This is a genomic window from Planomonospora parontospora (assembly GCA_014647935.1).
Classification (GTDB): Bacteria; Actinomycetota; Actinomycetes; order Streptosporangiales; family Streptosporangiaceae; genus Planomonospora; species Planomonospora parontospora.
This window is the reverse complement of record BMQD01000036.1, coordinates 1-42,243: the sequence shown is the minus strand read 5'-3', so window position 1 is coordinate 42,243 and position 42,243 is coordinate 1. Positions and strand designations below refer to the sequence as shown.

Below are 42,243 nucleotides of genomic sequence, written 5' to 3'. Positions count from 1 at the left end.
CGCCGAACTCGCCGGCATGAGCCGCTCCCTGCGCGACCTGGTCGGCGGCTTCACCGTCTGAGCCCTCGGCGGACGGCGGGCCGTACGGCGCTCCCGCCGTGCCGTGGTTCGCCGATCACCTGGAGCAGGCCGCCGGTCCGGCTGACGCCGCGCCTGTAGGACGCCGTTCCCGTTCAGCAGAGCGGGAACCGCCGTGGGTCACGCCGAGGTCGGTCAGTCCCACGTGGTCGCCATGTCTCCTGGGATGCCGGTGTTTTCGCGTGGTCGGCCGCGGGAGCGGCTCAGTACGGGCTCATCTGGTCCAGCACCTTGATGGCGAGAGCCATGAACTGCTCGGCTTTCACTATGTCCTGCATGACGTCGGCGGGAGCGATCTCCGGGGTGTCGGGACGCGGATATTCGGCGCTGTTGCGGCGACGGCGCATCCGGTCGAAGGAGCGGAGCGCCTGCCCGAGCGGGGGATCCAGCTGAGCTGTGACCGCGTCCAGCACCGCAAGGTGCCCACCGCGGCTTGTGGCACGTACTCCCTGGTTCTCCAGAATCGACGCGAGGGCTTTCCGGGAGGCGTCGTAGACGAGTTGGCAGGCCCCTGTGGGATCTGTCTCGACGCCGCTGCAGGCGAGTTCGATGTGCCGACCGGCTTGGATGAGCATGCTCTCGGCGTGCTTCCGGCTCGGCGGTTGTCGGCGCGGATGAGGCGGAGGTTGCCGTGGCGTCTCTCCTGGGTCAGCCCGGCGCTAGCGAATCGAGCGGAGAGCTGATCTCCACGCTCGCCGTACCGGTGGAAAATCCGGATGCCGACACACGAAACCGCATGTACCCTGCGCGAGGACTTGAGAGTGGGGGAAGTGCTGTGGCACACGTCGAGGTCGCGCATCTGACATACGTCCTGCCGGATGGCAGGCCGCTGCTGGACGACGTGTCCTTCCGGGTCGGCGACGGCGTGAAGGCGGCGCTCGTCGGGCCGAACGGCGCCGGGAAGACGACGCTGATGCGGCTCATCGCCGGGGACCTCCAGCCGGTGGAGGGGAGCGTCGTCAGCTCCGGCGGGCTGGGGATCATGCGGCAGTTCATCGGCGGCATCCGCGACGGCCGGAGCGTGTACGACCTGCTGGTGAGCGTCGCCCCCGAGCGCGTACGGCAGGCGGCCGAGCGGCTGGAGGCCGCCGAGCTCGTGATGATGGAGCGCGAGGACGAGAAGGCCCAGATGCGTTACGCGCAGGCCATCACGGACTACACCGACGCGGGCGGCTACGACATCGAGGTGCTCTGGGACGCCTGCACCATGGCCGCGCTCGGCATGCCGTACGACCGGTGCAAGTACCGCGAGGTGAACACGCTGTCGGGCGGTGAGCAGAAGCGGCTGGTGCTGGAGGCGCTGCTGCGCGGGCCGGACCAGACGCTGCTGCTGGACGAGCCGGACAACTACCTGGACGTGCCGGGGAAGATCTGGCTGGAGCAGGCGCTGCGCGAGACGCCCAAGACCGTGCTGCTGGTCAGCCACGACCGGGAGCTGCTGGCCAACGCCGCCGACCGGATCGTCACCGTCGAGTCGGGGAACGTCTGGGTGCACGGCGGCGGATTCCGGAGCTACGCCCAGGCGCGCAGGGAGCGCAACGAGCGCCTGGAGGAGCTGAAGAAGCGCTGGGACGAGGAGCACGCCAAGCTCAAGCGGCTGGTGAACATGCTCAAGCAGAAGGCGAAGTACAACGACGGCATGGCCGCGGCCTACCACGCGGCGCAGACGCGGCTGCGGAAGTTCGAGGAGGCGGGGCCGCCGGAGGCCGCGCCGAGGGACCAGCTCATCAGCATGCGGCTCAAGGGCGGCCGGACCGCGAAGCGGGCGGTGATCTGCGAGCAGCTGGAGCTCACCGGCCTGATGAAGCCGTTCGACCTGGAGATCTGGTACGGCGAGCGGGTCGCGGTGCTGGGCTCCAACGGCTCCGGCAAGTCGCACTTCCTGCGGCTGCTCGCCGGGGAGGACGTCCGGCACACGGGTACGGCCAGGCTCGGCGCGCGGGTCGTCCCCGGGCACTTCGCGCAGACCCACGCCCGGCCGGAGCTCCTCGGCCGGACCCCGTGCGAGATCGTCATGACCGAGCACGCGCGGCTGAAGAACGAGGCGATGAAGGCGCTGGCCCGCTACGAGCTGGCCGGGACCATCGCCGAGCAGCGGTTCGAGACCCTGTCGGGAGGTCAGCAGGCACGGCTGCAGATCCTGCTGCTGGAGCTGTCCGGGACCACGATGCTGCTGCTGGACGAGCCGACCGACAACCTGGACCTGGCCAGTGCCGAGGCGCTGCAGCAGGGGCTGGACGCCTTCGACGGGACCGTGGTCGCGGTCACCCACGACCGGTGGTTCGCCGAGGACTTCGACCGCTACCTGGTCTTCGGCTCAGACGGAAGGGTGTACGAGGCGCCGGAGCCGGTCTGGGACGAGAGCCGGGTCGTCAGGAAGCGCTGAGCCGGTGCCCGGCGCAGGGGCCGGCGTCCCGGCGGGCGGGGGCCGGCGCCTCCGGTCAGCCGATCCCCGGTCCCCGGTCGGCCAGTCCCCGGTCGGCCGGTCCCGCGATCGGAGGCTCGGCCGGTCCCGCGATCGGAGGCTCGGCGGGTCCGCCGGAGCCGGGCCGATCGGCAAGGTCTGCGGCAGCGGGGCTAAAGAGTTCGCTTGAACCCCGCGTGTCCGGGGAGGACACGCGCGGCCGGGGACTATGACGGCTGGGTGGCCTACATCACCCGAACCGCCGGCGTCCTCGGCGCCCTCACCCTGATCCTCCTCACCGGCTGCGCGAGCGAGCGCAGGCAGGACGACGACGCCCCCGAGCTCCGGGCGCTCACGGTCGCGGAGGAGGTCTCCTCGGTCGTCCGGAGCGAGGACCGCCACGACGGGTACGTGGTGAACTGGGCCGGGGTGCTGGCCAACCCCAACCCCTGGCACTTCGGCGAGCACGTGGTCGTCACGGTGGTGGGGCTGGACGCCCGGGGCAAGGAGGTCGTCCGGATGGAGCAGCCGCTCGACGCGGTGCCCCCGGCGGGGTCGCTCGCCTTCACCGGGCAGGCGCTCGCGGTGAAGAAGCCCGCGAAGGTGACCATCGGCTACCGCCCGGCCGAGTGGCGCAGGGCGGGCCGCATCGTCTCGGCCTTCAAGCCGTTCCCCGTCTCCGGCGTGCGGACCGGGCGGCCGAAGGACGGCGGTTACCTGGTCACCGGGTACGTCGGCACGCCGTACCGGCTCCCCGCGGGGACCCTGGCGGTGACCGCGCTGCTGCGCGACTCGGCGGGCCGGCTGCTCGGCGGCGGGACGACGTTCGTGGACGACGTCCGGGAGAACCGCAGGCGCCGCTTCCTGCTGGACATCGAGAGCGTCGCCGACCCCGGCGAGGTGGCCGGGGCCGAGGTGGTGGCGCGGACGTGGGGGTCGAGCAGCCGGCCGTACGAGGAGCTGGCGCTGGGCGGCGCGGTCCCGGTGCACACCGTCAAGCCGACGACCTCCCCGTTCGAGGAGGACCGGGGGCGGCGGGCCCTGCCGGGGGAGACCGCCACCCCGTGACCGTTAATTCCGGCAAATGGCTATTAACTAAGATTTACGAATGTGCGAAATGCGGCATTTTTTGCAGGGGTTGTTAACATTCTGAATACGGTTGCCGTGTCTTCCGGGAACCGGTGGAACTTGCAGTTACGGCGCTATTACCGTCTGCTACATGAACGACAGCGTCCTGGTCGAAGCCCTGCGCGCCCGTGATGCGGGCGCCCTCGCCGCGCTCTACGACTCCTACGCCGAGGGTGTCTACCGTTACTGCCGGTCCCTGCTGGGTGATTCGGACGGTGCCCAGGTGGCACTCCGGGACACCCTGATCACCGCCGAGGACCGCGTCCACGTGCTCGCCGACGCCGGACGGCTGAAGGCGTGGCTGTACGCCCTCGCCCGCGAGCAGTGCCTGCGGCTGCGCGCGGCCGCGGAGGGCCGGGAGGGGGAGGCGGCGACCGAGGAGCTGCCCGTCCCGCGCGGCGGCGACGCCGACCTGGGGGTGGTGGCCTGGAACGCCGTCCGGGGACTGTCGGAGGAGGACCGCGAGATCCTCGAGCTGGTCGCCCGGCACGGCCTGGACGTCGCCGACGCCGCCGCGGTGATGCGGATCCCGGACCGGGACGCCGAGCGCCTGCTCGAATCCGCCAAGGACCGGTTGCGCGACGCGGTGACCGCCGAGTTCCTCGCCCGCAAGGGGCCCTACGACTGCGTGGAGCGGGCGGAGATCCTGGGCGGGTTCTCCGGTGAGCTCACGCCGGAGACGCGCGAGCGGATGGTCGCCCACGTCAACCGGTGCGACACCTGCACGCCGCACCGGTCCCGGCAGATCTCCGCGGTCAAGGTCTTCGACCTGCTGCCCGGGGTGCCCCTGCCGGACACCGTGCGCGTGCGGGTGATGAGCTGCTTCACCGACCCCGAGCTCGTCCCCTACCGCCGTTACGCCGCCGGGCGGATCGGCGTCCTCGACGCCGCCGGGTTTCCCCCCGCGAGGGCTCGCCGGGACCCTGGCCGGGTTCGCGCGCTGGCCGGTGCGGCGGCTGCGGTCGCGGCTGCGGCCGCAATCGCCATGATCTTCGTCAACTTCGGCGGGGGCCCCGGCGGGGAGCCATCGGGCATCGCCTCCGGGGTCCTCCCCGCGGCGGGCGGGGCTCCGGGCGTGCGCCTGCCGTGGAGCGCCGAGGCCGGAGAGCGCCCGATGGCCCTGGAGTCCGCTCCTCCGGAGCTGGTCGCCCACGCCCTCGGGCCCACGGGGCCGGCAGGCACCGGGCGGCAGGCGGGCACCGGGCAGCAGGCGGGCGCGGCCGGGCCGGAGGCACTGCCGGGCCGGTTCTTCCCGGGGGTGAGGCCCGACCGCCCCGACCGGCCCGGCCCCGCGGGGCCCTCGTGGCGGCCCGCCCCTCCGGCCCCGGACGGCCCGCCGGCGGGGAGGCCGACCGCTCCGGCGCAGCCGCCCCGCGACCACCAGGGAGGACGGCCGGGCCCCAAGCCCTGCCCGACCCCCAAGCCGGCCCCTTCGCCGTCCACCTCCGCACCGAAGCCGCCGTCGACCCCGCCGGCGACGCCGGCGACGACACCGCCCGCCCCGGTGACCCCGCCGCCGACCCCGGACACGTCGGCCACGCCGACCGCGTCGGAGACGCCCGCGCAGTCGGCCGCCCCTTCCGGGACGGCGAACCCGTGAGACCGCTCCGGTCCGGAGACGCCCGCGCAGTCGGCCGCCCCTTCCGGGACGGCGAACCCGCGGGACCGACTCCGGCTCGGCGATGCCCGTCTTCGCGGGTCTCCGTCCCGGACAGGTGAATACAACGTCTTCTCTGTCCTTGCTGATTACCTGGGTTGATTACAGCGCGCCTGTCGCGCTTGTTCGAAGAGTGACGGAGCGTGATCCTGGCTGGCGCCGTACGCCGCGGAGGCGTGCGGCGGTCCAGGAGGGTGATGCATGCAGTCCGTCGAGAAGCGGCGCCGCGGCGCCACCGTGGTGGCCGGTCTGGTCTGCGCCCTGCTCGTGGCGGCGGGCCTCCCGGCCGACGCCGCGCCCGGCAGCCCCGGCCCGTCCGCCGACGAGGTGGCCCGTGCGAGCGCCGAGGCCCGCGAACAGGACAGGCGGCTCGGCGCGGCCACGGCCCTGCTCGCCGAGGCCGAGGCCGAACTCGAGGGGCTGACGGCCAGGGCGGAGAAGCTGATCGAGGCCTACAACGGCGAGCTGGTACGGCTGGCCCAGGCGGAGGAGCGCCAGCGGCGGGCGGACGAGCAGGTCCGTGCGGCCGGCGCCCAGGTGGAGGACTCCCGTCGGGCGGTGGCTGCGCTCGCCGCCCAGAGCTACGGCGGAATGGACCCGATGATGGGCCTGATGGCCGATGCGGGCGGCGGTGGCGCGGACGCGGGCTACCTGCAGCGGATGAGCGTCATGGCCCACGTGGGCAGCGGCCAGGCTGCGCGGCTCAGGGAGCTGCGCGACGCCCGGGAGGTGCTCGTCGTCTTCCAGGAGCAGGCGGCGGAGGCCTACGCCGAGCGGCGGACGGCGGCGGAGCGCGCGGACGCGGCGAAGTCGGCGGCGGAACGCGCGGTGGCCGAGCAGGTCGCGCAGACCCGCCGGCTGGCGGTGGAGCGGGCGGTGCTGGAGCGGCGGGCGGACGCGGCGCGCAGTACCGCCGACCGGCTGGCCAGAGAACGGGCGGAGGCGCTGGAACGGGCCCGGATCGCCCGCGAGCGCGCGGCCCAGGAGCGGGCGCGGCGCGCGGCGCTCCGGCGGGAGCGGGCCCGCAACGGGGTCCGCAACGGGGACGGCGGAGGAGGCGGAGGAGACGGTTCCGGCTGGGCGTCCGGCCCGGGCTCCTCGGCCCGGGGCGACATCGCCGCGGACTGGGCGCTCACCCAGCTCGGCAAGCCGTACGTCTGGGCGGCGGACGGGCCGGGCAGCTACGACTGCTCGGGGTTGACCATGCGGGCGTGGGAGCGGGTCGGAGTCCGGCTCGACCACTGGACGGGCACGCAGTGGACCTCGGGCCCGCACGTGCCGTTCGACCGGCTCCGCCGGGGCGACCTGGTGTTCTTCGGCCGGATCACCCGCAATCCGGGCGACATCCACCACGTGGGCATGTACATCGGCGGCGGCATGATGGTCCACGCCCCGCGCACCGGGGACGTCGTGCGGATCGCGCCGATCTGGCGCAGTGACCTCGTCGGCGCGACCCGTCCCACCTGACCCGTGCGGACGCCGGGCTCAGTGCTCCCCGTGCCCGCCGTTCTCGTCGTCCTTGGCGCGCTGGATGGAGCGGACGATCTCCTCCTCGGCCTCCACCCGGCCGACCCAGTTGGCGCCCTCGACGGACTTGCCGGGCTCCAGGTCCTTGTAGACCTCGAAGAAGTGCTGGATCTCCAGGCGGTCGAACTCGGGCACGTGGTGGATGTCGCGGATGTGCTCCATCCGGGGGTCGGTGGCGGGGACGCACAGGACCTTGTCGTCGCCGCCCTTCTCGTCGGTCATCCGGAACATGCCCACCGCGCGGCACTGGATCAGGCAGCCGGGGAAGGTCGGCTCCTGGAGCAGCACCAGGGCGTCGAGGGGGTCGCCGTCCTCGCCGAGCGTGCCCTCGATGAAGCCGTAGTCGGCGGGGTACTGCGTGGAGGTGAAGAGCATCCGGTCCAGCCGCATCCGGCCGGTCTTGTGGTCCACCTCGTACTTGTTCCGTTGTCCCTTGGGAATCTCAACGAGAACGTCGAACTCCACCGCGGTTCCTCCGCTCAAGCCCCCGGGCAGTCCCGGTCGGGCGTTAATGTCTCGTAGGCGTAATTGGTTACTGAGGATCGATGAGAGGCCGGCGACATGATGCGGCGTGATCGGTGGGTGGCGTTGGTCACTCTCGTCATGCTGCAGCTGTTCGCCGTCGCGGCCGGCGCCCACCTGCTCGCCAGCGACGCGCTGGTGGAGAAGGAGGCACGGCCGGTCGCCTCGCCCGAGCCGGTGGCCGTCCCCGTCGTCACCGCGGGTCCGGTCCTGTCCGCGGGCGGGAACGGACCTCTCCCGGCCAAGACTACTTTGGCAGAACGGCTCACCAGGGCGCTGGGGGACCCCGCACTGGGTGAGAACGTGGGAGCCGCGGTGGTCGACGTGCGGAGCGGCGAGACGCTGTTCGCCAGCGGCGGGGACCGGGGCATCACCCCCGCCTCCACCACGAAGATCGTCACGGGGATCGCCGCACTCGCCTCGCTGGGACCGGACGCCAGGCTGAGCACCCGCGTGGTCCGCGGCTCCTCGCCGGCCTCGATCATCCTGGTCGGCGGGGGCGACCCGACCCTGACGGCAGGGAAGATCGACCCCTCGGTCTACCCCCGGCCCGCGTCGCTGGCCTCCCTCGCCTCGCGTACGGCCGAGGCCCTCAAGGCCGGGGGCGTCACCAAGGTGACCGTGGCCTACGACGACGGCCTCTACACCGGCCGCCGCACCGCCGCCAGCTGGAAGCCCGGCTACCTGCCCGAGGGGCAGGCCGCCCCGGTGACGGCGCTCATGGTCGACGAGGGCAGGGTCGCCCGCGGCAGCAGGCAGCGGGTCTCCGACCCCTCCAGGACCGCGCACGCGGCGTTCGTCTCGCTGCTGGCGAAGCACGGGGTCAAGGCCGCCAATCGGACGGCCAGGCGGGCCAGGGCCGGCGCGGGCGCCGAGGAGATCGCCCGGGTCGACTCCGCGCCCGTCCACGCCCTGGTGGAGCGGGCGCTGACGCTCAGCGACAACGACCTGTCGGAGGCGCTGGCCCGGCAGGTGGCGATCAAGGAGGGCGAGCCCGCCTCGTTCGACGGCGGCGCGGCCGCCGTGCACAAGGTGCTGGCCAGGCTGGGCGCGGCCGAGGGGATCCGGGTGTACGACGGCAGCGGCCTGTCGCCGAAGAACCGCATCGCGCCGGCGGCGCTGGCACGCCTGCTCGCGCTGGCGGTCTCCCCCGCGAACCCGCGGCTGCACCCGATCGTCAGCGGCATGCCCGTCGCCGGGTTCACCGGGACGCTGGGCCACCGGTTCGGCGAGAGCGACTCCGCCTACGGCCTGGTCCGCGCGAAGACGGGCACCCTCGACGGGGTCAGCACGCTGGCCGGGCTGACCACCACTAAGGGCGGCCGGCTGGTGGCGTTCGCCTTCCTGGCCGACGAGGTCCCGCCCGGCTGGGGCAAGGCCGAGGCGGCCCTCGACCGGCTGGCCGCCACCGTGGCGGCCTCCGCGGCGGACTGAACCGCACACCCCGGGCAGGCGGACCGAACCACACGTGGCGGGCGGGCGGACCGAACCGCACGTGGCGGGCGGGCGGACCGAACCGCACGCCCCGGGCAGACGAGCCGGAACCGTACGTGGCGGGTAATCCGCGCGGTCCGGGAGAGCAGCACGTACGGTGGACGGTATGCAGGTGATCGACTGGGACTTGGCCGTAGCGACCGGAACGCGCCTGGTGCGCCCCGGGCCGCAGGTGAGCCGGGAGGAGGCGCGGGAGGCGGTCGCCGAGTTGCGGCGGCTGTCCCGGGTGGCCGAGGGCCACGTCCGGGAGTTCACCAGGATCGACACCGAGACCGCGCCGCAGCCCGCCACGATCGTCGACCGGCCGGGCTGGATCAAGGCCAACGTCGAGGGCTTCCGGGTGGTGCTGGAGCCGCTGACCGAGCGGATGGCCGCCCGCAAGGGGCAGACCCCGGCGGTCGTGACCGCGGTGGGCTCCCGCATCACCGGCGTCGAGGTCGGCGCGGTGCTGGCCTTCCTCGCCTCGCGGGTCCTGGGGCAGTACGAGCTCTTCCTCCCGCCCGACCCCTCCGGCCGGGCGCCGGTCGGCCGCCTCACCCTGGTCGCGCCCAACATCGTCCACGCAGAGCGCGAGCTGGGCGTCGACCCCGGCGACTTCCGCCTCTGGGTCTGCCTGCACGAGGAGACCCACCGGGTCCAGTTCACCGGCGTCCCCTGGCTGCGGGCGTACGTCCGGGACCAGATGACCGAGTTCCTGCTCGCCTCCGACCTGGACCTCCCCACGCTCCTCGACCGGCTCCGCTCGGCCGCGGACGCGGTCGCCGACGCGGTCCGGGGTGGTGAGGGCAACCTCATCGACGCGATCCAGACGCCGGAGCAGAAGGAGATCCTCGACCGCCTCACCGCGGTGATGACCCTGGTCGAAGGGCACGGCGACTACGTGATGGACGCCGTCGGACCCGGCGTGGTCCCCTCGGTCGCCGACATCCGGGCCAAGTTCCACCATCGCCGCGAGGGCGGCTCCCGCCTCGACCGCACGGTCCGCAAGCTGCTCGGCATCGACCTCAAGATGAAGCAGTACGCCGAGGGCTCCGCCTTCGTCCGCGCCGTCGTCGACCGCGCCGGGATGGACGGCTTCAACAAGGTCTGGACCTCCCCCGAGACCCTCCCGAGCCAGGACGAGATCTCCCATCCCGAGCGCTGGATCGCCCGCGTCCTCGACGCCCCCGCCCTCCCCGCCGCCGAGATCACCGACTGATTCCGCGAGAGGGCTCCGGCGTCTGGACTGAGGAGCGAAGGAGCGCAGCGGATGAGTGACGAGGGAAGACGGCGGTTACCGGCCCCCGAGCCGCGACGCGCAGCGTCGCCATGTAACTGATGGGTCCGCATCCCGCCGTCGCCGACGTCCGCCGCGCCGTACGGCTCTCGCTGGCCGATCTGGAGCCCGGCGACCTCGTGCTGGCGGCGTGCAGCGGCGGCGCCGACTCGCTGGCGCTGGCCGCCGGGCTCGCGTTCGCCGCGCCCCGGGCGGGGCTGCGGGCCGGGCTGCTGACCGTCGACCACGGGCTGCAGAGCGGTTCGGCGCGGCAGGCGGCCGAGGTGGCGGGGCTCCCGCTCGGCCTCGATCCGGTCGAGGTCCTGACGGTCACGGTGGGGACGTCCGGCGGGCCGGAGAACGCCGCGCGCGAGGCGCGGTACGCGGCGCTGTCGGAGGCGGCCGGGCGACTCGGGGCGGCGGCCGTGCTGCTCGGGCACACCAGGGACGACCAGGCCGAGACCGTGCTGCTCCGGCTCGCGCGGGGGAGCGGGACGCGTTCGCTGGCGGGGATGCCTGCGCGGACGGGGATCTACCGGCGGCCGCTGCTGGAGCTCGGGCGCGGCACGACCGTCGCGGCCTGCGCGGCGCTCGGGCTCGTCCCGTGGGAGGACCCGCACAACCTCGACGGCCGCTACGCCCGGGTCCGGGTCCGGACGCGGCTCCTCCCGGCACTGGAGGACGAGCTCGGTCCCGGCGTCGCGGAAGCGCTCGCCCGCACCGCGGGCCTGTGCCGGGACGACGCGGACGCCCTGGACGCGTGGGCGGAGGAGGCCTACGGGCGGGCGGTCGCCGGCGAGCGTGACCCGGCCGCCGGTAAGCGCGACCCGGTCGCCGGTGAGCGTGACCCGGCCGCCGGCGACCGCGGCCCGGCCGCCGGTGATTGCGCTCTCAGCGATATCCCGAAGGGGGTGGCGCTGGCCGTACCGGTGCTGGAGGGGCTGCCGGCGGCGGTCCGGCGGCGGGTGCTGCGGCGGGCCGCGATCACCGCCGGGGCGCCGCCCGGCGCGCTCTCGGCCTGGCACATCCTCCAGGTGGAGCGTCTGGTCACGGCCTGGCGGGGGCAGCGGTCGGTGGGGGTACCCGGGGGGATCGGCGCGGTCCGGCGGTGTGGCACCCTGATATTCGTCGCAGATCCCCCACGAGGGGACGACGGCGACCCGGACAGCAGGCCACTCCCGTAAGGAAGACCCAGGTGGACGCAGCCGACATGGGCAAGGACCTCTCGAAGGTCCTCATCCCCGAGGACGAGCTCCAAGCCAAGATCAAGGAGCTCGCGGCCCGGATCGACGAGGACTACGAGGGCAGGGACCTGCTGATCGTGGGCGTGCTCAAGGGCGCGGTCATGGCGATGGCCGACCTGGCCAGGGCGCTGCACGTGCCGGTGCAGATGGACTGGATGGCCGTGTCGTCCTACGGCGCGGGCACCAAGTCCTCGGGCGTGGTCCGCGTCCTGAAGGACCTGGACACCGACATCGCGGGCCGCCACGTGCTGGTCGTCGAGGACATCATCGACTCCGGCCTGACCCTGTCGTGGCTGATGCAGAACCTCAAGTCGCGCAACCCGGCCTCCGTCGAGATCTGCACGGTGCTGCGCAAGCCCGATGCGATCAAGGTGCCGATTGATGTCCGTTATGTCGGCTTTGATATCCCGAACGAGTTCGTGATCGGCTACGGCCTGGACTATGCGGAGAAATATCGCAATCTACCCTTTATTGGGACTCTTGCGCCGCACGTCTACGGAGCAAGCTGAAAATACGCCGTGGGCGAAGCGCGCTAGCACGAAATCGGCTGGAAAGCCACATTGTTCGGAGCTTCGGGGAACACGGACCCGCCTGACGTACGTTGGTAAGGCAGAGCCGGTGTCGTGCGGGCGGTTACCCCGCGCGCCGCGCCGGTGTACCTTCGGACGACCGAGAGGTGGTTTCACGCCGTCTCTGGGTAGTCAGGGGGAGCGGTTAGGGATACCGCGAACCCCGGGTTCCGCCCGGGGTTGCCAGGCCTTGGTCAGGAAGGGACGGGCCCGCCGGGGTTCCGCATCGGATGGATCTCAAGCGATTTACACGTGGGCCACTGCTGTGGATCCTGGGCATCGTCGTGCTGCTCGTGCTCGTCAGCACGATGTGGAGCGGTGACGGCAACTACACGAAGGCCGACACCTCCCTGCTGATGGAGCAGATCCAGGCGGGGAACGTCAAGAGCGCCCGGGTCGTCGACAAGGAGCAGCGGGCGGAGCTGACGCTCGTCAATCCGGTGAGGGTCGCGGGCAAGGAGACGAACCGCATCCAGTCGCCCTGGGTCGACGGTCAGGGCGCCCAGATCATGAGCCTCCTCGAGGAGAAGAAGAAGGCCGGCAGCGTCAAGGAGGGTTACACCGCCGACGTGCCGCAGGAGAACTTCCTGCTCGGCCTGCTGGTCAGCTTCCTGCCGATCGTCTTCATCGTGCTGCTCTTCCTGTTCATCATGAACCAGATGCAGGGCGGCGGCTCTCGGGTGATGAACTTCGGCAAGTCGAAGGCCAAACTCATCACCAAGGACACCCCCAAGACCACCTTCGCCGACGTCGCGGGCGCCGACGAGGCCATCGAGGAGCTCCAGGAGATCAAGGAGTTCCTCCAGGCCCCGGCCAAGTTTCAGGCGATCGGGGCGAAGATCCCCAAGGGCGTCCTGCTGTACGGCCCGCCCGGAACCGGCAAGACCCTGCTCGCCAGGGCCGTCGCCGGTGAGGCCGGCGTGCCGTTCTACTCGATCTCCGGCTCGGACTTCGTCGAGATGTTCGTCGGCGTCGGCGCCTCGCGCGTCCGCGACCTGTTCGAGCAGGCCAAGGCGAACGCCCCGGCGATCATCTTCATCGACGAGATCGACGCGGTGGGCCGCCACCGCGGCGCCGGTCTCGGCGGTGGTCACGACGAGCGCGAGCAGACGCTGAACCAGCTCCTCGTCGAGATGGACGGCTTCGACGTCAAGGGCGGCGTGATCCTCATCGCCGCGACCAACCGGCCCGACATCCTCGACCCGGCGCTGCTGCGGCCGGGCCGCTTCGACCGCCAGGTCACCGTGGACCGCCCCGACCTGGAGGGCCGCAAGGGCATCCTCAAGGTGCACGGCCGCGGCAAGCCGTTCGCCGAGGGCGTCGACCTCGACATCATCGCCCGCCGGACGCCCGGGTTCACCGGCGCCGACCTGGCGAACGTGATCAACGAGGCTGCGCTGCTCACCGCCCGCGCGGACCAGAAGCTGATCACGATGGAGCTCCTGGAGGAGTCCATCGACCGCGTGATGGCGGGCCCGGAGCGCAAGACCCGCGTCATGTCGGACCAGGAGAAGAAGATCATCGCGTACCACGAGGGCGGTCACGCCCTGGTCGCGCACGCGCTGCCCAACTCCGACCCGGTCCACAAGATCACGATCCTGTCCCGCGGCCGCGCCCTCGGTTACACGATGACGCTGCCGATGGAGGACAAGTTCCTCGCGACCCGCTCGGAGATGATGGACCAGCTCGCGATGCTGCTGGGCGGCCGCACCGCGGAGGAGCTCGTGTTCCACGAGCCCACCACAGGAGCCTCCAACGACATCGAGAAGGCCACCTCCATCGCCCGCCGCATGGTCACCGAGTACGGCATGAGCGAGCAGCTCGGCGCCCGCAAGTTCGGCACCGGCAACGGCGAGGTCTTCCTCGGCCGCGAGATGGGCCACGAGCGCGACTACTCCGAGAAGATCGCCTCCACGATCGACGAGGAGGTGCGCAGGCTCATCGAGTCCGCGCACGACCAGGCCTGGGAGATCCTCGTCGAGTACCGCGACGTGCTCGACAACCTGGTGCTGGAGCTGATGGAGAAGGAGACCCTCTCCCGCGAGATGGTCCTCCAGATCTTCGCCCCGGTCGTGGTCAAGGAGCACCGCCCGTCCTACTCCGGGTACGGCAAGCGGCTGCCCTCCAACCGCCCGCCGATCCTGACCCCGAAGGAGCAGTCCGGCAACGGCGCGCTCCCCGCGGGCGCCGGCCATCCCGACACCGCGGCCAGGGACGGGAACTGAGCGTGGAGCCCCCCCTGCCCCTCCAGGTCGACCACGCCCGGATCGAGAGGGCCGTCCGCGAGATCCTGATCGCGATCGGCGAGGATCCCGACCGCGACGGCCTGCTGGAGACCCCGGCCCGGGTGGCCCGCGCCTACGCGGAGCAGTTCGCCGGGCTGGGCCAGACCCCGGAGGACGTGCTGACCAAGGTCTTCGACGTCGACCACGACGAGATGATCCTGGTGCGCGACATCGAGGTCTACTCGACCTGCGAGCACCACCTGGTCCCGTTCCACGGCGTCGCCCACGTGGGCTACATCCCGAACGACAAGGGCCAGGTGACCGGCCTGTCCAAGCTCGCCCGCCTCGTCGACGTCTACGCCCGGCGCCCCCAGGTGCAGGAGCGGATGACCTCGCAGATCGCCGACGCGCTCATGCGCGTGCTGGAGCCCCGCGGGGTCATCGTGGTGATCGAGTGCGAGCACCTCTGCATGACCATGCGGGGCGTGCGCAAGCCCGGCGCCAAGACCACCACCTCGGCGGTCCGGGGGAGCTTCCGCGACAGCGAGAAGACCCGGGCCGAGGCGATGGCCCTGATCCTCCGCTGATCGGGTGGGTCTGCTGATTCGTTATCGGAGAGGTGGACCCACGCCCCGGCCGGGCGTGCGCGAGCACCTAGGCTTGGCCGCATGACCACACCGCACGGGACAGCACCACCGGACCCGCGGGAAGGCGGCGGTCACCGGCCCCCCGGCGGCGACGCGCGGCGCCGTACCCTCCCGGGCCTGCCGGACGAGGGGCGCTGCCTGGTGATGGGCGTGGTCAACGTGACCCCCGACTCCTTCTCCGACGGCGGCCGCTGGTTCGACCGGTCGGCCGCCGTCCGGCACGGCCTGGAGCTCGTCGAGCAGGGCGCCGACATCGTGGACGTGGGCGGCGAGTCCACCCGTCCCGGGGCGGCGCGGGTGTCGTTGGAGGAGGAGCTGGCGCGGGTCGAGCCGGTCATCCGGGAGCTGAGCCGCCAGGGCGTCACGGTCAGCGTCGACACCATGCGGGCGGAGGTCGCCAGGGCCGCCGTGGACGCGGGCGCGAGGCTGGTCAACGACGTCAGCGGAGGCCTGGCCGACCCCGAGATGCCGAGGGTCGTGGCGGCCTCCGGCGTGGCCTACGTGGTCATGCACTGGCGGGGCCACAGCCACACGATGCAGAGCCGGGCCGTCTACGGCGACGTGGTGACCGAGGTCTGCGACGAGCTCGCCAAGCGGGTGGCCTCCGTGCTGGCCGAGGGGGTCGCGGAGGAGCAGATCGTCCTGGACCCGGGGCTCGGCTTCTCCAAGAACCCGGAGCACAACTGGGCGCTGGTCGCCGCGACGGAGCGGCTCGCCGGCCTGGGCCGCCCGCTGCTGATCGGGGCCTCCCGCAAGCGCTTCCTGGGCCGCCTGCTGGCCGGGCCGGACGGCGCCCCGCGCCCCTTCGGGGACAGCGACGCCGCCACGCTCGCCGTCACCGCCCTCGCCGCGCGGGCGGGAGCATGGTGTGTGCGGGTGCACGACGTACGCCCGAACGCGGACGCCGTCCGCGTGGTCGCAGCAGTCGAGGGAGCGAGAGCATGAGCGTCGACACCGCCGCCATAGAGGCGGTCAACCAGGCGTTCTACACCGCGATCGAGAACGCCGACCTGGACCGGATGACCGAGATCTGGGCCGAGGAGACCGGCGCCGAGCAGGTGGGCTGCGTGCACCCGGGCTGGCCGATCGTGACCGGCCGGGCCGAGGTGCTGCGCTCCTGGGCGCTCATCATGGCCAACACCCCCTACATCCAGTTCGTGCTGACGGACGTGAACGTCATGGTCCACGGCGACGTCGCCGTGCTCACCTGCGAGGAGAACATCCTCACCGCGGGCGACGAAGGTGATTCCAGTTTCGCCGCGGGCAAGGTGGTGGCGAGCAACACCTTCGTCAAGACGCCGGAGGGGTGGCGGCTCTGGCTGCACCACGGTTCACCGGTGCTGCAGACCGAGGACGACGAGGACGGGGAAGAGGGCGTGTCGTGACCGGAGCCGCAGACGGGGCCGTGGCCGGGGACCGGATCAGCGTGCGGGGCCTGCGGGCCCGGGGGCGGCACGGGGTGCTGCCGGCGGAGCGGGAGCTCGGCCAGGAGTTCGTCCTCGACGTCACCCTCTTCCTGGACACCTCGCCCGCCGCGGCGGCGGACGACCTCACCAAGACCGTGCACTACGGCGAGCTCGCCGAGGATCTGGTGAAGGTCGTGGAGGGCGAGCCCGTCGACCTGATCGAGACCCTCGCCCAGCGGCTGGCCGACGTGTGCCTGGCCCGCGAACGCGTCACCGCGGCGGAGGTGAGCGTGCACAAGCCCGCCGCCCCGATCCCGCTCCCGTTCGACGACGTGGTCGTGACGATCACCCGGAGCCGGGCATGAGGGCCGTGCTGGCGCTGGGCGGCAACCTCGGCGACCGGCTCGCCACGCTGCAGGGCGGGCTCGACGCGCTCGCCGCCACGCCGGGCCTCGACCTCGTCGCCGTCTCCCCGGTCTACGAGACCGACCCGGTCGGCGGCCCCGAGCAGGGCCCCTACCTCAACGCCGTCGCGGTCGCCGAGACCTCGCTCACGCCCCGGGAGCTCCTCGCCCGCGCGCAGGAGGCGGAGAACGCCTTCGGCCGGGTGCGGACCGAGCGGTGGGGGGCGCGCACCCTGGACGTCGACCTGATCAGCGTGGGCGAGGTCGTCTCCGGCGACCCGGAGCTCACCCTCCCCCACCCCCGCGCGCACGAGCGCGCGTTCGTGCTGGTCCCGTGGCTGCAGGCCGACCCAGACGCGACGCTCGGCGGCACGCCGGTCGCCGAGCTGCTGGCCGGGCTGGACAAGACCGGGGTACGGCTCCGCGCCGACCTGACCCTGCGGGGGCCCGCGTGACGCCGAGCCGTCCCGGCGTGCTCGCCGGGCTCACCGTCGTCTTCGCGATCCTGACCTGGGCGGTGCTCCAGCGGGTCTACCAGTTCATCCCGGCCGTGCCCTGGACGGCGATCCCGACGGTCCTGCTGCTCGCGCTCGGCGAGGCCCACACCGGCTGGATGACCAGGGCCAGGATCCGCCGCAAGCCGGGCACCAAGCCGGTCGAGCCGCTGGCCGTGGCCCGCCTCGTCGCCCTCGCCAAGGCCTCGGCGTACGGCGGCGCCGTCTTCGCGGGCGTCTTCGCCGGGTTCGCGTTCTACGCGGCCGGACTGCTCGACCAGGACACGCCGCGCCGCGACTTCTTCATCGCGGGCGGCTCGTTCCTCGGCTGCGTGGCGCTGGTCTGCGCCGCGCTCTACCTGGAGCACTGCTGCCGGGTGCCGGAGGACCCCGACGCCGCCCCCGACCGCCGGGGATGATCCGGGGGTGCGCCGGACGCCCGGCCGCTGCTCGCGGTCTCCCCGGCCACGGAGCACGCTACTTGTCGACGTCTCCGACCACGAAGAACATCGAGCCGAGGATCGCCACCATGTCGGCCACCAGGTGACCGGGGAGCATCTCGCGCAGCACCTGGACGTTGTTGAAGGAGGCCGAGCGGAGCTTCAGCCGCCACGGGGTCTTCTCGCCGCGTGAGACCAGGTAGTAGCCGTTGATGCCGAGAGGGTTCTCCGTCCAGGCGTAGGTGTGGCCCTCGGGCACCTTGAGCACCTTGGGCAGGCGCTGGTTGACCGGTCCTGGAGGCAGCTCGCGGAGCCGCTCCAGGCAGGCGTCGGCCAGGTCCAGGGAGACCTTCACCTGCTCCAGCAGCACCTCGAACCGGGCGTGGCAGTCACCGGCCGAGCGGGTGACGACCTTCACCGGCAGCTCGCCGTAGGCCAGGTAGGGGTCGTCGCGCCGCAGGTCGACGTCCACCCCGGAGGCGCGGGCGATCGGACCGCTCACGCCGTACTGCATGATCTGCTCCCGGGAGAGCACGCCGACGCCGCGCGTGCGGGCCGTGAAGATCTCGTTCCCCACGACCAGGTCCTCGATGTCGGGCAGCCGCCGCCGCACGTCCTCGACCGCCCCGGAGGCGCGGCCGAGCCAGCCCTCCGGGATCTCCTCCTTCAGCCCGCCCACCCGGTTGAACATGTAGTGCATGCGCCCGCCGGAGATCTCCTCCATCACGGCCTGGAGCGTCTCGCGCTCCCGGAACGCGTAGAAGACCGGGGTGATCGCGCCGAGCTCCAGCGGGTAGGAGCCGAGGAACATCAGGTGGCTGAGGACCCGGTTGAGCTCGGCCATCAGGGTCCTGGCCCAGACGGCCCTGACCGGGACCTCCATGCCCAGCATGCGCTCCACGGCCAGGACCACGCCCAGCTCGTTGGCGAAGGCGGAGAGCCAGTCGTGCCGGTTGGCCAGCATGATGATCTGCCGGTAGTCCCTGACCTCGAACAGCTTCTCCGCGCCGCGGTGCATGTAGCCCACGATCGGCTCGGCCGCGCTGATCCGCTCGCCGTCCAGCGTGAGCCGCAGGCGCAGCACCCCGTGCGTGGACGGGTGCTGCGGGCCGATGTTGAGGACCATGTCCTCGGTCGCGAGCTCCTTGCCGCCACCGGCACCGGCACCGGCACCGACCCCGGCGGCTCCGGCCCCGATTCCCACGACCCGTTCCGTCATAGGGGCCATGCTGCCACGTCAGCCGCGGGAGACAAGCTCCCGGAGGGCCCCGACGAGACGGTCGACGTGCTCGGCGGTGGTGCCGATGCCGATCGAGGCGCGCACCGCCGAGGCGGCGGTGTCCTCACAACCGCCGTCCTTGACGCCGCCCAGCAGGTGGCGGACGAACGGGTGGGCGCAGAACTTCCCGTCCCGCACGCCGATGCCGTACTCGTTGGAGAGCGCCTCGGCGACCTCGCGGGCGGTGCGGCCGTCCACCACGAAGGAGACGATGCCGACCCGGGGGTGGTCCGGGCCCCACAGGGAGAGCTCGTGCACGCCCTCGATCCCGGCGAGCCCCGCGCGCAGGCGGGCGAGCAGCCGTTCCTCCTCGCGCACCAGCGCGGTCCAGCCGGTGGCGGTGAGGGCGTCGCAGGCGGCGGCCAGGGCGACGGCGCCCAGCACGTTGGGGGTGCCCGCCTCGTGCCGGGCCTCGGGGTCGTCGTGCCACTCGACCTCCGCCGTGCCCGTGCCCGTTCCCGCCGTGTCCGCGGTCGCCGGGCTCGCGGTCGTCGGGGCCGCGGTGCCCGCGCCGCCGTGCACGGCCCGCACCGCCCCGCCGCCCCGCAGGTACGGCGGAGCCTCCGCGAGCCAGTCGGGGCGGCCGACGAGCACGCCCGTGCCGAAGGGCGCGTAGAGCTTGTGGCCGGAGAAGACCACGTAGTCCAGGTCGAGCGCGGTCAGGTTGAGCGGGCGGTGCGGGACGAGCTGGGCGGCGTCGACGAGGATGCGGGCGCCGTGACGGTGGGCGATGTGCGCCAGGGCGGCGATCGGCCAGAGCTCGCCGGTGACGTTGGAGGCGGCGGTCACCACGAGCAGCTTCGGGCCGTCGCGGTCCGCCAGGGCCGCCAGCGCCTCGTCGGCCGCGCGGACGGCCTCGCCGGGGAAGGCGGGGGGCGCCAGCCGTACGGCGTCGGCCCAGGGCAGCAGCGAGGCGTGGTGCTCGGTGTCGAAGACCACGACGGTGGTCCCCTCGGGCAGGGCGCGGGCCAGCAGGTTGGTGGCGTCCGTGGTGTTGCGGGTGAAGACCACCGCGTCACCGGGGCGGGCGCCGACGAAGGCGCGGACCGTGTGCCGGGCCTGCTCGTAGCGGGCCGTGGTGAGCTGGGAGGCGTAACCGGCGCCCCGGTGGACGCTGGAGTAGGCCGGGAGCGCGGCGGCGACCGCGGCGCTCACCGGCTCCAGACACGGCGCGCTGGCGGCGTAGTCGAGGTTGGCGTAGGGGACCAGCCTGCCGCCGCGGACGGGGACCTCCAGATCGGCGCCGAGCACCGCGGGGATCGGCCGTCCCTCCGGAGCCGCCGGGACTGCCTGCCCGGGGAGCGGGGCCGCCGGGACCGCGGCCGGGGCGGCGGTGGTCCGGTCAGCGGACACGGGGCGGGCTCCGGCGCCGGCGCTGGTGGGGGCGGGGGTGAAGATTCCGAGGACGGACACGCCAGGACTCCTTCGAGGTCATCGGACCCCAAGCCCTCGGGTGGCGTTGGTGCGTGGAGCCCGCGCTTGCCCGGCACACCTCGTGCCGGACCAGGTCCTCACCCGGGGCACCCCGCCGCGGACGCGAGGGTTGCCGGCCAGCGAGCCGGGGCTTGTCACTGGCACTCATGACCTACAGGCGAACTATAACCATCACCGGGCGCGGTTCCGCAAGTCGGCCGTTCCACCGGCCCGCCGGGCTCCGCGGCCCGCCGGGCTCCGTGACCTGCCGGGCTCCGTGACCTGCCCGGCTCGGTGACTCGCCCGGCGCCGGGATCATCCCGGCGATCGTGGGCAGGAACTACCGGCGTCCGCCGATCGTCTACGCGGCGTGACCCCACGGAACGGCACGACCCCGCGAAGGAGACGGCGATGGACTGGGTGACCGACCCGCAGATCTGGATAGGGTTCCTCACCCTCGTCGGCCTGGAGATCGTCCTCGGCATCGACAACATCATCTTCATCTCGATCCTGGCGGGCAAGCTCCCGCCCGAGCAGCGGGACCGGGCCCGCAAGCTGGGCCTGCTCGCCGCGCTGCTCAGCCGCCTGGCGCTGCTGCTGGCGCTGTCGTGGGTCATCCGGCTCACCCAGCCGCTCTTCGAGGTCGTCGGGCAGGAGATCTCGGGCCGCGACCTGATCCTGATCCTGGGCGGCCTGTTCCTGATCGGCAAGAGCGTCTTCGAGGTCCACGACAACCTGGAGGGCAAGTCCGGCCACGCCGGGGGCAGGGTGGCCGCCTCCTTCGGGGCGGTGATCTTCCAGATCATGATCCTGGACATCGTCTTCTCGCTCGACTCGGTGATCACCGCGGTCGGCATGGTGGACGAGATCGGGGTGATGGTCGCGGCCGTCGTCGTCTCGGTCCTGGTGATGCTGTTCGCCTCCGGGCCGATCAGCCGCTTCGTGGACAGGCACCCGAGCATCAAGATGCTCGCGCTGTCCTTCCTGATCCTGATCGGCGTCGTGCTCCTGGCCGAGGGCTTCGAGCAGCACATCCCCAAGGGCTACGTCTACTTCGCGATGGCCTTCTCGCTGCTGGTGGAACTGCTCAACATCCGCGTGCGGAGCAAGGCCGGGGCCGAGGAGCCGGTCGAGCTGCACCACCGCTACGAGGAGGGCGGGACGGACAGGCCCACCGGCGCCTGACCGGGATACCGCTGCGAAGAGGGCGGGACGGACAGGCCCACCGGGGTCTGACCGGGATTACGATGCCGGTGTGAAGTTTGATCCCTGGAGTCCGGAATTCGTCGCCCACCCGTACGACGTCTACGCCGAGCTGCGGCGGGAGCGGCCGGTCGGCTTCTTCGAACCGACCGGCCAGTGGCTGGTCGCCCGGCACGCCGACGTCAACGCGCTGCTCCGCGACCGCAGGCTCGGCAGGTCCTACCTGCACGTGGCCACCCACGCGGAGTTCGGCAGGCCCGACGACCCCGGCTTCCAGGACCCGTTCTGGCGGGTGATCCGGGCCGGGATGCTCGACGTCGAGCCGCCGGTGCACACGCGGCTGCGGCGGCTGGTGTCCAAGGCGTTCACCCCGCGCATGGTCGAGGCCCTGCGCCCCAAGGTCGCCGAGCTCGCCACCGGGCTCGTCGACCGGTTCGCCGAGAGCGGCGGGGGCGACCTCATCGCCGAGGTGGCCGAGCCGCTCCCGGTGACCGTGATCGCCGAGATGCTCGGCGTGCCCGAGGCCGACCGGCACCTGCTCCGGCCCTGGTCCGCCGACATCTGCGGGATGTACGAGCTCAACCCCTCCATCGAGGCCCAGCACACCGCCGTGCGCGCCGCCTCGGAGTTCTCCGACTACCTCGTGGGGCTGGCCCGCCACCGGCGGGAGCACCCCGGCGACGACCTGATCAGCGCGCTGGCGCAGGTCGCCGACGGGGGCGACGCGCTCACCGAGGAGGAACTGGTCGGCACCTGCGTCCTGCTGCTCAACGCCGGGCACGAGGCGACGGTCAACGTCACCGGCAACGGCTGGTGGTCCCTCTTCCGCAACCCCGCCGAACTGGAGCGGCTCCGCGCCGACCACGGCCTGCTGCCGACCGCGATCGAGGAGCTGATGCGGTGGGACACCCCGCTGCAGATGTTCGAGCGCTGGGTGCTGGAGGACATCACGGTCGGCGGGGTGGACATCCCGCGCGGCAGCGAGGTGGCCCTGCTGTTCGGCTCGGCCAACCGCGACCCCGAGGTGTTCGACGACCCCGACCGCCTGGACGTGGGCCGGGCGGACAACCCGCACATCTCCTTCGGCGCCGGCATCCACTTCTGCCTCGGCGCGCCGCTGGCCCGGATCGAGCTCGCCGAGTCGTTCGGCGCCCTGCTGCGCCGGGCCCCGGCGATGGAGCTCGCCGCCGAGCCCGTCTGGGGGCCCGGCTACGTCATCCGCGGTCTGGAGTCCCTCCAGGTCCGCGTCTGACCCCGGGTCCCGGCTGAACGGCGTCCGCATCCGGGACGCGTCCGAAGCCGTGTCCGGGGTGCGCACGGCCGCGGAGCCCGGCTCCGTGGGTCCCGGCTCCGTGGGTCCCGGCCCGGTCCGTGAGGCGGCCGGACGGGCCGGACGCTCAGCGGCACTCCTGGACGAGCCAGCCGAAGCCGCCCAGCCCGCCGGGATCGAGCAGCTCCGCCTCCTCCGAGGCCCGCACCAGGGCGCGGAGATAGCCGTGCGGATCGGTGCGGGCGAGGTCGGCCGGGGGCCGGGTCCCGGTGAGGCCGAGGGCGCGCAGTGCCTCGCGCTGCGTGGTCAGCGCGGCGGTGGCGGCCCCGGCCCGTTCCCCGGCGGCCGCGCAGGCGTCCAGGGCGACGTGCGCGGTGATGTCGCAGGATCCGTCGGGCACGGGCGGGACGGCCGCGCCGTCGCGGTAGCCCGCCAGCGTGCCGTACGGCGGGCGGCCGCCCGAGGCGTGCGCGTAGTCGACGGCGATCGCACGCCCCTGCGCCAGCCGTGCGACGACCCGCGCCCAGGCGTCGTCACGGGGCGCGCCGATCTCCGCCCGCTCGCCCGCCGCCCGCATCGGCCACCAGCGGTCCAGCCAGGCCAGGTCGGCCGCCGCGGGCCGGTCGCCGAGCCGCTCCTCGCCGGTCGCGGGATCGACCAGCACCAGCCGCGGCCCGTCCGGGGTCTGCTCGGCGACGTCCACCGGCACGTTGTCCAGCCACTCGTTGGCGATCGCCAGCCCGCGGATCCGGTCCGGCGGGACGGGCGACCAGACGATCTCCGCGGGCAGGCCGGGCGGCCGGGGGGCCAGGTCCACCGCGGTCGGCCGGAGCCTGGCCCGCAGGTCCGCCGGAGCGAGCGCCGCGACCCGCGCGGCCAGGGTGCCCTCACCGGCGCCGAGGTCCACCAGATCGACCTCGGGCGGCCGCCCGAGCGCGTCGTCCACCGCCAGGAGCTCGCGCAGCACGGCCTCGGCGAACACGGCGGAGGCGCCGACCGAGGTCCGGAAGTGCCGGGAAGGGCTCTCGCGCAGGTAGAAGCCGTTCTCGCCGTAGAGCGCCCGCTCGGTCGCGGCGCGCCAGCTGAGCCACATGATCGGAGACGTTACCCGCCTCTCCGAGGGATTCACATGAGACGGGGATGACACGCCGGGTGAACGGGTTACCGCTCCCTGTAATCACTTTGCGTTAACGTTGCTCACGCCGGTGGCGATCGGTGCCCGGCCCGCTCCCCCAGCGGGCGCGGTCCCGGTGCCCTCCGGCAGCGCTGATCACTCGTGTCGGCATCATCGGGCGCCGGGCCCTGGGGAACGGTCCGGCGCCCGCCGCCGTCTCCGGGCGGCCCTCCGGCACGGTGGCCCGCGGTGCGACGAGCCCCTGGCGTGGACGACGTCGATGGCGCGGACGGCATGAGGTCTCCGGCGCGCGGTGGGATCGCCGCCCCGACGCCACAGCCCCGGGCGGGTGCCGTGACGCCACCGTCGGGGTTCGGCCCGTTACTCTGGACGACTGGGCATGCAGCTCCATGTTGGCGAAGGACGGGACATCGTGGACACAGGTGATCGCCCGGCGCGGCTGGCAGTCGGGGTGCTCGGAGCCGGACGGGTCGGCTCGGCGCTCGGCGCCGCCCTGGCGAGGGCGGGTCACCGGCTCGTGGCCGTCAGCGGCGTCTCCGACGCCTCCAGGCGCAGGGCGGCCGACCGGCTGGGCCTGGCTCCCAGCGGTCCGGAGGACGTGGTGGCCCGCGCGGACCTCGTCCTGCTCACGGTCCCCGACGACGTGCTGCCCGGCCTGGTCGCCGGCCTGGCCGAGACGGGCGCCGACCTGCGCGGCAAGCTGCTGGTCCACACCAGCGGCGCGTACGGCCTGGCGGTGCTGAACCCGGCGGTCGAGCGCGGGGCGCTCCCGCTGGCGCTGCACCCGGTGATGACCTTCACCGGCAGGGACGACGACCTGAGCCGGCTGACCGGCATCACGTTCGGCGTCACCGCGCCCGAACCGCTCCGCCCGGTGGCCGAGGCGCTGGTCATCGAGATGGAGGGCGAGCCGGTCTGGATCGAGGAGCGGGACCGGGCGCTCTACCACGCGGCCCTGGCGAACGCGGCCAACCACATGGTCACGCTCATCGCGGAGTCCTCGGAGCTGCTGCGGAAGATCGGCGTGGACGAGCCGGGCCGGATGCTCGGCCCGCTGCTCGGCGCCGCCCTGGACAACGTGCTCCGGCTCGGCCTGGCCGGGCTGACCGGTCCCGTGGTGCGGGGCGACGCGGGCACGGTCCGCAAGCACGTGGACGCGCTCATCCTCGCCGCCCCCGAGGCCGCGGACGCCTACGTGGCCCTCGCTAGGCTCACGGCGGACCGGGCGCTCGCGGCCGGGCTGCTCAAGCCCGAGGCCGCCGAGCGCCTCCTGGACGCCCTGGGAGGGAACATATGGACCTGATCGTGGCGGGTGACCGCACCGAGCTGGCCGAGGCCCGCCGGACGCTGCGCGTCGGCCGCGAGGTCTCCGACGGCAGGGCCGGCCTGGCGCTGGTGCCGACCATGGGGGCCCTGCACGAGGGCCACCGCTCGCTCATGCGGCTGGCCCGGGAGCGGGCCGACCGCGTCGCGGTGAGCATCTTCGTCAACCCGCTGCAGTTCGGCCCGGGGGAGGACTACTCCCGCTACCCGCGGACGTTCGACGCCGACCTGGAGGTGTGCGCGGCCGAGGGCGTGGACGTCGTCTTCGCCCCCGCAGCCGAGGACCTGTACCTGCCGGACCGGCAGGTCGGCGTGACGGCGGGCACGATGGGCACGATCGTCGAGGGCGCCTCCCGGCCGGGGCACTTCGACGGCATGCTGACCGTGGTGCTCAAGCTGTTCAACCTGGTCCGGCCGGACGCGGCGGTGTTCGGCCGCAAGGACGCCCAGCAGCTCGCGCTGATCCGCCGGATGGTCCTCGACCTCGACCTGCCGATCGAGATCGTGGGCGCCCCCACGGTCCGGGAGGCGGACGGCCTGGCGCTGTCCAGCCGCAACCGCTACCTGTCGGCGGAGGAGCGGCGCTCCGCGCTGGCCTTGTCCAGGGCGCTGTTCGCGGGCGCGGAGCAGCCGACCCCGGCGGAGGTCCGCCGGGCGGCGCGCGCGGTGCTGGACGCCGAGCCGGGAGTGGCCCTCGACTACCTGGTCCTGGTGGACCCGGCGACCTTCACCGAGGTGCCCGACGACCACACGGGGGAGGCGGTCCTCGCCGTCGCCGCGAAGGCGGGGACTACCCGCCTGATCGACAACGTTGTTCTGACGCTGGGCCGACCGTAGTCTGGTACCGCTCTGCAATCCCCTGTCCGGCGTGCACGCCCGTGAGGCGGCGCGACCTTCGAAAGGTGAACGGCGCATGCTCCGAACCATGCTCACCTCCAAGATCCACCGTGCCACCGTCACCCAGGCCGACCTGCACTACGTGGGGTCGGTCACCATCGACGAGGACCTGCTGGACGCGGCCGGGCTGCTGCCCGGGGAGCAGGTCCACATCGTGGACATCGACAACGGCGCGCGCCTGGTCACCTACACCATCGCCGGGCCCAGGGGCTCGGGCGTCATCGGCATCAACGGCGCCGCCGCGCGGCTCGTCCACGAGGGCGACCTGGTGATCATCATCGCGTACGGCCAGATGGAGGACGCCGAGGCCAGGACCTTCCGGCCCCGGGTCGTGCACGTCGACCGCGGCAACCGCGTCATCGATCTCGGCGACGACCCGGCCGAGCCGGTCCCCGGCTCCGCCGGCCTGCGCGGGGACCTCGTCTCCGGCTGACCTCCCGCCGGGGGGTTCCCGGCTCCGCCGGCCTCCGAGGAGGCCCGTCCCCGGCCGGCCTCTCCTCGAGGGCGGTCCCCGGCTCGGCCGGTCCGCGCGGGGGATCCCGTCTCCGGCCGGCCTTCCGGGCCGCTCCGCGCCTTTCCCGGCCTCCTCCCCGGACCCCGCCGGCCCGGGGAGGAGATCTCCTGCCGACCCGGGGAAGCCCCGGCCTCCGCGGGGCGTTATCGTCATGGTGACGAAATCCGTGGACCCCCAGACCTCCACGGGCCCGCTCGGAGGCTCCGGTCACGGCCTCCGGGCCGCGACGCACGGCGTCGCAACAGACAGGAGGCGACCATGAGCATCCCGATCCCCCGGAAACTGACCGCGCCCGAGCCGGGATGGACGGTCGAGGCGGACGTGGTCGTGGTCGGCTCCGGGATCGCGGGCCTGACCCTGGCGCTCCGCCTGGCGGCCCTCGACCCCGCGGCGAAGGTCCTGGTCGTCACCAAGGACGTGCTCTCGGCGGGCTCCACCCGCTGGGCGCAGGGCGGCATCGCCGCCGTGCTCGACCCCGCCGACACCGCCGAGGAGCACCTGCACGACACGCTCGTCGCGGGGGTCGGCCTCTGCGACACCGAGGCGGTCCGGGTCCTGGTGACCGAGGGGCCGGACGCACTGCGCGGGTTGATCGCCGCGGGCGCCCGGTTCGACACCGACGCCGAGGGCGGGCTCCAGCTCACCCGCGAGGGCGGTCACCGGCGCAACCGCATCGTGCACGCGGGCGGCGACGCCACCGGGGCCGAGGTGCAGCGCGCGCTCGTCGCCGCGGTCCGGGCGTCGGAGATCGAAGTGATCGAGCACGCGCTCGTCCTGGACCTGCTGAAGGACGCGCACGGCCGCGCGGCCGGGGTGACCCTGCACGTGATGGGCGAGGGCTCGCGCGACGGCGTGGGCGCCGTGCGGTCCCGCGCCGTGGTGCTCGCCACCGGCGGGATGGGCCAGGTCTACGCCGCCACGACCAATCCGGCGGTCTCCACCGGGGACGGCGTCGCGCTCGCGCTGCGGGCCGGGGCCGTCGTGCGCGACCTGGAGTTCGTCCAGTTCCACCCGACCGTGCTCTGGCTGGGCGAGGACTCCACCGGCCAGCAGCCGCTGATCTCCGAGGCGGTCCGCGGCGAGGGCGCGGTGCTGGTCGACGCCGACGGCGTGCGGTTCATGAAGGACGTGCACGAGCTCGCCGACCTGGCGCCCCGGGACGTGGTGGCCAAGGCGATCATGCGGCGGATGCGGGAGACCGGCGCCGAGCACATGTACCTCGACGGGCGCCACTTCGGCGAGGAGAAGTGGCGCACCCGCTTCCCGACGATCCACGCGGTCTGCCTGGAGCACGGGATCGACCCGGTCACGCAGCCGATCCCGGTCGCCCCGGCCGCCCACTACGCCAGCGGCGGCGTCCGCACCGACCTGCACGGCCGTACCAGCGTGCCGGGCCTGTACGCCTGCGGCGAGGTGGCCTGCACCGGCGTGCACGGCGCCAACCGGCTGGCGTCCAACTCCCTGCTGGAGGGCCTGGTCTTCGCCGAGCGGATCGCCGCCGACGTGCACGCCGTACGGCCGGCGCCCGGCGAGCCGGTGACCGACGACAGGACCGCCGGGCTGGTCGACCCGCGGGCCCGGCCGCGGATCCAGGCGCACATGAGCCGGGGCGCGAGCGTGCTGCGCAGCGAGAGGAGCCTGGGCGAGGTGAGCCGCGCCCTGGTGAACTCCCGCTGGACGCCGGTGGCGGTCGAGCCCTGCACCGAGTCGTGGGAGGCCACCAACCTGCTCACCGTCGCCTCCGCCCTGGTGGAGGCCGCCCGCGCCCGCGAGGAGACCCGTGGGTCACACTGGCGGGAGGACTTCCCCGACCGCGACGACCACCGGTGGCTGAGCCACATCGACGTGACCCTGACAGGGGAGGGAATGATCATGAACCATCGTCCGCACGGGGGCGCGGTGCCCGCGCACCTGGCCGAGGAGCTGACCGCGGCGGGGCTGGAGCCGGCCGAGGTGGGTGCCGTGATCGAGGCCGCGCTCCGGGAGGACCTGCAGGAGGCCGGCGACGTGACGAGCATCGCCACGATCCCCGCCGGGCAGACCGCCACCGCCGACGTGGTGGCCAGGGCCGACGGGGTGGTCGCGGGACTCGCGGTCGCGGAGGCGGTGTTCGCCCGGCTCGGCGCGGGCCGTACCGAGCGGCACGTCAAGGACGGCGAGCGGGTGGAGCGGGGCGACGTGCTGATGACCGTCACCGGCACCACCCGGGACCTGCTGACGGCCGAGCGGACCGCGCTGAACCTGCTCACCCACCTGTCCGGCGTCGCCTCGCTCACCGCCCGGTGGGTCCGGGCGGTCGAGGGGACCGGCGCCCGGATCCGCGACAGCCGCAAGACCCTGCCGGGCCTGCGCGCGCTGGAGAAGTACGCCGTCCGGGCGGGCGGCGGGGTCAACCACCGCATGTCGTTGTCGGACGCGGCACTGATCAAGGACAATCACGTGGTGGCCGCGGGCGGGGTGGCCGAGGCGTTCCGTGCGGTCCGCGACGCCTATCCCGGCCTGCCGATCGAGGTCGAGGTCGACCGGATCGACCAGATCGAGCCGGTGCTGGCGGAGGGAGCGGAGGAGATCCTGCTGGACAACTTCACCGTTCCGCGGCTCCGCGAGGCCGTGCGCCTGGTCGGCGGACGGGCGCGGCTGGAGTCCAGCGGGGGGTTGACCTTGGAATCGGCCCGTGACGTGGCCGAAACCGGTGTTGACTACCTTGCGGTGGGCGCGCTCACGCACTCGGCGCCGGCCCTGGACATCGCCTTGGACCTTCGGGGGAACTGATGCTGCTCGCCATCGACGTAGGCAACACTCACACCGTTCTCGGCCTGTTCGAGGGCGAAGAGGTCATCGAGCACTGGCGGATCGCCACCGACGCCCGGCGCACGGCCGACGAGGTCGCGGTCGTGCTGCAGGGGCTGCTGGCGCAGTCGCCGCTGCTCAAGGGGGCCGACGTCGACGGCATCGCGCTCTGCTCCACGGTGCCGTCGGTGCTCAACGAGATGCGCGAGATGTGCCGCCGCTACTACGGCGACGTGACCGCGGTGGTCGTGGAGCCCGGCGTGCGCACCGGGGTGCCGGTCCGGATGGACAACCCGAAGGAGGTCGGCAGCGACCGCATCGTCAACGCGCTGGCGGCCATCCAGCTGTACGGCGGGCCGTGCATCATCGTCGACTTCGGGACCGCGACCTCCTTCGACGCCGTCTCCGCCAAGGGGGAGTACGTCGGGGCGGTCACCGCGCCCGGCATCGAGATCTCGGTGGACGCGCTGGCGGCGGCCGGGGCGCAGCTGCACAAGGTGGAGCTGATCCGGCCCCGGTCGGTGATCGCGAAGAACACGGTCGAGGCGCTCCAGTCCGGCATCATCTACGGCTTCGCCGGCCAGGTGGACGGGATCGTGGAGCGGATGGCGGCCGAGCTGGCCGAGGACCCGGACGACGTCACGGTGGTCGCGACCGGCAGCGCGGCGCCGCTCGTGGTCAGCGAGTCCGCCTCGATCGACGTGCACGAGCCGTGGCTGACGCTGATCGGACTCCGGCTCATCTACCACCGCAACACCATGTAGCCGGGTACGGTCCGGGCGCGGATCGGAGATACGTGCGGACATCGGTAACCTTGACCGCGTGACCGACCATGTGACTGCAGCCGAGGATCTGCCCGAGCAGATGCGCGTGCGCCGGGAGAAGCTCGACCGCCTCCGTTCCGAGGGCGTCGACCCCTACCCGGTGAACTTCCCGCGCACCGCGACCAACGCCGAGATCCGCGACAAATACGCCGGTCTCGCCGCTGACACCGCGACCGGCGACAGGGTGGGCGTCACGGGCCGCGTCATGCTGTCGCGGACCGGCGGCAAGCTCTGCTTCGCCACCATCCGGGACGGCTCCGGCGACCTGCAGGTCATGATCTCGCTGGACCGGGTGGGCGAGGAGTCCCTCGCCGCCTGGAAGCGCGACGTCGACCTGGGCGACCACATCGGCATCGAGGGCGAGGTCATCACCTCGCGCCGCGGCGAGCTGTCCATCCTGGCCGACCGGTGGGCGATCACCTCCAAGTGCCTGCGCCCGCTGCCGGAGAAGCACGCCGGGCTCACCGACCCCGAGGCGCGGGTACGGCAGCGCTACGTGGACCTCATCGTCAACGACGAGGCCCGCAAGATGGCCTACACCCGCAGCGCCGTCGTCCGCGCGATCCGCGACTTCTGGCACGGCGAGGGCTATCTCGAGGTCGAGACGCCGATGCTCCAGCCGATCCACGGCGGTGCGGCGGCCCGGCCGTTCAAGACCCACATCAACGCCTACGACATGGAGCTCTACCTCCGCATCGCGATCGAGCTCTACCTCAAGCGGCTCGTGGTCGGCGGCATCGAGAAGGTCTTCGAGATCAACCGCAACTTCCGCAACGAGGGCGCGGACTCCACCCACAACCCCGAGTTCACCATGCTCGAGGCGTACGGGACGTACCTCGACTACCACGACATGGCCGACCTGACCCAGCGGATGATCCAGAACGCGGCCGTGGCCGCGCTGGGCCGCTCCGTGGTGGAGCACGACGGGGTGGAGGTCGACCTCGGGCTGGCCGAGTGGCCGCGGATCACGCTGTACGGCTCCGTCTCGGAGGCGCTCGGCGAGGAGGTCACCACCGAGACCTCCCTGGAGCAGGTCCGCAAGCTGGCCGACGCGCGGGAGATCCACTGGGACCCCAAGTGGGGCCAGGGCAAGCTCGTCCAGGAGATCTTCGAAGCGCTGGTCGAGCACACGCTGATCCAGCCCACGTTCGTCATGGACTACCCGCTGGAGACCTCCCCGCTGGCCCGCCAGCACCGCGACAACCCGCTGCTCACCGAGAAGTGGGACCTGATCGGCTTCGGCACCGAGCTGGGCACCGCCTTCTCCGAGCTGGTGGACCCGGTCGAGCAGCGCCGCCGCCTCACCGAGCAGTCCCTGCTCGCCGCGGGCGGTGACCCGGAGGCCATGCAGCTTGACGAGGACTTCCTCGCCGCCCTGGAATACGCGATGCCGCCGACCGGCGGGATGGGGCTGGGCGTCGACCGCCTCGTCATGGCCTTCACCGGCAAGAACATCCGCGAGACCATCCTGTTCCCGCTGGTCAAGCCGACCGGCGGAGCCTGACGGGCGGTCACGGCCGGGGGCGGCGCCCCCGGCCGTGACGGTGCGTCCCGCGTGCCGGGGCGCGCCTTTCAACGCACGGATCAGAAACTCCGTTTCGGCCGTGCCCTATATAGCCGGAAGATCAATCATCCCGGCGGTTATTAACGAATGCAGAGAAATGAGCCTCGCGTCCGGCAGCCGGACGCGAGGCTCCTTCTGTTTCGGCCGTGGTGCTCCAGTGACCGACGTGACAAAAGTCTCATGCCTGCCGTGCAGTGCGGGACGGGGCGACCCTGCGGGCGCGGCGGCGGGACGGTCCCGTCGGCGAGGGCGTTCCGCTCCCGGGCCGTCGCCCGTGCTCGCAGGCCGTTCGTCCGTGCTCGCAGGCCGTTCGCCGGACGGTCGCCGAGCCGTTCGCGCCCGGCCGCCGTCCGGCCTCGGCTTATTCGCAAAACCCCGACATATCGTCAGTACTTCACGTAATAGCCACTAAGTCAATGTAGGTCCCCGGATCTATGGAGAGCAGAACTTGACGACCTTTGAAGAAGACGTTTACCGTTCCTGACGGGCGGCATTGGTTCCGATCACACTCACGGCTGGATGCCGGTGCGGGGGAGGACCTCTAGATGGCATATCCAGAAGTCGTAGTGGATGCCCGTCGCGGCCTTCTGGCCGTGAGCGAGGTGGATCTGAGCGACGAGGATCTCGTCCTCCTGGCGGAACTCGCCAAGGGGGTCACGGTGGACCGCGTGGGACGGCGTCTCGACATCAGCGGGCGCACCGTCCGGCGGAGGCTGCGCGGCATCTGCGATCGCATCGGCGTTGCCACGGCCATCGAGGCCGTGGCATGGGCCGCCCGCCGCCGCCTGATCTGACCCGCGTCCGGCCCGGAGCCGTGCCCGGCCGGGCGGTCCGGAACCGCGTCCGGCCGGACTCCGCCTCAGCCCGCGGGCCGTACGGCGCGTCTCAGTCCGCGATCCGTACGGCGCCGGCGAACGGGCGGCCCGCGATCGGGGCGATGCGGACGACGTCGCCGGTCCGCGGCGCGTGGACCATCAGGCCCCCGCCGATGTAGATCCCGACGTGGTGCAGGTCCCGGTGGAAGAAGATCAGGTCTCCGGGGCGCATCTGCTCCTTGGGGATCTGCGTGCCCGCGGTCCACTGGTTGCCGGTGTAGTGCGGCAGGCTGATCCCGACCTTCTGGTAGGCCCACATGACCAGGCCCGAGCAGTCATAGCTGTTGGGACCCTCGGCGCCCCACACGTAGGGCTTGAGCTGCTGGCTGAGCGCCCAGCGGGCGGCCTCGGCGGCCTTCCCGCCGCCCACGATCGGCATGTCGACCTTCACGGCCCGGCCCCCGCCGCCGGCGCGCTCGCGCACCTCCCGGAACAGGTTGCTCTCGACCCGGGCGACCAGCCGCTCGATCTTGGTGCGCTTGGTGCCGAGTTTGTCGAGGAGGGCGGTGACCTCGGCGGTCCGCGCCTTCGCGCTGGCCTTCGCCCGCTCGGCGGCCTGGATCGCCCGGCTGACCTGGGCGACCTCCTCGCTCTGCCGCTGCTGGAGGGCGTAGGCGGCGGCCGCCTGGTCGAGGAAGGAGTCGGGGTCGCCGGAGGAGGTGAAGGCGAGACCGCCGCCCAGGCCGCCCGTCATGTAGCTGCTCTGCGCGAGCAGGCTGGCCTTGTGCCGCCGGGACTCCAGCTGGGACTCGCTGGTGGCGAGGGTCTTCTTGGCGGCGGCGGCGGCTCGCTCGGCCTGCTTGAGCTTGACCCGCTCCCCGTTGTACTGCTCGCTGAGCTGGGCGATCTCCGTGTGCAGCTTGTCGGCCTGCTTGGCGAGCTGCTGGAGGCTCGGCTGGGGGTCGGCGGTGGCGACCAGGGGGGTCCCGAGGGTCAGGGACGCGAAGACGGCTGCGACGACGGTGATCCGGAGCGGGAATCCGTGCGGGGTGCGTTCTCGATAGCGGGCGTGCTTGCCCGCATGCTCTCTCCCGCGTTCGCGCGTGCGCTTCACCAACAGGCTCCTCTTCCTCGCACCGCCTACCGGGTTAGCTGACGGGTTCGGGCCGGAGGCAGCCCTACCGAGAGCGCTGACGGCGTCTCGGATTCACCCCGGGGGACTTCAGGGAGGTGGGTCCCCGGTTCTCCGGGCTCGGAGATTCGGCGGGCCGGCTCTCGGGGTGAGCCGACATCGAGCCTGGACACTAGTGCAATGGGAGTTCAAGCTCAACCAGAACTCCAAACTTGGTAAGGGTTCTCAAACAAGGAAATCACGGACAGGTCACGCGGAATCATGATCCACATGTGATTGCGCCGCGCGTTCCCGGCTCCCGGTCGCAGGGTGAGGTCTTCGCAGGTCCGCGCTGCCGCATCCGGGGAGACCGGCGGCCGGAGGAAGGCGCCGGGGTGTGGTACGGCTCACGGCGGGTGACGCATGATGCTTCTGGGAGGTGAGTTAAGGACGAGCCGTAACTAAGGACGACAGAGGACGTACTCTGATCGGTTGTGACTCCTCCGCTCCCTGCGGGAGCGGCTTCGCGCCTCCCTCGGAGCGAGGTAGGCGACGGCCAGGCCCTGACCGTTTCGAACACGGGAACCATGACGGAGGGATTCCTCCCGCCGGGTGGATCCGGTGGTTCCCCCGCTAGGAGAATGATGGAGCAGGTTGCGGAGCACTTCCCCACGCGGGCCGTACCCGAGGCGGAGACGATCACCGTGCGCCGGGCGCGGACCCCGGACGTGCGGTCCATCAGGCGGCTCGTCGACACCTACGCCGGGGCGGGCCCGCGCCTGCTGGAGAAGGCCACCGTCACGCTGTACGAGGACGTGCAGGAGTTCTGGGTGGCCGAGCGGGCCGGCCGGGTCGTCGGCTGCGGCGCGCTCCACGTGCTCTGGGAGGACCTGGCCGAGATCCGCACGGTCGCCGTCGACCCCTCCTGCCGGAAGATGGGCATCGGTCACCTGATCGTCTCCCAGCTCATCCGCGCCGCCCGCGAACTCGGCCTGCGCCGGGTCTTCTGCCTGACGTTCGAGGTCGATTTCTTCGCCCGGCACGGATTCCGCGAGATCCAGGGGACGCCGGTCTCCCCGGAGGTCTACGCGGAGCTTCTCGCCTCCTACGACGAGGGCGTCGCGGAGTTTCTCGATCTCGAACACGTCAAGCCGAACACCTTGGGGAACACCAGGATGCTGCTGCACCTCGGCGAGAATGACGCCGGGGCTGACTCCTAGGAAAGGTGACTGTTCTTACCTATGTCGATACCTTGTGCAGCAGCAAGCATGCATGTCTGACATAAGACACATGCCCAGTCGAAGTGAGGTGACGCGGTGAGCACCGGACAGCCGCCGTATCCGCAGGATGATCCCGACCGCGATCGCACACCGTCGGGGCAGCCGGAATACGGACAGCAGAACGCGTACGGTCAGCACGCCCAGGGCGGGCACGACCCCGACGTGACGATCGTGGGATACCGGGGCGAGGGCACGGGCCCGCAGACCCCGCCCGCCTACGGCCAGCAGGGCTACGGGCAGCAGGGCACGGGCGCGTACGGCCAGCAGCCCGGCTACGGCCAGCAGGCCGCCCAGCCGGGCTACGGCCAGGCGGCCTCCCACGAGCAGGGCTACGGCCAGCAGCCCGGCTACGGCCAGCAGGCCGCCCAGCCCGGCTACGGCCAGCAGCAGGGTTACGGCCAGCAGGCGGCCCAGCCGGGCTACGGCCAGGCGGCCTCCCACGAGCAGGGCTACGGCCAGCAGCAGGGTTACGGCCAGCAGGCCGCCCAGCCCGGCTACGGCCAGCAGCCCGGCTACGGGCAGCAGGGCACGAGCGCGTACGGCCAGCAGCAGGGCTACGGCCAGCAGGCGGCCCAGCCGGGCTACGGCCAGGCGGCCTCCCACGAGCAGGGCTACGGCCAGCAGCAGGGTTACGGCCAGCAGGCCGCCCAGCCCGGTTACGGCCAGCAGGCGGCCCAGCCGGGCTACGGCCAGCAGGGTTACGGTCAGCAGCCCGGTTACGGCCAGCAGGGCTACGGCCAGCCCCAGGGGTACGGCCAGCAGGGTTACGCCCCGCAGGGCGTGACGCCCCCCGGAGTCCCCGCTCCGCTCGCGGAGTGGTGGCAGCGCCTGGTGGCCCGCCTCGTCGACGGGGTGATCCTGGCGGTCCCCACGGTCATCCTCAGTTTCGCGCTGGCCGGATTGATCGTGCCGTACAGCTTCAGCGCCAACGGGCTCGTCGAGGGGAGCACCTTCCTCTACAGCCTGGTCACCGCGCTTCTCGGGTTCCTGATCTACGCTGGCTACGAGTTCTTCATGCTCAAGCAGAACGGCCAGACCGTCGGCAAGATGGTCATGGGCATCAAGGTGGTCCCGGTCGGGAGCGCCTCGACGGTCGGCGGGCTCTCGGCGGACGCCGCCATCAAGCGCGCGGGTGTGCTCTACGGCCCGGCGGGTCTGCGCTGGATCCCGGTCGTCGGATGGCTCACCAGCATCTTCAGCCTGGTGAACGTGCTCTGGCAGTTCTGGGACAAGCCCTTCCAGCAGTGCCTGCACGACAAGGTCGCTTCGACGGCGGTCGTGAAGATCAAATAGTTCCGTGATCGACGGGGCCGGCGGAGGAACCGCCGGCCCCGCTTTCATGCCCGGGCGGGAAAACGGTGTCGGAAGGTCTTCCCGGGGCAGACTGCGGGGGACTGCAAAACCATTCGCGCCGGCGGGAGGAACGCCATGGCCGCCTCTCCGCGTCCCGGAGACAATCACCTCGGGCCGGCTTCTTCCCCGTCCGCGGACTCCTATACGGCCGCGCCGGTTCCGCAACTCCCGGACGGGACGGGCTTCTCCCTTTCCCGGACCGCGAGGACCGGAGGGGCGGGCGGAGGCCGAGCGAGGACTCCCGCTCCTTCGGGAGGCGCGGGAACGCCATCCGGTAAGGGAGCCTTCCGCCGGACGGATCCGCCGCTTCCGTCGCCGTGTCCGGCACTCCCGGACGCTCCGCCGCCCGCCGAATGGTGGGAACGATTGGCGGCGCGCATCATCGACGCCGTCGGCTTCGTGGCGCTCTACTGGATTCTCTCGCTGTCGTTCTACTCCCTCCTCGCGCCGGCGGGTGAAGGCCGTACCGCCGATCCCCGGGCGCTGCCGGGGTTGTTCGCCGGTCTGATCGCCTTTGGCGGTTATACGCTCTACGACTATGTCCTGCACGTCCGGGACGGTCGTACGATCGGCAAGAAACTCATGGGGATCAGGCTGGCACCGTACGGCGGCGCGGGCCCGGATCGGGCCGGTCTGGCGAGGAGGGCGGCTCTCTACCCGGGCGTTCTCCTGACCGCGGGCATTCCCGCGGTGAGCCTCCTGGCCGCGGTCCTCGGCTTCGCGGGGGCGCTGTTCATCCTCATGGACAAACCCCTTCAGCGGGGACCGCACGACAGGCTGGCCGGGACCGTGGTGGTCAAGGACCTGCGGTGATGCGGCCCGCCACCGAAAGCGATCGATCTGTGATCACTCTGTCACTCTTTTCCCCGGCGCTTTACGGAGTGCAACCGGTAAGACGCCTGGAGAGAAGCATTAAGGTGGTGGATGAGCGTCATGGGCGTCCTGGGACGCACATCGCTCCTGGAAGCCGCTATGGTCATGTGTGAGCTGATCCGCCCGCCCGGTCGTGCCCCCGGACCGCGATGTCGCCACGGAAAGTCCCATGACCCGGAATGTCGCCCCGCTGCGGAGTGAGGACCAATGTACGAGGTAATGTCCGCGTTGATACCCCCCGCGGTCGTCGGCGGGGTCTTCGTGTATGGAGTTTTCAAGCTTCTTCGCAGTGAGGCAGCCGGTCGTCGCCCCGCGAAACGGGCCGATCAGGGCGAGTCGCAGAACGGCTGATCGCCTCTTCCCGGCTCTCGCGGGAGAATCACCGGACTCCGGAATTGCTGCGCTCTCACCGTGGGTATATGTTTGGCTAGCGAATGAAACAATACTCCGCGAAAGGATTGCGTAGATGGCCAAGCAGATCCAGGAGATTCTCATCGACGACCTCGATGGGGGCGAGGCCAATGAGACTGTCTCCTTCGCGATTGACGGCACCAGCTATGAGATTGACCTGAGTGACGTAAACGCGAAGAAGCTCCGCGACTCCCTCTCGCCTTTCGTGGCGAGCGCCCGTCGCGCCGGGGCCCTGCCCTCCCGTCGCCGCCGTGCCGGCGGGACGAGGGCGCTGACCCGGGAGAAGAGCGCGGAGATCCGGGCATGGGCCAAGGCCCAGGGCCGCAACGTCAGCGAGCGCGGCCGGATCGCCTCCAAGATCGTCGAAGAGTACGAGGCGACGCACTGACCGGTGGTCGGCGAGAGCGGTTCGCCGACCGGTGAATCATGCGGTTATGGCGGTCACGGTGGGGTCCGGTGGCGGCCATGACCGCATGATGCGTTCCGGGGCCCGCTCCGCGCTTCCGCCCGGACCCGCGGTCCGGACGGCCTCTCCGGCGCACCCGGGTCGCGAATGCGGTCTCAGTGGTCGATAAACGTCGTTCGCTTGCGGCGTATCGGGAACATCGCACCCCCGATAGGTAGTTGGATAGAGCGTGAACGCCCTGCTCTCGGGGAACGTCTTCTACGTAGAGCGGTTGCCGGGTCGGGGCTACCATGCGGGAGGACAGGGCCCGGATATCCCGGACCTGCCTGACCGCTCTGTGAGGAGCGACGAGATGTTCGAGAGGTTCACCGACCGCGCACGGCGGGTTGTCGTCCTGGCCCAAGAAGAGGCCCGGATGCTCAACCACAACTACATCGGTACGGAGCACATTCTTCTTGGTCTGATCCATGAAGGTGAAGGCGTTGCCGCCAAGGCTCTGGAGAGCCTCGGCATCAGTCTTGAGGGTGTGCGTCAGCAGGTCGAGGAGATCATCGGCCAGGGACAGTCCGCGCCGTCGGGGCACATTCCGTTCACCCCGCGCGCCAAGAAGGTCCTTGAGCTGTCGCTCCGCGAGGCCTTGCAGCTGGGTCACAACTACATCGGCACCGAGCACATCCTGCTCGGCCTCATCCGCGAGGGCGAGGGCGTCGCCGCCCAGGTGCTGGTGAAGCTGGGCGCCGATCTCAACCGGGTGCGTCAGCAGGTCATCCAGTTGCTCCACGGCTACCAGGGCAAGGAGCCGGCCGCCTCGGGCGGGCCGCAGGAGGCCGCGCCGTCGACCTCCCTCGTGCTCGACCAGTTCGGCCGCAACCTGACCCAGGCCGCCCGCGAGGGCAAGCTCGACCCGGTGATCGGCCGCGACAAGGAGATCGAGCGGGTCATGCAGGTCCTCTCCCGGAGGACCAAGAACAACCCGGTCCTGGTGGGCGAGCCCGGCGTGGGCAAGACCGCCGTCGTCGAGGGCCTGTCCCAGAAGATCGTCAAGGGCGAGGTGCCCGAGACGCTCAAGGACAAGCAGCTCTACACCCTGGACCTCGGCGCGCTGGTGGCCGGTTCGCGCTACCGCGGTGACTTCGAGGAGCGCCTGAAGAAGGTCCTCAAGGAGATCCGCACCCGCGGCGACATCATCCTGTTCATCGACGAGCTGCACACGCTCGTCGGCGCGGGCGCCGCGGAGGGCGCGATCGACGCCGCCAGCATCCTCAAGCCGATGCTGGCCCGCGGCGAGCTGCAGACCATCGGCGCCACCACGCTCGACGAGTACCGCAAGCACCTGGAGAAGGACGCGGCGCTGGAGCGGCGCTTCCAGCCGATCCAGGTGGCCGAGCCCAGCCTCAGCCACACGATCGAGATCCTCAAGGGTCTGCGCGACCGCTACGAGGCGCACCACCGGGTCTCCATCACCGACGGCGCCCTGGTGGCCGCCGCGCAGCTGGCCGACCGCTACATCAGCGACCGGTTCCTGCCGGACAAGGCGATCGACCTCATCGACGAGGCCGGCTCGCGTATGCGCATCCGTCGCATGACCGCGCCGCCGGACCTCCGCGAGTACGACGAGAAGATCGCCAACGTGCGGCGCGAGAAGGAGTCCGCGATCGACGCGCAGGACTTCGAGAAGGCCGCGGCCCTGCGCGACCAGGAGAAGCAGCTCCAGCTCAAGCGCGAGCGCCGGGAGAAGGAGTGGAAGGCCGGCGACATGGACGTCGTGGCCGAGGTCACCGAGGAGCTCATCGCCGAGGTCCTCGCCACCGCCACCGGCATCCCGGTCTTCAAGCTCACCGAGGAGGAGTCCCAGCGGCTGCTCCGCATGGAGGACGAGCTGCACAAGCGGATCATCGGCCAGGACGACGCGATCAAGGGTCTGTCCCGTTCGATCCGCCGGACGCGCGCCGGTCTGAAGGACCCGCGCCGCCCGGGTGGCTCGTTCATCTTCGCCGGCCCGTCCGGTGTCGGTAAGACCGAGCTGTCCAAGACGCTCGCCGAGTTCCTGTTCGGGGACGAGGAAGCGCTGATCATGCTCGACATGTCCGAGTTCATGGAGAAGCACACCGTCTCCAGGCTGTTCGGCTCCCCGCCCGGCTACGTCGGCTACGAGGAGGGCGGTCAGCTCACCGAGAAGGTGCGGCGCAAGCCGTTCTCCGTGGTCCTCTTCGACGAGATCGAGAAGGCCCACCCGGACATCTTCAACTCGCTGCTGCAGATCCTGGAGGACGGTCGCCTGACCGACGCCCAGGGCCGGGTGGTGGACTTCAAGAACACCGTCATCATCATGACGACCAACCTCGGCACCCGGGACATCTCCAAGGGCATCGGGGTGGGCTTCGCGAAGTCCAACGACACCGAGTCCAACTACGACCGGATGAAGGCGAAGGTCCAGGAGGAGCTCAAGCAGCACTTCCGGCCCGAGTTCCTCAACCGCGTCGACGACATCGTGGTCTTCCACCAGCTGACCCCGAAGGAGATCATCCAGATCGTGGACCTGATGCTCGCCCAGGTGGCCGAGCGCCTGAAGGACCGCGACATGGGCCTGGAGGTCACCCAGGAAGCCAAGCAGCTGCTGGCCGACCGCGGTTACGACCCGGTGATGGGCGCTCGCCCGCTCCGCCGGACGATCCAGCGCGAGCTGGAGGACACGCTGTCGGAGAAGATCCTCTACGGCGAGCTCCGCCCCGGTCAGATCGTCAAGATCGCGATCGAGGGCGAGGGCGAGGAGGCCAAGTTCACCTTCGCCGGTGAGAACGCGCCGGGAGGCAACCGGGTCCCCGACTCGGCCGCCTCCATCGTGGAGCCGATCCAGCACTGACGCAGCACGGACCGACCCCGGCCGCGAACGGCCGGACAGGCAAAGGCGGACCCCGCCGTGAGCACCTCACGGCGGGGTCCGCCTATTTGTTACCCAAGGGTGCTTCTCGCCACCAAATGTAGTACTACACTCTGTAGAGCGAACTGGACCACGTCCCGCCGGCTGCCCGGACACCATTCCGTCCCGGCGGGGACCGGTCCCAGAGATCAGCCCAGCGATGTACGGGCGTGTCAGCTCCGGGAGTGACGCGCGGATCGGCGCCGGTGGGAGATGCTCGACGGACCGGGTCGAGTTCCCGGCAGACAAGGGACGCGACGGCCCACGAGGCCGGGCCCGCGGGCGCAGGGCGGCCGCGGACGACCGGAGTCTCTTACACGGAACACGCCTGGGAGGCACCCGATGCGCTTGCGGCACGAGGACGGGACGCTCGTCCACCTGGCCTACAACGCGGGCGTGCATCCCGCCGAGGACCTGGAGAACCTGATCGCGCACCTGACCCGCTACGCGGTCCCGGTGCGCAAGCGCCTCGGCGTGGAGCGGATGGGGGTCGGCCTCTGGCTCTCGCCGGCCGTCGCCGACCACCTCACCGCCGACCGGATCGAGCTGGTACGGCTCCGCCGCTCCCTGGAGGAGCGCGGCCTGGAGGTCGTCAGCCTCAACGGCACCGGCGGCCGCAACCAGGAGGCTCCCGGACCTGACTGGGCCAAGCCCGAGCGCTACCGCTACACGATGGCGCTGGCCAGGATCCTGGCCTTCCTGCTCCCGGAGGACGTGCGGTTCGGCAGCATCTCCACCATCCCCATCGGCTGGCGCCGCGACTGGCCCGCCGACCTGCACGCGATCGCCGCCCGCCGCCTCGAACGCCTCTCCCGCGAGCTGAGGGGCCTGTACGGCGTGACCGGCAAGACCATCAGGGTCGGCTTCGAGCCCTGGCCCGGCTGCGTGCTGGAGACCACCGAGCAGGCCCTCGAGCGGGTCTGCGGCATCGACTCCGAGCACCTCGGGGTCTGCCTGGACGCCTGCCACCTGGCCGGGGGCACGATGGGCGCCGGGATCACGGAGGAGGCCGGAACGGCGCTGCGCGGCCTGGCCGCGGCGGGCACGCCCGTGGTCAAGCTCGGGCACGTCCACAACCACGCGGGCGACTCCTGCCGGGAGCTACCGAGTACCCGCCCGGTCCTGGAGGACACGCTCACCGCGATGCTCTCCGGGGCGGTGAGCGGCACCGCCCACATCGAGGTCGAGATCCACGACCTGGCCGTGCCGTTGCGGACGAGAGGCCCCGGCGCGCTCGTCAGCGCGCTGGCCGAGGAGCTCGACTGGGCCCGCAGCAACCTCACCGCCCTGGGTCTGCGGCTCGCCGCCTGAGCGGTCCGTCACCCGTCCCCGCCCGTCTGAGCGGTCCGTCACCCGTCCCCGCCCGTC

General features: G+C 71.9%; 36 protein-coding genes and 2 riboswitches. Of the genes, 30 read left to right on the top strand and 6 right to left on the bottom strand.

Going from position 1 to position 42,243, the window contains the following annotated elements; translation table 11 throughout:
* Positions 1-281: 281 nt before the first annotated feature.
* The gene (locus IEZ07_RS32210) at positions 282-653 is read right to left on the bottom strand and encodes a hypothetical protein (protein WP_191898256.1); all 372 of its coding nucleotides are present in this window, start codon (positions 651-653) and stop codon (positions 282-284) included.
* A 200-nt stretch (positions 654-853) separates the two neighbouring features.
* On the opposite strand from IEZ07_RS32210, the gene IEZ07_RS32205 reads away from it, so the two are divergent.
* The 4 genes from IEZ07_RS32205 to IEZ07_RS32190 all read left to right on the top strand — a co-directional run bounded on the left by IEZ07_RS32205 (position 854) and on the right by IEZ07_RS32190 (position 6,734).
* The gene (locus IEZ07_RS32205) at positions 854-2,464 is read left to right on the top strand and encodes an ABC-F family ATP-binding cassette domain-containing protein (protein WP_191898255.1); all 1,611 of its coding nucleotides are present in this window, start codon (positions 854-856) and stop codon (positions 2,462-2,464) included.
* A 258-nt stretch (positions 2,465-2,722) separates the two neighbouring features.
* Positions 2,723-3,550, top strand: a complete 828-nt coding sequence (locus IEZ07_RS32200) for a hypothetical protein (RefSeq protein ID WP_239320853.1) — start codon at positions 2,723-2,725, stop codon at positions 3,548-3,550.
* 151 nt (positions 3,551-3,701) lie between these two features.
* A complete protein-coding gene (locus IEZ07_RS32195; protein WP_191898254.1) occupies positions 3,702-5,210 on the top strand; it encodes a sigma-70 family RNA polymerase sigma factor in 1,509 nt (502 codons plus the stop codon).
* A 258-nt stretch (positions 5,211-5,468) separates the two neighbouring features.
* Positions 5,469-6,734 carry a C40 family peptidase gene (locus IEZ07_RS32190; protein ID WP_191898253.1) on the top strand — a complete coding sequence of 422 codons (1,266 nt, stop codon included), beginning with the start codon at positions 5,469-5,471 and terminating at the stop codon, positions 6,732-6,734.
* 18 nt (positions 6,735-6,752) lie between these two features.
* Here IEZ07_RS32190 and IEZ07_RS32185 read toward each other — a convergent pair whose 3' ends face one another.
* Positions 6,753-7,259: an inorganic diphosphatase gene (locus tag IEZ07_RS32185; RefSeq protein ID WP_068902481.1), complete on the bottom strand. Its 507-nt coding sequence runs from the start codon at positions 7,257-7,259 to the stop codon at positions 6,753-6,755.
* A gap of 117 nt (positions 7,260-7,376) precedes the next feature.
* Between IEZ07_RS32185 and dacB the strand changes: the two genes are divergently transcribed.
* The 11 genes from dacB (at position 7,377) to IEZ07_RS32130 (ending at position 17,473) form a co-directional block, all read left to right on the top strand.
* Complete coding sequence (gene dacB, locus IEZ07_RS32180) at positions 7,377-8,750, top strand: D-alanyl-D-alanine carboxypeptidase/D-alanyl-D-alanine endopeptidase (protein ID WP_239320814.1); 1,374 nt, start codon at positions 7,377-7,379, stop codon at positions 8,748-8,750.
* A gap of 166 nt (positions 8,751-8,916) precedes the next feature.
* The gene (locus IEZ07_RS32175; RefSeq protein WP_191898252.1) at positions 8,917-10,008 is read left to right on the top strand and encodes an Rv3626c family coenzyme F420 biosynthesis-associated protein; all 1,092 of its coding nucleotides are present in this window, start codon (positions 8,917-8,919) and stop codon (positions 10,006-10,008) included.
* A gap of 116 nt (positions 10,009-10,124) precedes the next feature.
* Positions 10,125-11,249: a tRNA lysidine(34) synthetase TilS gene (tilS, locus tag IEZ07_RS32170; protein ID WP_204054664.1), complete on the top strand. Its 1,125-nt coding sequence runs from the start codon at positions 10,125-10,127 to the stop codon at positions 11,247-11,249.
* 11 nt (positions 11,250-11,260) lie between these two features.
* Positions 11,261-11,818 carry a hypoxanthine phosphoribosyltransferase gene (gene hpt / locus IEZ07_RS32165; protein ID WP_068902488.1) on the top strand — a complete coding sequence of 186 codons (558 nt, stop codon included), beginning with the start codon at positions 11,261-11,263 and terminating at the stop codon, positions 11,816-11,818.
* Between the two features lie 290 nt (positions 11,819-12,108).
* On the top strand, positions 12,109-14,103 hold the full coding sequence (ftsH, locus tag IEZ07_RS32160; protein WP_191898250.1) for an ATP-dependent zinc metalloprotease FtsH: 1,995 nt from the start codon (positions 12,109-12,111) through the stop codon (positions 14,101-14,103).
* 2 nt (positions 14,104-14,105) lie between these two features.
* Positions 14,106-14,690, top strand: coding sequence for a GTP cyclohydrolase I FolE (gene folE / locus IEZ07_RS32155; protein ID WP_444544039.1), 585 nt, complete (start codon positions 14,106-14,108; stop codon positions 14,688-14,690).
* A 204-nt stretch (positions 14,691-14,894) separates the two neighbouring features.
* Positions 14,895-15,695 (top strand): dihydropteroate synthase, encoded by an 801-nt coding sequence (gene folP / locus IEZ07_RS32150; RefSeq protein WP_068902494.1) that lies wholly within the window; start codon positions 14,895-14,897, stop codon positions 15,693-15,695.
* Positions 15,692-16,135, top strand: a complete 444-nt coding sequence (locus IEZ07_RS32145; protein ID WP_068902496.1) for a nuclear transport factor 2 family protein — start codon at positions 15,692-15,694, stop codon at positions 16,133-16,135. The genes folP and IEZ07_RS32145 overlap by 4 nt, the downstream gene beginning before the upstream one ends.
* Complete coding sequence (folB, locus tag IEZ07_RS32140; RefSeq protein ID WP_373868900.1) at positions 16,132-16,521, top strand: dihydroneopterin aldolase; 390 nt, start codon at positions 16,132-16,134, stop codon at positions 16,519-16,521. The genes IEZ07_RS32145 and folB overlap by 4 nt, the downstream gene beginning before the upstream one ends.
* Positions 16,518-17,015, top strand: coding sequence for a 2-amino-4-hydroxy-6-hydroxymethyldihydropteridine diphosphokinase (gene folK / locus IEZ07_RS32135; RefSeq protein WP_191898249.1), 498 nt, complete (start codon positions 16,518-16,520; stop codon positions 17,013-17,015). Before folB ends, folK begins: the two co-directional genes overlap by 4 nt.
* Positions 17,012-17,473 (top strand): DUF3180 domain-containing protein, encoded by a 462-nt coding sequence (locus tag IEZ07_RS32130; protein WP_189237473.1) that lies wholly within the window; start codon positions 17,012-17,014, stop codon positions 17,471-17,473. Before folK ends, IEZ07_RS32130 begins: the two co-directional genes overlap by 4 nt.
* A gap of 58 nt (positions 17,474-17,531) precedes the next feature.
* On the opposite strand, the gene IEZ07_RS32125 is transcribed toward IEZ07_RS32130, so the two are convergent.
* Both IEZ07_RS32125 and IEZ07_RS32120 read right to left on the bottom strand, forming a co-directional pair.
* Positions 17,532-18,713 carry an NADH-quinone oxidoreductase subunit D gene (locus tag IEZ07_RS32125; RefSeq protein WP_191898248.1) on the bottom strand — a complete coding sequence of 394 codons (1,182 nt, stop codon included), beginning with the start codon at positions 18,711-18,713 and terminating at the stop codon, positions 17,532-17,534.
* A gap of 18 nt (positions 18,714-18,731) precedes the next feature.
* Complete coding sequence (locus IEZ07_RS32120; protein WP_191898257.1) at positions 18,732-20,126, bottom strand: aminotransferase class V-fold PLP-dependent enzyme; 1,395 nt, start codon at positions 20,124-20,126, stop codon at positions 18,732-18,734.
* A 117-nt stretch (positions 20,127-20,243) separates the two neighbouring features.
* Positions 20,244-20,359, bottom strand: a riboswitch (SAM riboswitch).
* 238 nt (positions 20,360-20,597) lie between these two features.
* Here IEZ07_RS32120 and IEZ07_RS32115 point away from each other — a divergent pair.
* Both IEZ07_RS32115 and IEZ07_RS32110 read left to right on the top strand, forming a co-directional pair.
* Entirely contained in the window at positions 20,598-21,371 is a 774-nt protein-coding gene (locus IEZ07_RS32115; RefSeq protein WP_191898247.1) for a TerC family protein, read from the top strand.
* A gap of 70 nt (positions 21,372-21,441) precedes the next feature.
* Positions 21,442-22,641, top strand: a complete 1,200-nt coding sequence (locus tag IEZ07_RS32110; RefSeq protein ID WP_191898246.1) for a cytochrome P450 — start codon at positions 21,442-21,444, stop codon at positions 22,639-22,641.
* A gap of 145 nt (positions 22,642-22,786) precedes the next feature.
* Here the strand turns inward: IEZ07_RS32110 and IEZ07_RS32105 are convergent, their stop codons facing one another.
* On the bottom strand, positions 22,787-23,752 hold the full coding sequence (locus IEZ07_RS32105) for an SAM-dependent methyltransferase (protein ID WP_191898245.1): 966 nt from the start codon (positions 23,750-23,752) through the stop codon (positions 22,787-22,789).
* A gap of 454 nt (positions 23,753-24,206) precedes the next feature.
* Here IEZ07_RS32105 and IEZ07_RS32100 point away from each other — a divergent pair, with 454 nt between their 5' ends.
* From IEZ07_RS32100 to IEZ07_RS32070, 7 genes are all read left to right on the top strand, one after another.
* Positions 24,207-25,097, top strand: coding sequence for a Rossmann-like and DUF2520 domain-containing protein (locus tag IEZ07_RS32100; RefSeq protein WP_239320818.1), 891 nt, complete (start codon positions 24,207-24,209; stop codon positions 25,095-25,097).
* Positions 25,088-25,954 carry a pantoate--beta-alanine ligase gene (gene panC, locus IEZ07_RS32095; RefSeq protein WP_191898243.1) on the top strand — a complete coding sequence of 289 codons (867 nt, stop codon included), beginning with the start codon at positions 25,088-25,090 and terminating at the stop codon, positions 25,952-25,954. The genes IEZ07_RS32100 and panC overlap by 10 nt, the downstream gene beginning before the upstream one ends.
* A 76-nt stretch (positions 25,955-26,030) precedes the next feature.
* Entirely contained in the window at positions 26,031-26,447 is a 417-nt protein-coding gene (gene panD, locus IEZ07_RS32090; RefSeq protein WP_068902512.1) for an aspartate 1-decarboxylase, read from the top strand.
* Positions 26,448-26,786: 339 nt separating this feature from the next.
* On the top strand, positions 26,787-29,300 hold the full coding sequence (locus IEZ07_RS32085) for an L-aspartate oxidase (RefSeq protein ID WP_191898242.1): 2,514 nt from the start codon (positions 26,787-26,789) through the stop codon (positions 29,298-29,300).
* A complete protein-coding gene (locus IEZ07_RS32080) occupies positions 29,300-30,082 on the top strand; it encodes a type III pantothenate kinase (RefSeq protein ID WP_191898241.1) in 783 nt (260 codons plus the stop codon). The genes IEZ07_RS32085 and IEZ07_RS32080 overlap by 1 nt, the downstream gene beginning before the upstream one ends.
* Positions 30,083-30,140: 58 nt before the next feature.
* Positions 30,141-31,646: a bifunctional lysylphosphatidylglycerol synthetase/lysine--tRNA ligase LysX gene (gene lysX / locus IEZ07_RS32075; RefSeq protein ID WP_191898240.1), complete on the top strand. Its 1,506-nt coding sequence runs from the start codon at positions 30,141-30,143 to the stop codon at positions 31,644-31,646.
* A 653-nt stretch (positions 31,647-32,299) separates the two neighbouring features.
* Positions 32,300-32,500: a LuxR C-terminal-related transcriptional regulator gene (locus IEZ07_RS32070; protein ID WP_307729044.1), complete on the top strand. Its 201-nt coding sequence runs from the start codon at positions 32,300-32,302 to the stop codon at positions 32,498-32,500.
* 91 nt (positions 32,501-32,591) lie between these two features.
* Here IEZ07_RS32070 and IEZ07_RS32065 read toward each other — a convergent pair whose 3' ends face one another.
* Complete coding sequence (locus tag IEZ07_RS32065; RefSeq protein ID WP_191898239.1) at positions 32,592-33,635, bottom strand: C40 family peptidase; 1,044 nt, start codon at positions 33,633-33,635, stop codon at positions 32,592-32,594.
* An 8-nt stretch (positions 33,636-33,643) separates the two neighbouring features.
* Positions 33,644-33,797: riboswitch (cyclic di-AMP (ydaO/yuaA leader) on the bottom strand.
* Between the two features lie 479 nt (positions 33,798-34,276).
* Here IEZ07_RS32065 and IEZ07_RS32060 point away from each other — a divergent pair.
* The 6 genes from IEZ07_RS32060 (at position 34,277) to IEZ07_RS32035 (ending at position 42,186) form a co-directional block, all read left to right on the top strand.
* Positions 34,277-34,852, top strand: a complete 576-nt coding sequence (locus tag IEZ07_RS32060; RefSeq protein WP_191898238.1) for an amino-acid N-acetyltransferase — start codon at positions 34,277-34,279, stop codon at positions 34,850-34,852.
* A 96-nt stretch (positions 34,853-34,948) separates the two neighbouring features.
* Entirely contained in the window at positions 34,949-36,205 is a 1,257-nt protein-coding gene (locus IEZ07_RS32055) for an RDD family protein (protein ID WP_191898237.1), read from the top strand.
* A 135-nt stretch (positions 36,206-36,340) separates the two neighbouring features.
* Positions 36,341-37,078: an RDD family protein gene (locus IEZ07_RS36085; protein WP_275413869.1), complete on the top strand. Its 738-nt coding sequence runs from the start codon at positions 36,341-36,343 to the stop codon at positions 37,076-37,078.
* Positions 37,079-37,604: 526 nt separating this feature from the next.
* A complete protein-coding gene (locus IEZ07_RS32045; RefSeq protein WP_191898235.1) occupies positions 37,605-37,937 on the top strand; it encodes a histone-like nucleoid-structuring protein Lsr2 in 333 nt (110 codons plus the stop codon).
* A 370-nt stretch (positions 37,938-38,307) separates the two neighbouring features.
* Complete coding sequence (locus IEZ07_RS32040) at positions 38,308-40,818, top strand: ATP-dependent Clp protease ATP-binding subunit (RefSeq protein ID WP_191898234.1); 2,511 nt, start codon at positions 38,308-38,310, stop codon at positions 40,816-40,818.
* Positions 40,819-41,217: 399 nt separating this feature from the next.
* The gene (locus tag IEZ07_RS32035) at positions 41,218-42,186 is read left to right on the top strand and encodes a TIM barrel protein (RefSeq protein ID WP_191898233.1); all 969 of its coding nucleotides are present in this window, start codon (positions 41,218-41,220) and stop codon (positions 42,184-42,186) included.
* The last annotated feature ends 57 nt before the right edge of the window (positions 42,187-42,243 follow it).

Coding starts and splice junctions, on each gene's coding strand:
- IEZ07_RS32210 (WP_191898256.1), bottom strand. CDS start 653: ATGCTCATCCAAGCCGGTCGGCACATCGAACTCGCCTGCAGCGGCGTC.
- IEZ07_RS32195 (WP_191898254.1), top strand. CDS start 3,702: ATGAACGACAGCGTCCTGGTCGAAGCCCTGCGCGCCCGTGATGCGGGC.
- IEZ07_RS32190 (WP_191898253.1), top strand. CDS start 5,469: ATGCAGTCCGTCGAGAAGCGGCGCCGCGGCGCCACCGTGGTGGCCGGT.
- IEZ07_RS32175 (WP_191898252.1), top strand. CDS start 8,917: ATGCAGGTGATCGACTGGGACTTGGCCGTAGCGACCGGAACGCGCCTG.
- ftsH (WP_191898250.1), top strand. CDS start 12,109: ATGGATCTCAAGCGATTTACACGTGGGCCACTGCTGTGGATCCTGGGC.
- folP (WP_068902494.1), top strand. CDS start 14,895: ATGGGCGTGGTCAACGTGACCCCCGACTCCTTCTCCGACGGCGGCCGC.
- IEZ07_RS32145 (WP_068902496.1), top strand. CDS start 15,692: ATGAGCGTCGACACCGCCGCCATAGAGGCGGTCAACCAGGCGTTCTAC.
- folK (WP_191898249.1), top strand. CDS start 16,518: ATGAGGGCCGTGCTGGCGCTGGGCGGCAACCTCGGCGACCGGCTCGCC.
- IEZ07_RS32125 (WP_191898248.1), bottom strand. CDS start 18,713: ATGACGGAACGGGTCGTGGGAATCGGGGCCGGAGCCGCCGGGGTCGGT.
- IEZ07_RS32115 (WP_191898247.1), top strand. CDS start 20,598: ATGGACTGGGTGACCGACCCGCAGATCTGGATAGGGTTCCTCACCCTC.
- IEZ07_RS32105 (WP_191898245.1), bottom strand. CDS start 23,752: ATGTGGCTCAGCTGGCGCGCCGCGACCGAGCGGGCGCTCTACGGCGAG.
- panC (WP_191898243.1), top strand. CDS start 25,088: ATGGACCTGATCGTGGCGGGTGACCGCACCGAGCTGGCCGAGGCCCGC.
- panD (WP_068902512.1), top strand. CDS start 26,031: ATGCTCCGAACCATGCTCACCTCCAAGATCCACCGTGCCACCGTCACC.
- IEZ07_RS32085 (WP_191898242.1), top strand. CDS start 26,787: ATGAGCATCCCGATCCCCCGGAAACTGACCGCGCCCGAGCCGGGATGG.
- IEZ07_RS32080 (WP_191898241.1), top strand. CDS start 29,300: ATGCTGCTCGCCATCGACGTAGGCAACACTCACACCGTTCTCGGCCTG.
- IEZ07_RS32060 (WP_191898238.1), top strand. CDS start 34,277: ATGGAGCAGGTTGCGGAGCACTTCCCCACGCGGGCCGTACCCGAGGCG.
- IEZ07_RS36085 (WP_275413869.1), top strand. CDS start 36,341: ATGGCCGCCTCTCCGCGTCCCGGAGACAATCACCTCGGGCCGGCTTCT.
- IEZ07_RS32045 (WP_191898235.1), top strand. CDS start 37,605: ATGGCCAAGCAGATCCAGGAGATTCTCATCGACGACCTCGATGGGGGC.
- IEZ07_RS32040 (WP_191898234.1), top strand. CDS start 38,308: ATGTTCGAGAGGTTCACCGACCGCGCACGGCGGGTTGTCGTCCTGGCC.
- IEZ07_RS32035 (WP_191898233.1), top strand. CDS start 41,218: ATGCGCTTGCGGCACGAGGACGGGACGCTCGTCCACCTGGCCTACAAC.